The organism is Gilliamella sp. B2717 (assembly GCF_026536675.1).
Lineage (GTDB): Bacteria > Pseudomonadota > Gammaproteobacteria > Enterobacterales > Orbaceae > Gilliamella > Gilliamella apicola_I.
This window is the reverse complement of record NZ_JAFNNQ010000093.1, coordinates 1-57,671: the sequence shown is the minus strand read 5'-3', so window position 1 is coordinate 57,671 and position 57,671 is coordinate 1. Positions and strand designations below refer to the sequence as shown.

General features: G+C 36.0%; 61 protein-coding genes and 1 pseudogene (1 of these 62 running past the window's edge). 35 read left to right on the top strand and 27 right to left on the bottom strand.

The annotated features are described in order from the left end of the window. Window positions 1–478: the 3' portion of an NAD(P)-dependent oxidoreductase gene (locus tag J3U35_RS09645; RefSeq protein WP_267361013.1), read on the top strand. It extends 158 nt beyond the left edge of the window; only the last 478 of its 636 coding nucleotides appear in the window; its start codon lies beyond the left edge, outside the window; the stop codon is at window positions 476–478. Between the two features lie 107 nt (window positions 479–585). On the opposite strand, the gene flhA is transcribed toward J3U35_RS09645, so the two are convergent. From flhA to flgA, 5 genes are all read right to left on the bottom strand, one after another. Next, window positions 586–2,673: a flagellar biosynthesis protein FlhA gene (flhA, locus tag J3U35_RS09640; RefSeq protein ID WP_267361011.1), complete on the bottom strand. Its 2,088-nt coding sequence runs from the start codon at window positions 2,671–2,673 to the stop codon at window positions 586–588. Window positions 2,674–2,681: 8 nt separating this feature from the next. Then, on the bottom strand, window positions 2,682–3,821 hold the full coding sequence (flhB, locus tag J3U35_RS09635) for a flagellar biosynthesis protein FlhB (RefSeq protein ID WP_267361009.1): 1,140 nt from the start codon (window positions 3,819–3,821) through the stop codon (window positions 2,682–2,684). Window positions 3,822–3,963: 142 nt separating this feature from the next. Continuing rightward, window positions 3,964–4,398: a flagella synthesis protein FlgN gene (locus J3U35_RS09630; RefSeq protein ID WP_267361007.1), complete on the bottom strand. Its 435-nt coding sequence runs from the start codon at window positions 4,396–4,398 to the stop codon at window positions 3,964–3,966. 26 nt (window positions 4,399–4,424) lie between these two features. Continuing rightward, window positions 4,425–4,721, bottom strand: coding sequence for a flagellar biosynthesis anti-sigma factor FlgM (flgM, locus tag J3U35_RS09625; protein ID WP_220216098.1), 297 nt, complete (start codon window positions 4,719–4,721; stop codon window positions 4,425–4,427). A 72-nt stretch (window positions 4,722–4,793) separates the two neighbouring features. Further along, window positions 4,794–5,393, bottom strand: coding sequence for a flagellar basal body P-ring formation chaperone FlgA (gene flgA / locus J3U35_RS09620; protein WP_267361005.1), 600 nt, complete (start codon window positions 5,391–5,393; stop codon window positions 4,794–4,796). A 213-nt stretch (window positions 5,394–5,606) separates the two neighbouring features. On the opposite strand from flgA, the gene flgB reads away from it, so the two are divergent. The 9 genes from flgB to flgJ are packed head-to-tail and all read left to right on the top strand — an operon-like array spanning window position 5,607 to window position 12,839. Then, complete coding sequence (gene flgB, locus J3U35_RS09615; protein ID WP_267361003.1) at window positions 5,607–6,017, top strand: flagellar basal body rod protein FlgB; 411 nt, start codon at window positions 5,607–5,609, stop codon at window positions 6,015–6,017. Window positions 6,018–6,022: 5 nt separating this feature from the next. Continuing rightward, complete coding sequence (gene flgC / locus J3U35_RS09610; protein ID WP_220216101.1) at window positions 6,023–6,427, top strand: flagellar basal body rod protein FlgC; 405 nt, start codon at window positions 6,023–6,025, stop codon at window positions 6,425–6,427. 13 nt (window positions 6,428–6,440) lie between these two features. Then, entirely contained in the window at window positions 6,441–7,160 is a 720-nt protein-coding gene (locus J3U35_RS09605; RefSeq protein ID WP_220216102.1) for a flagellar hook assembly protein FlgD, read from the top strand. A gap of 16 nt (window positions 7,161–7,176) precedes the next feature. Further along, entirely contained in the window at window positions 7,177–8,388 is a 1,212-nt protein-coding gene (flgE, locus tag J3U35_RS09600; protein WP_065558039.1) for a flagellar hook protein FlgE, read from the top strand. A 14-nt stretch (window positions 8,389–8,402) separates the two neighbouring features. Continuing rightward, complete coding sequence (locus tag J3U35_RS09595) at window positions 8,403–9,158, top strand: flagellar basal body rod protein FlgF (protein WP_220216103.1); 756 nt, start codon at window positions 8,403–8,405, stop codon at window positions 9,156–9,158. Between the two features lie 15 nt (window positions 9,159–9,173). Continuing rightward, entirely contained in the window at window positions 9,174–9,956 is a 783-nt protein-coding gene (gene flgG / locus J3U35_RS09590; RefSeq protein WP_267361001.1) for a flagellar basal-body rod protein FlgG, read from the top strand. 21 nt (window positions 9,957–9,977) lie between these two features. Next, window positions 9,978–10,658 carry a flagellar basal body L-ring protein FlgH gene (locus J3U35_RS09585; RefSeq protein ID WP_267349928.1) on the top strand — a complete coding sequence of 227 codons (681 nt, stop codon included), beginning with the start codon at window positions 9,978–9,980 and terminating at the stop codon, window positions 10,656–10,658. Between the two features lie 11 nt (window positions 10,659–10,669). Continuing rightward, entirely contained in the window at window positions 10,670–11,779 is a 1,110-nt protein-coding gene (locus J3U35_RS09580; protein ID WP_267360999.1) for a flagellar basal body P-ring protein FlgI, read from the top strand. Window positions 11,780–11,795: 16 nt separating this feature from the next. Further along, window positions 11,796–12,839: a flagellar assembly peptidoglycan hydrolase FlgJ gene (flgJ, locus tag J3U35_RS09575; RefSeq protein ID WP_267360997.1), complete on the top strand. Its 1,044-nt coding sequence runs from the start codon at window positions 11,796–11,798 to the stop codon at window positions 12,837–12,839. A gap of 156 nt (window positions 12,840–12,995) precedes the next feature. Here flgJ and flgL read toward each other — a convergent pair whose 3' ends face one another. From flgL to J3U35_RS09535, 8 genes are all read right to left on the bottom strand, one after another. Continuing rightward, the gene (gene flgL, locus J3U35_RS09570) at window positions 12,996–13,952 is read right to left on the bottom strand and encodes a flagellar hook-associated protein FlgL (RefSeq protein ID WP_267349934.1); all 957 of its coding nucleotides are present in this window, start codon (window positions 13,950–13,952) and stop codon (window positions 12,996–12,998) included. Between the two features lie 14 nt (window positions 13,953–13,966). Further along, the gene (flgK, locus tag J3U35_RS09565) at window positions 13,967–15,610 is read right to left on the bottom strand and encodes a flagellar hook-associated protein FlgK (protein ID WP_267360995.1); all 1,644 of its coding nucleotides are present in this window, start codon (window positions 15,608–15,610) and stop codon (window positions 13,967–13,969) included. A gap of 181 nt (window positions 15,611–15,791) precedes the next feature. Next, on the bottom strand, window positions 15,792–16,688 hold the full coding sequence (motB, locus tag J3U35_RS09560; protein ID WP_267360993.1) for a flagellar motor protein MotB: 897 nt from the start codon (window positions 16,686–16,688) through the stop codon (window positions 15,792–15,794). A gap of 2 nt (window positions 16,689–16,690) precedes the next feature. Beyond that, window positions 16,691–17,575, bottom strand: coding sequence for a flagellar motor stator protein MotA (motA, locus tag J3U35_RS09555; protein WP_065558125.1), 885 nt, complete (start codon window positions 17,573–17,575; stop codon window positions 16,691–16,693). 59 nt (window positions 17,576–17,634) lie between these two features. Next, window positions 17,635–18,237, bottom strand: a complete 603-nt coding sequence (flhC, locus tag J3U35_RS09550; protein WP_065558124.1) for a flagellar transcriptional regulator FlhC — start codon at window positions 18,235–18,237, stop codon at window positions 17,635–17,637. A gap of 13 nt (window positions 18,238–18,250) precedes the next feature. Beyond that, on the bottom strand, window positions 18,251–18,571 hold the full coding sequence (gene flhD, locus J3U35_RS09545; RefSeq protein WP_411590504.1) for a flagellar transcriptional regulator FlhD: 321 nt from the start codon (window positions 18,569–18,571) through the stop codon (window positions 18,251–18,253). Window positions 18,572–18,762: 191 nt separating this feature from the next. After that, window positions 18,763–19,479, bottom strand: a complete 717-nt coding sequence (locus J3U35_RS09540) for an RNA polymerase sigma factor FliA (protein ID WP_267349942.1) — start codon at window positions 19,477–19,479, stop codon at window positions 18,763–18,765. A 181-nt stretch (window positions 19,480–19,660) separates the two neighbouring features. Continuing rightward, window positions 19,661–20,473, bottom strand: coding sequence for a flagellin (locus J3U35_RS09535; protein WP_267349944.1), 813 nt, complete (start codon window positions 20,471–20,473; stop codon window positions 19,661–19,663). A 333-nt stretch (window positions 20,474–20,806) separates the two neighbouring features. On the opposite strand from J3U35_RS09535, the gene fliD reads away from it, so the two are divergent. From fliD to fliT, 3 genes are read left to right on the top strand one after another with little or no spacing between them, the layout of a single operon-like run. Beyond that, the gene (gene fliD, locus J3U35_RS09530) at window positions 20,807–22,240 is read left to right on the top strand and encodes a flagellar filament capping protein FliD (protein ID WP_267360991.1); all 1,434 of its coding nucleotides are present in this window, start codon (window positions 20,807–20,809) and stop codon (window positions 22,238–22,240) included. A 12-nt stretch (window positions 22,241–22,252) separates the two neighbouring features. After that, window positions 22,253–22,633, top strand: a complete 381-nt coding sequence (gene fliS / locus J3U35_RS09525; RefSeq protein ID WP_065558120.1) for a flagellar export chaperone FliS — start codon at window positions 22,253–22,255, stop codon at window positions 22,631–22,633. Between the two features lie 14 nt (window positions 22,634–22,647). Next, complete coding sequence (gene fliT / locus J3U35_RS09520; protein WP_267349948.1) at window positions 22,648–22,995, top strand: flagellar protein FliT; 348 nt, start codon at window positions 22,648–22,650, stop codon at window positions 22,993–22,995. 92 nt (window positions 22,996–23,087) lie between these two features. Here fliT and fliE read toward each other — a convergent pair whose 3' ends face one another. Continuing rightward, a complete protein-coding gene (gene fliE, locus J3U35_RS09515; RefSeq protein ID WP_267360989.1) occupies window positions 23,088–23,399 on the bottom strand; it encodes a flagellar hook-basal body complex protein FliE in 312 nt (103 codons plus the stop codon). A gap of 178 nt (window positions 23,400–23,577) precedes the next feature. Here fliE and fliF point away from each other — a divergent pair, with 178 nt between their 5' ends. From fliF to fliR, 13 genes are all read left to right on the top strand, one after another. Then, entirely contained in the window at window positions 23,578–25,320 is a 1,743-nt protein-coding gene (gene fliF, locus J3U35_RS09510) for a flagellar basal-body MS-ring/collar protein FliF (protein WP_267360987.1), read from the top strand. Next, window positions 25,317–26,315 carry a flagellar motor switch protein FliG gene (gene fliG / locus J3U35_RS09505; protein ID WP_220216119.1) on the top strand — a complete coding sequence of 333 codons (999 nt, stop codon included), beginning with the start codon at window positions 25,317–25,319 and terminating at the stop codon, window positions 26,313–26,315. The genes fliF and fliG overlap by 4 nt, the downstream gene beginning before the upstream one ends. After that, complete coding sequence (locus J3U35_RS09500; RefSeq protein WP_267360985.1) at window positions 26,299–27,066, top strand: flagellar assembly protein FliH; 768 nt, start codon at window positions 26,299–26,301, stop codon at window positions 27,064–27,066. Before fliG ends, J3U35_RS09500 begins: the two co-directional genes overlap by 17 nt. Beyond that, the gene (fliI, locus tag J3U35_RS09495; protein WP_370632185.1) at window positions 27,062–28,444 is read left to right on the top strand and encodes a flagellar protein export ATPase FliI; all 1,383 of its coding nucleotides are present in this window, start codon (window positions 27,062–27,064) and stop codon (window positions 28,442–28,444) included. The genes J3U35_RS09500 and fliI overlap by 5 nt, the downstream gene beginning before the upstream one ends. A 9-nt stretch (window positions 28,445–28,453) precedes the next feature. After that, the gene (fliJ, locus tag J3U35_RS09490; RefSeq protein ID WP_267349957.1) at window positions 28,454–28,918 is read left to right on the top strand and encodes a flagellar export protein FliJ; all 465 of its coding nucleotides are present in this window, start codon (window positions 28,454–28,456) and stop codon (window positions 28,916–28,918) included. Beyond that, window positions 28,908–30,080 carry a flagellar hook-length control protein FliK gene (locus J3U35_RS09485; protein WP_267360983.1) on the top strand — a complete coding sequence of 391 codons (1,173 nt, stop codon included), beginning with the start codon at window positions 28,908–28,910 and terminating at the stop codon, window positions 30,078–30,080. The genes fliJ and J3U35_RS09485 overlap by 11 nt, the downstream gene beginning before the upstream one ends. A gap of 179 nt (window positions 30,081–30,259) precedes the next feature. Next, window positions 30,260–30,727 (top strand): flagellar basal body-associated FliL family protein, encoded by a 468-nt coding sequence (locus J3U35_RS09480; RefSeq protein ID WP_267349961.1) that lies wholly within the window; start codon window positions 30,260–30,262, stop codon window positions 30,725–30,727. Between the two features lie 5 nt (window positions 30,728–30,732). Next, window positions 30,733–31,770 (top strand): flagellar motor switch protein FliM, encoded by a 1,038-nt coding sequence (gene fliM, locus J3U35_RS09475; protein ID WP_267360981.1) that lies wholly within the window; start codon window positions 30,733–30,735, stop codon window positions 31,768–31,770. Next, a complete protein-coding gene (gene fliN / locus J3U35_RS09470; RefSeq protein ID WP_267360979.1) occupies window positions 31,763–32,143 on the top strand; it encodes a flagellar motor switch protein FliN in 381 nt (126 codons plus the stop codon). The genes fliM and fliN overlap by 8 nt, the downstream gene beginning before the upstream one ends. After that, window positions 32,143–32,586, top strand: a complete 444-nt coding sequence (gene fliO / locus J3U35_RS09465) for a flagellar biosynthetic protein FliO (RefSeq protein ID WP_267360977.1) — start codon at window positions 32,143–32,145, stop codon at window positions 32,584–32,586. The genes fliN and fliO overlap by 1 nt, the downstream gene beginning before the upstream one ends. A 6-nt stretch (window positions 32,587–32,592) precedes the next feature. Then, the gene (fliP, locus tag J3U35_RS09460; RefSeq protein WP_324101200.1) at window positions 32,593–33,345 is read left to right on the top strand and encodes a flagellar type III secretion system pore protein FliP; all 753 of its coding nucleotides are present in this window, start codon (window positions 32,593–32,595) and stop codon (window positions 33,343–33,345) included. Window positions 33,346–33,382: 37 nt separating this feature from the next. Then, the gene (gene fliQ / locus J3U35_RS09455) at window positions 33,383–33,652 is read left to right on the top strand and encodes a flagellar biosynthesis protein FliQ (RefSeq protein WP_065558107.1); all 270 of its coding nucleotides are present in this window, start codon (window positions 33,383–33,385) and stop codon (window positions 33,650–33,652) included. A gap of 5 nt (window positions 33,653–33,657) precedes the next feature. Further along, entirely contained in the window at window positions 33,658–34,452 is a 795-nt protein-coding gene (gene fliR / locus J3U35_RS09450; RefSeq protein WP_267360974.1) for a flagellar biosynthetic protein FliR, read from the top strand. Between the two features lie 203 nt (window positions 34,453–34,655). On the opposite strand, the gene def is transcribed toward fliR, so the two are convergent. After that, the gene (gene def, locus J3U35_RS09445) at window positions 34,656–35,168 is read right to left on the bottom strand and encodes a peptide deformylase (protein WP_267349971.1); all 513 of its coding nucleotides are present in this window, start codon (window positions 35,166–35,168) and stop codon (window positions 34,656–34,658) included. Between the two features lie 149 nt (window positions 35,169–35,317). On the opposite strand from def, the gene dprA reads away from it, so the two are divergent. Next, complete coding sequence (gene dprA, locus J3U35_RS09440) at window positions 35,318–36,421, top strand: DNA-processing protein DprA (RefSeq protein WP_267360972.1); 1,104 nt, start codon at window positions 35,318–35,320, stop codon at window positions 36,419–36,421. A gap of 81 nt (window positions 36,422–36,502) precedes the next feature. Here dprA and rraA read toward each other — a convergent pair whose 3' ends face one another. The 5 genes from rraA to J3U35_RS09415 all read right to left on the bottom strand — a co-directional run bounded on the left by rraA (window position 36,503) and on the right by J3U35_RS09415 (window position 41,448). Continuing rightward, window positions 36,503–36,994 (bottom strand): ribonuclease E activity regulator RraA, encoded by a 492-nt coding sequence (gene rraA / locus J3U35_RS09435; protein ID WP_267360970.1) that lies wholly within the window; start codon window positions 36,992–36,994, stop codon window positions 36,503–36,505. Window positions 36,995–37,083: 89 nt separating this feature from the next. Beyond that, window positions 37,084–37,980 (bottom strand): 1,4-dihydroxy-2-naphthoate polyprenyltransferase, encoded by an 897-nt coding sequence (locus J3U35_RS09430; protein ID WP_267349975.1) that lies wholly within the window; start codon window positions 37,978–37,980, stop codon window positions 37,084–37,086. 195 nt (window positions 37,981–38,175) lie between these two features. Next, window positions 38,176–39,339 (bottom strand): ABC transporter permease, encoded by a 1,164-nt coding sequence (locus tag J3U35_RS09425; RefSeq protein ID WP_411605198.1) that lies wholly within the window; start codon window positions 39,337–39,339, stop codon window positions 38,176–38,178. Between the two features lie 16 nt (window positions 39,340–39,355). Then, complete coding sequence (locus J3U35_RS09420; RefSeq protein ID WP_065558102.1) at window positions 39,356–40,495, bottom strand: ABC transporter permease; 1,140 nt, start codon at window positions 40,493–40,495, stop codon at window positions 39,356–39,358. After that, window positions 40,477–41,448, bottom strand: a complete 972-nt coding sequence (locus tag J3U35_RS09415; RefSeq protein ID WP_065558101.1) for an HlyD family secretion protein — start codon at window positions 41,446–41,448, stop codon at window positions 40,477–40,479. Before J3U35_RS09415 ends, J3U35_RS09420 begins: the two co-directional genes overlap by 19 nt. Window positions 41,449–41,783: 335 nt before the next feature. Between J3U35_RS09415 and J3U35_RS09410 the strand changes: the two genes are divergently transcribed. After that, window positions 41,784–43,073, top strand: a complete 1,290-nt coding sequence (locus J3U35_RS09410; RefSeq protein ID WP_267360966.1) for an NAD(P)/FAD-dependent oxidoreductase — start codon at window positions 41,784–41,786, stop codon at window positions 43,071–43,073. A 130-nt stretch (window positions 43,074–43,203) separates the two neighbouring features. Beyond that, window positions 43,204–43,807: pseudogene (locus J3U35_RS11630) on the top strand (YiiX family permuted papain-like enzyme). On the opposite strand, the gene rnhB reads toward J3U35_RS11630, so the two are convergent. The 4 genes from rnhB to fabZ are packed head-to-tail and all read right to left on the bottom strand — an operon-like array spanning window position 43,804 to window position 46,842. Then, a complete protein-coding gene (rnhB, locus tag J3U35_RS09400) occupies window positions 43,804–44,394 on the bottom strand; it encodes a ribonuclease HII (protein ID WP_411590498.1) in 591 nt (196 codons plus the stop codon). The pseudogene J3U35_RS11630 and the gene rnhB sit on opposite strands and share 4 nt — an antisense overlap. Further along, window positions 44,388–45,572: a lipid-A-disaccharide synthase gene (lpxB, locus tag J3U35_RS09395; RefSeq protein WP_267360961.1), complete on the bottom strand. Its 1,185-nt coding sequence runs from the start codon at window positions 45,570–45,572 to the stop codon at window positions 44,388–44,390. Before lpxB ends, rnhB begins: the two co-directional genes overlap by 7 nt. Beyond that, complete coding sequence (gene lpxA, locus J3U35_RS09390; protein WP_267360959.1) at window positions 45,572–46,351, bottom strand: acyl-ACP--UDP-N-acetylglucosamine O-acyltransferase; 780 nt, start codon at window positions 46,349–46,351, stop codon at window positions 45,572–45,574. Before lpxA ends, lpxB begins: the two co-directional genes overlap by 1 nt. A 44-nt stretch (window positions 46,352–46,395) precedes the next feature. After that, window positions 46,396–46,842, bottom strand: coding sequence for a 3-hydroxyacyl-ACP dehydratase FabZ (fabZ, locus tag J3U35_RS09385; RefSeq protein ID WP_065558097.1), 447 nt, complete (start codon window positions 46,840–46,842; stop codon window positions 46,396–46,398). 221 nt (window positions 46,843–47,063) lie between these two features. Between fabZ and fkpA the strand changes: the two genes are divergently transcribed. Genes fkpA through tusC form a run of 3 tightly spaced genes read left to right on the top strand, consistent with a single transcriptional unit; the run spans window position 47,064 to window position 48,642 of the window. Next, window positions 47,064–47,897, top strand: coding sequence for an FKBP-type peptidyl-prolyl cis-trans isomerase (gene fkpA, locus J3U35_RS09380; protein ID WP_267349990.1), 834 nt, complete (start codon window positions 47,064–47,066; stop codon window positions 47,895–47,897). Between the two features lie 8 nt (window positions 47,898–47,905). Beyond that, window positions 47,906–48,271, top strand: coding sequence for a sulfurtransferase complex subunit TusD (tusD, locus tag J3U35_RS09375; protein WP_411597052.1), 366 nt, complete (start codon window positions 47,906–47,908; stop codon window positions 48,269–48,271). A gap of 17 nt (window positions 48,272–48,288) precedes the next feature. Beyond that, window positions 48,289–48,642: a sulfurtransferase complex subunit TusC gene (tusC, locus tag J3U35_RS09370; RefSeq protein ID WP_267360958.1), complete on the top strand. Its 354-nt coding sequence runs from the start codon at window positions 48,289–48,291 to the stop codon at window positions 48,640–48,642. Between the two features lie 268 nt (window positions 48,643–48,910). Here the strand turns inward: tusC and nagE are convergent, their stop codons facing one another. Continuing rightward, on the bottom strand, window positions 48,911–50,410 hold the full coding sequence (gene nagE, locus J3U35_RS09365) for an N-acetylglucosamine-specific PTS transporter subunit IIBC (RefSeq protein WP_267360956.1): 1,500 nt from the start codon (window positions 50,408–50,410) through the stop codon (window positions 48,911–48,913). Window positions 50,411–50,660: 250 nt separating this feature from the next. Here nagE and nagB point away from each other — a divergent pair, with 250 nt between their 5' ends. The 3 genes from nagB to J3U35_RS09350 are packed head-to-tail and all read left to right on the top strand — an operon-like array spanning window position 50,661 to window position 53,885. Then, entirely contained in the window at window positions 50,661–51,467 is an 807-nt protein-coding gene (gene nagB / locus J3U35_RS09360) for a glucosamine-6-phosphate deaminase (protein ID WP_267349995.1), read from the top strand. Between the two features lie 11 nt (window positions 51,468–51,478). After that, window positions 51,479–52,621, top strand: a complete 1,143-nt coding sequence (gene nagA, locus J3U35_RS09355; RefSeq protein ID WP_267360954.1) for an N-acetylglucosamine-6-phosphate deacetylase — start codon at window positions 51,479–51,481, stop codon at window positions 52,619–52,621. Between the two features lie 34 nt (window positions 52,622–52,655). Then, window positions 52,656–53,885 carry an ROK family protein gene (locus J3U35_RS09350; RefSeq protein WP_267360953.1) on the top strand — a complete coding sequence of 410 codons (1,230 nt, stop codon included), beginning with the start codon at window positions 52,656–52,658 and terminating at the stop codon, window positions 53,883–53,885. A 66-nt stretch (window positions 53,886–53,951) separates the two neighbouring features. On the opposite strand, the gene asd is transcribed toward J3U35_RS09350, so the two are convergent. Both asd and J3U35_RS09340 read right to left on the bottom strand, forming a co-directional pair. After that, complete coding sequence (gene asd / locus J3U35_RS09345; protein WP_267360951.1) at window positions 53,952–55,055, bottom strand: aspartate-semialdehyde dehydrogenase; 1,104 nt, start codon at window positions 55,053–55,055, stop codon at window positions 53,952–53,954. A gap of 215 nt (window positions 55,056–55,270) precedes the next feature. Continuing rightward, complete coding sequence (locus J3U35_RS09340; RefSeq protein ID WP_267360949.1) at window positions 55,271–57,244, bottom strand: prolyl oligopeptidase family serine peptidase; 1,974 nt, start codon at window positions 57,242–57,244, stop codon at window positions 55,271–55,273. Between the last annotated feature and the right edge of the window lie 427 nt (window positions 57,245–57,671).

Here is a 57,671-nt window from a genome sequence, read left to right as displayed (position 1 = left end):
TTATGAAGATTTGAAACCTTTTGATGTTATTGTCGATGCATTTGCGACATGGAGCCTTGAATCACTGCCTCAACATCAAACAAGTTTAAAACATTTAACTGATATTTTAAGCGGTAAACCTAACCGTTTATTAGTTGTTGGTGGTGCAGGTAGTTTATATGTCAATCCTGAACATACTATTCGTTTAGTTGATACACCCGAGTTTCCGGAAGAATTCAAACCACTAGCTAATAATATGGCTAAAGCACTTGATGAATTAAAAAAATGTCAGGATGTGAACTGGACTTACTTAAGCCCAGCTATTGAGTTTATTGCCGATGGCGCAAGAACAGGTCACTACAAAGCAGGCGGTGAACAGGTTTTATTCAATACTCAAGGAAAAAGCCAAATTAGCTATGCTGATTATGCCATTGCCATGGTTGATGAAGCAGAAAATGCCAAACACATTAAACAACGTTTTACGGTTGTGACAGAATAAGATAAAAATCTATTTTATATAGTGAACAGCTGATGCCTGTTCACTATTTCATAGCGCTTTTTATTGCTGAACTATCAATTTAAGTTTTATTAATCAAATTTCTGGTACTATTCTGTACCAATTTGACAAGTCATTTTAATTTCTCGATTATCCGTGATTTCTAAGTTTGACAACACCACTAGCTGTGGAAAATGGGGCCTTAAAAATTGTGATAGCATCGGTCTTAATGTGTGGTTAACCAAGAGTACAGGCGGTGCACCAATGGCATCTTGCTGATTTAAAGCTTGCTTAACTTGTTGAATAATATGATCCGCTAATCCTGGTTCAACATTACTGGTATTTTGGAGTGCTTGTAGCAACAACCGCTCCAAATTCACATTTAAACCAATGACATTAATTGCCCCATTCCCCGGAAACCATTGTTGTGTTATCACTCTTCCTAATGCTATTCGCACTAGGCTAAGCAATTGATAAGCATCGTTTTGATTCGGTGCGTGTTCGCTTATGGTTTCGATAATTGTGCGCATATCACGTATTGACACTTTTTCGGCGATTAAATTTTGGAGTATTTTATGAAACGTCGTTAACGTAATGACGCCCGGTATGAAGTCCTCCACCAATTTTGGAATATCTTGTTTAACATGATCCAATAACTCTTGTGTTTCCACTCGTCCTAATAAATCACTGGCGAACTGTTGTAATAAATGATTAAAATGCGTCGCAATCATGGTGCTGGTATCAACAACGGTATAACCTAAAATTTGAGCATTTTCTTTATTACTTGCGTCTATCCATACCGCAGGCAAACCAAACGCAGGCTCGGTAGTGGGTATTCCGTCAATGGTTTCTGCCACATTCCCCGGATTAATCGCTAACCATTTGTTATTAACAATTTCACCTTTTCCTATTTCCCCGCCTTTAATAAATAATTTATATTGATAAGGCGCGAGCGATAAATTATCTCGGATATGAACTTGAGGCGGCAAAAAACCAAACGTTTGAGCAAACTTTTTCCGTAAACTGCGTATCCGACCCAATAATTCACCATTCTGAGTTTGATCTACCATAGGGATTAATCCATACCCCACTTCCATTGCTAAAATATCCTCAATACTGACATCCGACCAAGATGCTTCAATATTACTCGGTGTCGTTGCTTGCGTATCAACTTGCTTAGTGCTGGCAGTCGTATCATTTTTCTTCTGCTTATTAAGCCACCAAGACAACACAACTAATATCGCAGTAAACAGTAAAAACACTAAATTTGGCATACCCGGAATCAAACCCAATAATCCAATGACTACCGCAGTCAAGATTAATACTTGTGGATTTTTAAACAACTGGTTTAGCATCTGTTCACTGATGTTTTCTTGTGATGTCACTCTTGTCACAATCACGCCAGCAGCCGTTGAAATAATTAAAGAAGGGATTTGAGCAACCAGACCATCACCAATAGTTAATAATACATACGTCTGACTCGCATCCGCTAGTGCCATACCATGTTGTACAACCCCTACTAACAGCCCACCGATAATGGTAATTGCCATTATCAATAAGCCAGCAATCGCATCACCCCGAACAAATTTACTTGCTCCGTCCATTGAACCATAAAAATCGGCTTCTTGGGTGACTTCGGCTCGGCGTGCTTTGGCTTCGTCTTCACCAATCAATCCAGCATTTAGATCCGCATCAATTGCCATTTGCTTACCGGGCATACCATCTAATGCAAAACGAGCACCGACTTCGGCTATTCGCCCTGCCCCTTTGGTAATAACCATAAAATTAATAATCACCAAAATGATAAAAACCACAATACCTATCGCAAAATTACCACCTACCAGAAAATGACCAAAAGCTTCAATCACCCGACCTGCGGCATGACTGCCAGTATGACCTTTTAACAGAACAACCCGCGTCGAGGCAACATTTAATGACAAGCGTAATAAAGTCGCAAACAATAACACGGTTGGGAAAGCAGCAAAATCAAGTACACGCTTAGTAAACAATGCCACAATCAAAATAATAATTGATAACGCAATATTGAAGGTAAAAAACAGGTCTAAAATAAACGCAGGTAACGGTAATACCATCATTGAAAGAATCAATAAAATTAGCAGTGGACCTGCTAAAATTTGATAATGCCCTTTTTTAAGCCCATTGGTTGATAAAAACGAAACTATTTTATTTTTAATCATGTGGTTAATTACCGCCTTGGTTGATTTTCTGCTAATGATTCAGGTACTGGCAAATTGTTAGGTGTCATCGGTTTATCACCGCCATATTTATGCCACCGTTTTAATTGATAAACCCAAGCAAGAATTTGCGCAACAGCTGTATATAATTCGGTTGGAATGGTCTCGCCAATTTCGCCATAACGATACAATGCCCTAGCCAGTGGTGGCGCTTCTAATTGTGGAATATGATGTTGATTGCCAATCTCCTTAATTCGTAAAGCAACCAAATTCGTTCCTTTTGCCAATACCTTAGGGGCGATCATGGTTTTTTCATCATAATGTAAAGCAACCGCATAATGCGTCGGGTTGGTCACAATGACATTTGCTTTAGCGACATCTTTCATCATGCGACGCCTTGCCATGGCTTGCTGCATCTGCCGAATACGGCCTTTTATTTGAGGATTTCCCTCTTGCTCTTTAAACTCATCCTTAATTTCCTGTTTTGACATCATCAGTTTTTTTAAATTACTCCAAATCTGATAAAAGATATCAAAGCCAACCATCGGAATAAGTGACAACACCATGAATAATCCACAAATTAAAATAAGATCTATCGCTTTTGTTAATGCGCTATTTAGGTACATTTTGGGAAGAGAAAGCAGATTTGGAAACAAGTCGAATAATAACAATGTAGCAGCTAGGGTAATTAATATGACTTTTAGCATACTTTTAAATAATTCTGCTAAAATTCGGCGACTAAACATCCGACCAAAACCAGAAATCGGATTCAACTTTTTAAAATTGGGTTTAATTGATTGCCAACTAAATAACAAACCACCCACACAAAGCGGTGCCACAATAGCAAAGATAGCCAATGCAAAAAACAGAGGAACAATAGCCCAAAAGCCTGCGGTCATTAACTCAATCAAATTGGTCAGAATACGAGATTCATCATTTACACGAAAAGAGACTTGCATCGCTGTTTTTATCATGATGATTAACTTCTGGACTAATGCAGAACCCATTAACCAAAATAGCATAATGCCCACCAACAAAATAATGACGGAAGTCAATTCTCGTGAACGGGGTATCTGTCCCTTCTCTTTAGCTTTTTTAAGTTTGCTATCGGTGGGGCGTTCGCTTTTATCTACATCACTTTCATTAGCCATGATAGGGGTTAATAGTATCTAACTGTCTAAATAGAAATAAAATAGTCACAGTATGTACTTAACACACTAAAGTTATTGGCTTGATTAAACGACAAATTAAGGTGTATTTAACGCGTTTACACTGAACACACCGCAATTATCATTAAACTTTTGCTCGTTTTGATGAGATTGTTTCGGTTTGTTGATAACCATTATTGGTATAAACAACCGGATTATGAATACTTTTTAAATGATCGATAGTTTGCTGAGTACGATGCATACGATTTTGAATAATCAAACCATTATCACGATTGATATTCGCTAATAACCGCGTAGTGGTTGTAATGGATTGCCATTGCTCTGCCAGTTCTGGATTTCCACTATAAGGGGAAGATAGATTGAGTTGTTTACTGGTATTAATTCGTTTTTCATCTAATAATTTTAATTCAATAAGTAATTGACTCTTTTTATTGATGATTTCATTGAGTTGATTGATAGAACTGTTTTCAATAAGCACTTGTTGCTCGGTCTGCAAAATGTCTGAAAGTGTTTGTAACATGACGGTTATTTTATTTAAGATGTCATTTAATTCTAACATTTTTATTTCCTTTCAAACTTTACTAACTATTCAATATTTTCAATCATCTGTTTGATAAGTTCATCAGCTATTTTTGTGGTGTTTATCACTAATTTACCTTCAGTAATAGCCTGTTTTATGTTATCAACTTTTTCCATGTCAATGTCATTATGCGTAGACTGTAAAAGCGATAAGGTATTTTGACTTAATGTCACATTAGCACTGCTGGTCAGGCTATTTTCTGTCTGTTGAGATGATCGTGGGCTTTTTTGTTGCTCATTGATAACATCACGATTAAGTAATCCTGCTATTGTCGTTACCGATTTAGTCGCTTCTATACTCATAAAATACCTTTGATCAAAAATTTAATGATTTGTTTAGTCTAATTATCGGCAAAAATAAAAAAATCATTAATTTTATTTATCGAAAATTGTCACACCTTCTTGCGTAACAATACCTTCAACAATATTGCCAGAATTAAGCTTTACACTAATATGATCATCTAAGGCGCCGTTATTGAGAGATTTACCTTTTGTTGCAATCACATACCCCTCTCCATTAATCAAGACTTTCACCATTTGACCAGCCTTGATGTGCCAATTTTGTTGCAGCATTGAAGTTCGAATTGGCTCATCAAGCTCAATGTTACGTAATGCAATATGATTAATAATGTGCTGTTTATTTAAAATTACCGAATTGGCTAGAAGATCAAGTCGCCCCAATTTTGACCGTATCAGTGCATCAGTAATGATCGTTCCTGCACTTATAGGTTTATCAGCGACAAAATAATGCCCCTCAGCACTGACTTTTATTTGCAAATACTGGGTTTTATTACCGCATTTAACGCCAATGGTCATCGTACCCCACTGTTTTTTATTATTCAGTAGTGTAATTTTGGGCTCATCACACATTAACTGCGGTTTAGGCGATATATAAGATATCGAAATATTATCGACAGGAACCGTTATATGTTTTGAAACTAAATCATTCACCGCTCTTTCAAATGAATCAGCCATCGCCATATTGCTCACCAATAACAGTGAAATAAGCTGTATTAATCTAATAACCTTAATCATATTTGCTTGTTTTAAAATTATTTGTAAGCCGATTTTACTGTATGAACAATTTTATTGAATGTTGAAATAAGGACAATTTTTGTTGTTATTTATACGATGAGTTTTTTTTGATTCACATAAAATTTTAAATATCAAACAAAGTGAGACGATTTTATGCTGAATAAATTAGACACCTTTATTAATTTTCATCAACAAGCATTAAATGTACGTGAAAAAAGACAAACTATCTTAGCATCAAATATTGCTAATAGTGATACACCGAATTATCAAGCGCGTGATATTGATTTTAATGCCGAATTGAAAAAAGCACTAACTCATCAGAATAGTCGCCATCACCTACAACTTAACGTAACGTCGAATCAACATATACAGATCAATGCACCTGCTATGACAAATGTAAATATGCTTTATCGTATTCCTTATCAAGCATCAACGGACGGTAATACGGTCGAAATGGATCAAGAACGCACAGCATTTATGGATAACAGTATCCACTATCAAAGCAATTTAACTTTTTTAGGTGAACAATTTAAAAATGTAATGTCTGTATTACAGCAAGGATAATCAATATGAGTTTTTCAATTTTTGCAATTTCTGGCTCGGCCTTAATGGCACAAACTCAGCGAATGAATGTCAGCGCCAGTAATTTAGCGAATGCTGACAGCATCACTAGCACATCAGGAAAAGCATACCAAGCAAAACAAGTTATTTTTCAGGTGGATAATAACGGTGAGCAAAATAGTATTGCTGGCGTTAAAGTCGCCCAAGTGATTGAAGACCCATCACCCATGAACTTAGTTTATGAACCACATCATCCATTAGCCGATGAGAAAGGTTACATCCAAAAACCCAATGTCGATGTTGTTGCCGAAATGGTCAACACCATATCAGCATCACGCAGCTATCAAGCCAATGTCGAAGTCATTAATACCGCCAAAAGCCTAATGTTAAAAACATTGACATTAGGTCAATAGCAAGGAGTGATAGATGGGTGTAACAAATGTGTCTGTATCCGAATCGGTAGGCGTAAATGGTGTTCAAACCAAACAAAAAAGTACAACTGATGGCAATTCCAGTAAAGAATTACAAGATAACTTTTTAACGTTACTGATTGCCCAGATGAAGAATCAAGATCCAACCAATCCAATGGATAATAGCCAATTAACCTCGCAACTTGCTCAAATTAACACATTAGCGGGGATTGAAAGATTAAATACCACGCTAGGCATGGTGTCTGGGCAAATTGACGATAGTTTATCGGTCAATGCCAGCAACATGATTGGTAAAGGGGTAATGGTACCTGGCAATAAAATTTTAGTGGCGACCTCTGAGCTTGAAGGTACTGATAACGAAACCGAAACCATTACCACACCATTTGGTTTTGAGCTAATGCGTGATGCTGATTCAGTCATCATTACGATTTTAGATGAAAATGGTAATGTCGTACGTGAAGTCGATTTAGGTTCGATTCCTGCTGGGGTTAGCTCCTTCACTTGGGACGGTCAGCTAAACGATGGCACCACCGCACCAGATGGTAGTTATACCTTTTCGGTCAATGCCAGTTACGATGGACAAAAAGTATCCTCAACGTCACTTGGCTATTCGGTAGTCTATGGTGTGATAAACAGTAAAGTTAATAATAAAGTATTACTCGATTTAGGAATACTTGGTTCAATTAGTATTGACGAAGTACGTCAAATTCTTTAAGGGAGATGAAATTCAAATGGGATTTTCTCAAGCAATTAGCGGCATGAATGCTGCATCAAAACAATTAGACGTCATTGGTAATAATATTGCCAATTCTGCAACCGTTGGCTTTAAAAGTGCGAGTATCTCATTTGCCGACATGTATGCCGGATCAAAAGTTGGCATGGGTGTGAAAGTTGCAGCCGTCATGCAAAATTTTGGTGACGGAACAACAACCGCCACTAACAATAGTTTAGATGTTGCTATTTCTGGCAATGGTTTTTTTCGCTTAGTGGATAGTAGTGGACAAATTTATTATAGCCGTAATGGTCAATTTCAATTAGATGCCGAGCGCAACATCATTTCGGCGGATGGTTTGCAACTCACTGGCTACTTAGCCACCGGCACACCGCCACAAATTGCACAAGGTGCAGCACCGGGGCCTCTTAAAATTTCGCAAGAAATGTTAAATGCTGCCGCAACAACAAAAGCATCATTACAAACTAACTTAAACTCAAATAGTACGGTACCTGAAAAACAGCCTATTAATGCACTTGATGCCGATACGTTCAACTACTCAACAACGCTGACAACTTACGATTCGCTCGGTAATCAACGTAATGTACAACTGTTTTATGTCAAAACAGCCGATAATCAATGGGATGTGCATTATCTTGACAGTAGCGACCCGAATGCAACATTACAAAAAATGGGGCAAATGGAATTTGATTCATCCGGTAAATTAATCAGTGATCCAGAAATGACCGTAAATATTAACGGTATTAATGGCTCGGCTGACAACACCTTTACACTATCACTGGCTAATAGCTCTCAACAAAATATGGGCAAAGAAGTGGGCAGTATCAAAACCCCTGTCGTTGATGGTTATGCACCGGGTGACTTAGTCGGGTACAACATCAATAATGATGGATCGATTTACGGTATCTATTCTAACCAACAAACCATGTTGTTAGGTCAAATTGCGATGGCGGATTTTGCCAATGTTAACGGACTAGAGTCAGCAGGCAATAACAATTGGCGTTCAACACTTCAATCCGGCGCTGAAGTATTAGGTATCGCAAACTCAGGCACGATGGGCGCATTGACCAGCGGTGCAGTGGAATCATCCAATGTGGATATGAGTCAAGAATTAGTCAACATGATTGTTGCCCAGCGCAATTATCAATCTAATTCACAAACCATAAAAACGCAGGATCAGATACTTAACACATTGGTTAACTTGCGTTAATTAAGGAATAAATTATGGATCGCGTTATTTATACAGCCATGTCGGCAGCAAGTCAGACTCTTCATCGGCAAGCAATAACCAGTAATAACCTAGCCAATGTTTCAACATCAGGCTTTCGTGCCCAATTAGCCGCAATGAAAGCGATACCTATTGTTGGCAGCACTATGCCAACCCGAACAATGGTCACGGCAACCACCCCCACATTTGATGCCAGTATGGGGGCATTTAATTATACTGGTCGAGAATTAGATGTTGCTTTAGCCGAAGATAACTGGTTAGCGGTACAACTTGCCGATGGTAGTGAGGCTTATACCCGTAATGGTGCGATCCAAATTGATGAAGAAGGTACATTGCGTGTTCAAGGATACCCTTTAATGGGTGATGGCGGTGTACTAACTGTTCCGCAACAATCAAAAGTCAGTATCAGTTCAGACGGGACTTTATCAGCTTTAGGCGCAGGCGATAAACCGACCACCATAGCCCAAGTGGGTAAAATTAAAAAAGTCCAACTTAAACCCAACGAAATAACTCGCGGTGATAATGGCTTGTTTCAATTGACTGAACAAACACGTAATGCCCGTGGCGCCGTATTACCCGATAATCCCAATGCCAAATTGATGTCGGGCGTATTGGAAGGCAGTAATGTTAATCCCGTTGTCGCAATGGTTGATTTAATCAGCCATTCTCGCCATTTTGAAATGCAAATGAAAGGGATCACAACCGCTGACGAAAATGCTCAAAAAGCGAATCAAATATTATCATTGACTTAATTAGGAGTATCACCAATGATTAAATCACTCTGGATTGCCAAAACCGGTTTAACCGCACAACAAATGAATATGGATATTATTTCCAACAATCTAGCCAATGTCAGTACCAGTGGTTTTAAACGGCAAAGAGCAGTATTTGAAGATCTGCTATATCAAACTGTTCGCCAACCGGGCGCACAATCTTCAGAACAAACTACCTTACCGTCAGGCTTACAAATTGGCACAGGGGTAAGACCGGTTGCCACCGAACGAATTCACAGCCAAGGTAATTTAGAATTAACCGACAACAGTAGTGATATTGCCATTAATGGACAAGGCTTTTTCCAAGTGCTATTACCCGACGGAACCCAAGCTTATACCCGTAGTGGCGCATTTCAAGTTAACCAAAATGGACAACTCGTCACCGCCAACGGTTATGAAATTCAACCAACCATTAATATTCCCGCAAATGCGATTAAAATGACGGTCGCGCGTGATGGTATTGTCAATGTCACCCTTGCCAATCAATCCTCGCAAGTGCAAGTAGGTCAACTGACATTACACACCTTTATTAATGATGCAGGACTTGAAAGCATGGGGGAAAATCTTTACTTAGAAACCGAAAGTTCTGGTGCGCCGACTGAAAACACCCCCGGCCTAAATGGTGCAGGATTGCTATACCAAGGTTATACCGAAACATCGAATGTCAATGTTGCCGAAGAGCTGGTAAATATGATTCAAGTACAACGTGCTTATGAAATTAACAGTAAAGCGATTTCGGCATCCGATCAGATGCTACAACGATTAAATCAGTTATAAATTAATACCATGATAAACGTGATGAAATCCCTGTATATCGTGATCGCTGCGCTGTGCTTAGTGAATTGCGCACAGTTACCGAAAAAACCATTAGTCAAAGGCGAAACAAGCATCGTTCCGCAAATGCCAGAAATTGTTAACACCAGCGGCTCTATCTATCAAGCAGCACAACCAAGTAATTTTGGTTACCAACCCATGTTTGAAGATCGCCGTCCACGCAATATTGGTGATGTGCTAACCATAGTATTACAAGAAAACGTCAGTGCCAGCAAAAGCTCATCAATCAATGCCGGACGTAACAGTTCACTGAATTTAGGGGTAAAAGCTGTGCCCACTTTTTTAGATGGACTGGTTGGACGTGGAAAAGTCGAAACAGACATGTCTGGCGGTAATGATTTTAAAGGATCTGGAGGAGCAAACGCTAAAAATACCTTTAGCGGTACTATTACTGTCACCGTACAAGATGTCATGATAAACGGCAATTTAAAAGTCATTGGTGAAAAACAAATTGCGATAAATCAAGGAACGGAATTTATACGATTTTCAGGTGTAGTTAACCCTCGAACAATTAGCGGCAATAATACCGTTATCTCAACACAAGTAGCCGATGCCCGTATTGAATATGTCGGAAATGGTTACATCGATGAAGCACAAACAATGGGTTGGCTACAGCGTTTATTTCTCAATCTTTCACCGTTTTAACGAGTCTTAGCATGATAAAAAAATTACCTACTCTTATCTGTTTTATCTTAATGATGATTTTAGCGATACCTTATAGTTACGCTGAGCGCATCCGTGATCTAGTCACCATACAAGGGGTACGTGATAATGCGTTAGTAGGTTATGGCATTGTGGTGGGACTTGATGGAACAGGCGACCAAACCTCGCAAACACCGTTTACGATTCAAAGTATCACCAATATGTTATCTCAATTAGGCATTACTGTTCCAACAGGTAGCAATATGCAACTTAAAAATGTTGCCGCCGTTATGGTCACAGCAAAATTACCCGCTTATTCACGAGTAGGACAACAAATAGATGTCGTGGTATCCTCACTGGGTAATGCCAAAAGTTTACGAGGAGGCACATTAATTATGACGCCGTTAAAAGGCGCAGATAACCAAGTATATGCGATTGCTCAAGGTAATCTTTTTCTGGGTGGCATGGGCGCAAGTAGTGGCGGAAGTAGTGTAAGTGTCAATCAATTAGCTGGCGCGACAATCCCGAATGGTGCAACGATAGAACGTGAATTAGACATGCGATTAGATGAACAAGACATTATTCACCTACATCTGAATCAATTCGATTTTACTCGTGCCTTAAAAATCTCCGAAGCGATTAATAAATTACAAAAAAACACCGCAGTGGCACAGGACGGTACGACGGTGACAGTCAAAATGCCTGTTACCAGCCAAGAACGGGTTAAATTATTATCACGAATACAAAATCTTGAAATTGGTGCAACGCCGATCTCAGCCAAAGTCGTCATTAATACTCGTACTGGGGTTGTGGTCATGAATCAAAAAGTCCAGTTGGATAACTGCGCTGTCGCGCATGGTAACTTATCGGTTGTCGTCAATAACAGACTCAAAGTTAACCAACCCAATACACCTTTAGCGGGTGGGGAAACAGCGGTCACACCTGAAACACAAATTGCGGTTGAAGAGCAAGGTGGTGCATTGCAAAAAGTCACTGCAGGGGTGAATTTAAATAGTGTAATTAAATCGCTCAACTTATTGGGTGCTAATCCGACCGAATTAATGTCAATCCTTGAAGCACTTAAAAAAGCCGGTTGCTTACATGCTTCGTTAGAAACCATTTAGATATAAAAAAAAGAATATGAATAATCTGATTAATCAATCTGTTCACCGTTTTGCCTATGACGTAAATGGACTAAATCAATTAAAGCGCAATGTGGCAAAAGGGACTAACCAAAGCATTAAACAAGTTGCTGAACAATTTGAAACGCTATTTATTAATATGATGATGCAATCAATGCGTAAAGCAGTGCCGGACAGTGGATTATTCAATCAACCTGCAACACAACTCTTTACCTCGATGTTTGATCAGCAAATTGCTCAGCAAGCAGCAGGTAAAGGGTTGGGGCTTGCTAATATCATTACCAAGCAACTCACGCATGGCAAACCTTTGTCACCCAATGTATCATCGTCGGGCACTATTCCTATTCAACCCCAAAAATCGTCGCAACAACCTAACCTTAAACTTGCACAATCTTTATTTAGCAACGCATCAGCGACAGTCACGCCTGAAGCATTAGGACAAATGCTTTATCATAGCCATAAAATCGATAATGCTTCAAAAATAAATGCATCAGAAATCACATCGTTAAACCCTGCCGATAAAGCAAATCAAGATTATGTAACCGCATTTATCAAAGAATGGCTTATTCCTGCTCAACAAGCTTCTAAAAGTTCAGGTATACCTTACGAAGTTATCATAGCGCAAGCTGCACTAGAAACAGGTTGGGGACAAAAACTGATTAAAACCGCAGATAACCAATCAAGCCATAATTACTTTGGCATCAAAGCCACGCCAACATGGCAAGGTAATGCGACCCGCTTAACAACACAAGAATTTATCAATAACCAAATGATAAAAATCCAAGATAATTTTAAAGTCTATACCAGTAAACAACATGCATTAACCGACTATATCAATCTATTAACCAAAAGCCCTCGCTACCAAGCGGTGGTCAAAGCACCTGATGCAAGAACCGCTGCCAAGGCATTACAAGCAGCCAAATACGCAACCGATCCCAACTACAGTGACAAACTCATACAAATTATTGCCCGTATAGAACAAATTGCTCAACAAAATCCGATAACGACCGTTTCAGGTTTCAGAAAAATAGCGTTTAATTAATTCTGTTTTTGCCAGTTCAACGCACTAATTCCACTGTCTGATTATTGACTCATTAAAAATAGACATAAAAAAGGAGGCTTAAGCCTCCTAAACGTGTTGGATATATATTCTAGTTATAATGAGTAGAAATGAATACTATTATCTGTTTTCACTCGACTATTTCATTTGAAACAGTGACATGCTTTGCATACTCATAAAAGTATACTGTGCTGCTTGTAAATTAGCTTGAAGCATAACGTATTCTGAAATGGCATCGTACCAATCTACATCTTCAAGTTGGCTAATTTGCGTTTCAAACTCAATATCTAGCGTTTTACCCAGTGTTGTTAATCTTTCGACTTCTTGTAATACTGTTCCGCCTTTTGCTCTAAGGGTCGAAACATTATCAAATGAGTTATCAACACCACAACTTGCTTTAGATAAGCCTTCACGATATTGCTTAATAGTATCTTCATTGTTGTCATCTAAATCGAGCTTTAACGCGTCAAGCGCATAATCGATACTCGCAAATAGATTACTTTCTGCTGGCGAACCGTCTGGCAACTTAACGGTAGAGCCTGTCATAAAGGCTTCAAGACCGGTAAAACTGAGTGGGACTTCGCGTGAATCATCAATAAAAATATTAATTGTGGTGGTACCACCGACATAACTCACTTCGCCAGATTCACTAACCACAAAAGGAGGCGTATCATTTTTATTACCGGCAAACAGATAATTGCCGTTAGTATCTTTTGAATTGGCTAAAGCGACAAGCTGATCTTTCAAACCTTGTAATTTATTTGCCAAATCACGTCGGTTTTCATCATTTAATGTTTCATTACCGGCATAAACCAATGTTTCTTGAATACTTTGTATGACAGTATTGACCTCTTTTAAGATAGTATCTTGACGACTAAGTGACTTATCGGTACTTTCACGCGCGGCTTGAAATTGGTCGTTTCGAGATTGCGCTTGTTTTAATATTAATGATTGTGATGCGCCCATAGGATCATCAGAAGGCGATAAAATTTTTTTACCCGTTGCTAAATGTAATCCCGATTTTTGCCATTTATTGTTGGTATTTAAAATACTATTTAAATTTTTTTGATACATTGAATTGGTACTTACACGCATTTTTTATCCTTTTATCACTTCGCTAAACCTAAAATAGTGTCAAATAGCGTTGTTGCAGCATCAATAACTTTGGCATTTGCTTGATAATACTGCATATAAACTTGCATAGAGATATACTCTTCTTCAATATTTACGCCCGATATTGATTGATTTTGTTCGTCAATCTGCTGCGTTATATTTTGGCTTGATTGTGCCGAAATTTTAGCGGTTTGAGTTTCACTACCAATATAGTTAACTAACGTGGTATAAGCGCTGTTTAAGGTCGTTGTACCGTTAATTAATTTTTCATTTTGTATGTCTAATAATTTGCTCACATTGCGGTTATCACCCGCACCGTTTTCTTCATCATTAATTCCGGTTGCCAATTTATTCACATCTGTCACTAACAACGCTAATGACGATGCGATATCAGCAACAGGTTTAATTAAAAACGAATCCCCTTTCACCGCATTACCCGTTATTTCAATTGATAAACCATCAAACATTAGTTTGCCATCTTCAATTTGAGGGGTAATAGTTTGATGATCAGACAGTCTTGTCACAACCCAATCAGTACCATTAAATTCAATTTTATAATCCGAGGCTTTAACTTCGGTGACTGAATCAAAATTGATTTTAGCGGTAGCATTACCTTGATTTTTAGCATTGGTGATACTACTTGGTTGACGGTAATCAAACATTTTTTCACCGGCATGACCATTGATATCCACGCCAGACATATGCACTTCATTGAAACGCTCAGCTAAATTAAGTGCAATTAAGCCCAATTGGTTGCGAGCTTGAGAAAGTGGTCCATCACGAAAAGTTAATAATCCATTTAATCGGCCTGATGCGATATTTTGACTTGTCAGTTCTTGAGTCGCACCAGAATTATGCGTGTAAACAATTGTATTTATTGCAGGATCTTGTTGTGACGGTTGAACAGATAGTAAGTTCACCGACGATCCCTGCACTAAACTTAAACCGTTAGCTAACGACAGATTATATTGTCCATTTTGCTCCGTCACGGTAATTCCTATAATTTCGCTCAATTCATTGACCAGCTGATCACGCTGATCAAGCAAGGCATTAGGTTCATTACCACCACTCACGGCCTGTAATTTTGAAATTTTTTGATTTAATTCGGCAATTTGCTCTAAATAAGTATTAACCTGAGCGACATTATTCGTTAATTCAGTATTGATATTGGCAATTTGATTTTTAAGATTATTTTCGGTTTTATTAAATTGTCCAACCAACGACGTCAAATTACTGATAACCGATTGTTTTGTCGAGGCATCACCCGCATTTGACGTAAGCTTATTTAAGCTAGAAAAAAGATTATTAATTTGCGATGAAATGCTGTTTTCATTTTCAGCTAAAAGATTATCAACTTTTGATAATTCATTATAATATGATTTAATCGATCCATTTTGTGATTGCGATTGTCGCAATTGCCCAACAACAAATTGGTTAAATGCACGATTTACCGCTGTCACTGAAACCCCATTACCGACAAAACCAAAATGATGATGAGTACCATTTGCCTGCGTTAATATCTGTTGTTGGCGATTATAGCCTGCGGTGTGGGCATTACTGATATTATTGCTAATTACATTAAGCATATTTTGCGCTGCATTTAATCCACTAATTCCAGTATTCATCAATGAATTTGCCATTAAAAAACTCCTTAATATAACTTAGTTAATAACATCATGATTATTTGTAAACTTAATTTTTATATCGGCACAATTCATTAAAGCTTTAATCATTTTTGCTATTTTTTTTGAATTTTTATTTTTTTATTTTCAATTCAGCAGATTTTTTTTGATTCATGCCTTTCATAATATAACGATAGGATTAATTTTGTTTAACTGGCTTAGCCTGTTTTAAAAAATCAATGCCAGTCATATTGTTTTCATCCTCAATATATTGTTGTGCCGATTTATTTAAAATTAAAATACTGATTCGTCGGTTGGCATCTTTACTATAATGTGGATTGTTCAATCCCACGGTATCAGCAAGCGCAACAATACGAATAATTTTGTTTTTATCCAATCCACCTGCGATAAGTTCTCGTCTTGATGAATTGGCTCGGTCAGCTGATAACTCCCAATTACTATAACCTCTATCACCAGTGACATATTGACGCTCATCGGTATGACCCGATAAGGTTATTTTATTAGGTAATGAATTTAAAATAGGTGCTAAGGCATGCAAAATGCTTTGCATATCAGGATGTATAACCGCACTGCCTACATTGAACATCGGTTTATCATCTGATGCCAGAATTTGAATACGTAACCCCATTTCAGTGAGTTCAATAATTAAATTAGGCGCTAATTTTTTTAGACGAGGATCGAGTTCAAACATTTCAAAAATTTTACGTGCTGTTTCAATCAGCTGGATCTTTTCGAGTTGTTTTTTTTCAAATTCGCTTTGTTGTTGTTGATTGGCAATATCGTTTTTTTCTTCACCCAGTTGCTGAGTGACATCATCACCACCGCCAGGTATCGGGCTTTCACTATCACTGATATTTTGACCGCCATTTTGCCCCATAAGTAACGGTGTTCTAAAATATTCAGCAATTCCTTGTAGTTCCTGCGGCGTTGATTTTGCGATTAACCACATAACTAAAAACAGCGCCATCATGGCGGTCATAAAGTCAGCATAAGCGATTTTCCACGAACCACCATGATGCCCTTCTCCATGCCCTGACTTTTTGCGAGTAATAATTCTTATTGAGTTATCTTTCATTGTTAATTATTTTCGGTTGAGTTGGCATTTTTATCTTTCACGTCTTGAATATATTTTTCCAATTCAAAGAAAGATGGTCGTTCATCAGAAAATATCATTTTGCGACCAAATTCAATGCAAATTTGTGGCGCATAATCATGCATACTGGCGATCAATATCACTTTGGTACATTCAAGAGTTTTGACCGTGTCTGAATTTCGTTGCTTTAACAATGCAGCTAAAGGCGAAACAAAACCATAAGCCAATAAAATACCTAAAAACGTTCCTACCATCGCATGTGCTATCAGTTCACCTAGTTCGCTTGCTGGTCTATCGGCTTGAGCTAGAGTGTTAATGACCCCCATAACGGCAGCAACAATACCGAAAGCTGGTAAGCCATCACCAATACTTGAAATCGCACTAACCGGTTTTTCGAGTTCATGTTCATAAGTTTCAATTTCTTCACTCATTAGAGCTTCGATTTCATAAACATCCATATTGCCACTAATCATCAGACGCAAGTAATCAGTGATAAAATCTAAAATTCGAGGATTGGCTAAAATAAGCGGATATTGCTTAAACAATTCACTTTCATGTGGATTATCAATATCTCCTTCTATCGATAGTGCGCCACTTTGACGGATTTTAGTTAAAATGGTGTACATTAAATTAATTAGCGTTAAATATAATGCTTTATTGTATTTGGATGATTTAAATAACTGCCCTAATGCTTTGAGCGTTTTTTTGATCACTTTTTTTTCATTACTGACAATAAAAGCGCCGATAGCCGTACCACCAATAATCAAAAATTCTAACGGCTGAAAAAGTACTGCTAAATAACCACCACTAAGTACATAACCTAATAAAGCAGAGGCAATAACAACAATATATCCTATAATGATTAGCATTGGCTTTCTTCTTTCTCCATAAAATAACAGTAAATAGGACTGATATTCCTAATATTTATTTAACTTGCTAACTGCTTTGCAACCTCTGAATTAAAACCATGAGCGACAGATAGCACTTGCAAACATTTAGCCTGATTTTCTTGATGTGTCTTATGATTTTTTTCTGCCCGTGATGGTGGTTGACATAAGCTACAAACAAAACTGTTGTGTGGTTGGTATGCATGCGTGATAAAACGCCCCTTACACTCTTTACAGCATGATTGTTGCATCACTTTACTTTCAACAAATTTAACTAATATCCAAGCTCGAGTTAATCCTAATACTGGCTCTTCGTTGTAAGCCGGACATTGTTCAAGATAGAGCTGATAAGCTTTTAAAATCGATTGTATTCCGGGTTTGGTGCCATGTTTCACTAAAAAATGATAAGCATTATAAAAAATACTTGAGTGGATATTCGGTTCCCATGTCATAAACCATGTTGTTGAAAACGGTAACAATCCTTTCGGTGGCGGGCAACCTTGAATTTCTTTATACAGTTTTATCAACTTACCACGACTAAGATTTGTTTCACTTTCAAGCATTTGAATTCTGGCGCCGAGTGAAATTAAACGAATAGCGAGTTGGACTTCTTTATATGATTGAACGATACTTGTACATCTCATCTTAATTACCTACCTACTTATTGATTGAATCTAACAGTAAACTAGATAAAAGAATCCCTGTATGCATCTGTTTAATATCGCTAATCCGAGAATCTTCAGTTAGTTTTTTAATCATTTCTGAATTTTCAAATCGTAATTGAAATGTTAATTGATTTGTTTCAGATAACACTAACATTTGTGATGTAGTTAAATTACTTATTGCGTCAGCAGTTTCTTCATCAATACCTAATCTAAACATCGCCATCGCTTTGTCTTTTTCAAGCATTCGTTGGCATAACAATAATGTTGAAAGATTTAAATGATGTATACATTTAAGAATATCGTCTTCTAGTATATTACCCAATTTAATCACCAATCCTATTTATTTTATTTCGCAGTAAAAAAACAAAAAACAATCAAAATTTATTATTAACTGTTTTTTTACACATAAAATTACATTTTTAAACGAGAAAGGTCAATAAAAAAATCATTTCAATTTATTTTCGTTTAATTACGCTTTGTTTTACGCAGTTTATTTTTATTTTTCTATGGCTTCACTTTACTTTGTATTCTTTTTATCGCTTGACTATGTAGTTGACTGACTCGTGACTCACTAATATCCATGACTTTTCCAATCTCTTTTAAATTCAGTTCCTCTTGGTAATACAGGGCTAAAATCATCTTTTCTTTTTCGGGTAACTTATCAATTTGTCGAGCGATTTGGTCACGAATTTCGTCATTGATAATAGTCGAAAAAGGATCACTATCTTCACCATGATCGACAATAGCATCGATGTTATCCCCTAATTTTTTCTGCATTTCGTCATAAGAACAGATTTGACTACAATTTGAATCCAACAACGCTTTACGATATTCAGAAATCGATAATTGCAAATATTCTGCAATTTGGTGATCATTGGGCGTGGTACCGAGTTTCTGTTCCAGTTGATTAATGGCTTGAGTAATATCTTTAATCTTTTTTCGAGTTTGTCTTGGTAGCCAGTCCCGACTACGGAGTTCATCTAACATTGCCCCTTTTATTCTCGGTATAGCAAAAGTGGCAAACGTATAGCCTTGAGATACATCATAACGCTTTATCGTATCTAACAGGCCGATGTAACCAACTTGCAGTAAATCATCGAGTTCAATTGTGGTAGGCAGACGAACGGCTAATTTTAATGCTTCATTACGAACTAAATGGATATACTGTTGCCAGTCGACTTGATTAATTATGCCTTGCGAGTTATATAAGCTATCATCCATTTTTAGGAGCCAAGGTTAAAAATATGCTTAATACTATTATGTCCTTAACAAATGGATTTAATGTGATGAATAAAGATATAAAAAAGAGGTAATTATGATTATTAGTAATAACGATATCAAAAATACCGTTATTACTATGTTGTACAATTCAATTGAGTAGAATATCAGATAGATTTAACTCTTACTGTAATAAAGAAAGTACAGATTGTGGCACCTGATTTGCTTGTGCTAAAACTGAAGTACCTGCTTGTTGTAAGATTTGACCACGAGTCATGTTTGAAACTTCAGTTGCATAATCCGCATCTTCAATTCGGCTACGTGCAGAACTTAAATTGTTTACTGTGTTGTTGATGTTAGTCACAGTTGATTCAAAACGGTTTTGCACCGCACCTAATTGACCTCGTAATGCATCAATGTTAGATAGCGCTGCATCAAGGGTTTTTAATGGATCGGCAGTTGGTTTATCAGAAACATTGAAACCCGCTAAACCAAGCTCAGTACTGTCGATTTTTTTCAAATTGATTTCAATGGTTTCACCATCGTTTGCACCTACTTGAATTTTAAGGGTTTTATCTTCTGATAATACTTTTGAACCATTGAAATCAGTTTGTTTAGAAACACGGTCGATCTCTTGTAAACGTTGATCGATTTCGTTTTGAATTGATACTAAATCGCTTTGAGAGTTAGTACCATTTGCAGCTTGAACAGTTAACTCACGAATACGTTGTACGTTGTTATTGATTTCGTTTAATGCACCTTCAGTAGTTTGTGCAAGTGAAATACCATCATTAGCATTACGAGCAGCTTGAGTTAAACCACGAATATTTGATGAAAAACGGTTAGCAATAGCTTGACCTGCCGCATCATCTTTTGCGCTGTTAATACGCATACCAGATGATAAACGTTCAATTGCTGTACCTAGAACGCTTTGTGAATTATTCAGGTTATTTTTTGCCATTAAAGACATAGTATTAGTATTAATTACTTGTGCCATTTTTTTATCTCCTTAATATGATTAGTCAAATCAACGGCATATTGAAGCAAGATGTCCAATATATTTGCTGATAATTAACTTATCGGTAGCAAAATAGGAAACTTTAATAATTTTTATTTTTTGTTGTGTTATCAAACTAAAAGTAAACCCCATAGTTAAAATATCTTTTGATAATTCAGTTTATTAAATCAATAAGAAAGATATTTTATTTTTTAATTTTTTTAAAACCAGCAATCAATCACAAATTTCTTCTAAACTTTTTATGCCAAAAGCCGATATAACAGCTAGATAAGTTATGGTTGATAAATAGTGATTAAATAAGGGCAAAAAATTATGGCAATGAGCATTTTAGGGATTGGTTCTGGTATCGATCTTAATGAAGTATTAAGTCAATTAGAATCCGTTGAAAAAACACGTTTAACCCCGATCACCGCTCAACAAAAAGCGATTAATGCCAAAATCAGTGGCTTCGGTAAGTTAAAAAATGCGTTGAGCTCGTTTAATTCTGCGACTGAAAAACTACAAAAAAAAGAACTTTTTTATAGTCGAGCATCAGCAGGTAATGACAATTATTTTACCACAACAGTCAATAATAAAGCGGCATTGGGTAATTATGCGGTGACTGTTGATCAGTTGGCGACTTCACACAGTATTGCAACATCAGCCATTAATGATAAGAATACTAATTTAGGTAATGACAATGAAACAAGAACCATTACCATTGAACAAGCTAATGGTCAAAAACTTGAAGTTAACCTGTCTAAGGACGAAACATCATTAGAATCCATTGCCAACGCCATTAATAATGCCAAAGTGGTTAATGAAGATGGGACAACTAGTCATTCAACCATGAGTGCAGCGATTGTTCGCAGTGGTTCAGATAGTTATCAATTAGTTATCACATCGAAAGAAACCGGTGAACAACAAGCCATTACGTCAATTTCGTCGGACGATGAAAAACTCAATAAGATTATTGCATTTAATCATCAGCAACCCGACACAAGTAATATGGTAGAAGTTGCTAAAGCGCAAGATGCTAAATTAACATTTAATGGTGTTGCCATAACAAGTGCTTCAAATACCATTAAAGAAGTGATTGAAGGTGTTGATATCACCTTAAAAGCAACCACCACGACCAGTCAAAATTTAGCTATTACTGCTGATAATGAAAAAGCAGAAACGGCAATAAAAGAATGGGTTGAAGCATTTAATCAATTACAATCAACCATTTCAAGCCTGACTCAATTTACCGCTAAAGAGACCAATTCTGACGAGTTAAGCAACAATAATGGTCCACTAATTGGTGATTCTACGCTACGTAATATCGATCAAAGTATTCGTTCAATCTTTGCTAAGGGTCAATCAGGTGAATTTTCTGTTCTTGCCCAAATTGGCGTTAACATGGATAACAAAGGTTCGCTTACTATCAATGAAAATCAATTAAAAAAAGCGCTAAGTGAAAATAGTGATGCTGTTGCTACGTTATTTACCGGTGACGGTGAGACCACCGGTATTGCTAATGAAGTATTTAATAAAGTCAGTGGATTTATAGATAGTGAAGGCATGATTGATTCAGCCACCACAGGATTAAATTCAACATTGAAATCGTTAGATAAACGATATGAACAAGTGAACAATTCGATTGAACAAACCGTCGAACGCTATCGAGTTCAATTTACTAAATTAGATGTTTTAATTAGTTCATTAGACAGTATGAGTAATTATTTAACAACCCAATTCGAAATGATGGCAAACATGAAAAAATAAGGATTAACAAAAATGTATAAATTAGGATCTCAAGCTTATGAGCAAGTTAATTTAGAAACATGTGTGAGCCAAGCCTCACCACATCAATTGATCGTATTGCTCTATGATGGCGCACTAAATGCGATCAAACTTGCCAAATTATACATTCAAAAAGGAAACATAGCAGGTAAAGGAATGGCGATATCAAAAGCAATCAATATCGTTGATAACGGACTAAAAAGCTGTTTAGATTTAGAAAAAGGAGGCGAAATTGCCGAAAATTTAGAGCGCTTGTATCACTATATCAGCCAACAATTAGTACTGGCTAATTTATATAACGATCAAGATAAGCTACAAAACTGTTTTGACCTACTCAACAATATTGCTGAATCTTGGCGTGAAATTGCAAAATAAAAAAAGAGATGGTTATGAAAGGAACAACATTATTAAAACACTATGAACAACTTGATTATGTGACAGAACAAATGTTAATCAGCGCACATAAGGAAGATTGGAATACGTTACTGAGTTGGCAAAATCAATACTCACAATTATCTGAAAATATTATAGAACTTGACGGTACCTTAACTACCGAACACGTTCCCACGCAATGTAAAGATAGAGTACGAATGTATATTCAAAATATCTTAAGTTATCAACAGCAAATCAGCCAATTAGTTACCACACGGCATGCTGAATTAGGGGAATTAATCGGAGAAAAAGTCCGTCAACAGAGTAAAATTGAAAATTACCAACACGTCGCTAACTTAATTTAACAGATAAATTTATTAAATATTTGCTAAGTGCAAGATTGAAAATAATGACTAGACATTAACGATCTTGCACTTATATCAATGTTTAATGCATATTAAACATTCATATTCATGATTTCTTGATAAGCCGCAACAAGTTTGTTACGAACTTGAATACCAAATTGAAGTGAAACCGTCGATTTTTGCATATTCACCATAACTTCATTTAAGGCAATATTGGGTTCACCCAGTTCAAACGCTTTTGCTTGATTTTGAGCCTGTATTTGCGTTTGGCTAATAGAATCCAACGCCATTTTTAGTTCAGTGGCAAAACCAGATTGATTGGAAATTGATTGTTTCTTTTCAAGCAGATTGGGGGCTTTTATCGATGAGAGAACGCTATTATCAAAATTACTTAAAGTATTCATATGGTTAAAATATTAATCTTATTTAAATTGCTCAACTAATCCTCAATTTACCATACAACAAAAAATTTAAATGCCACAAGTAAGGGGAAAATCCTTTTCTTTTTTAGCTATTGATTTTTCTAAATACACAGATAATAAACTCTAGAATTCATCTAATTAGTTTAGAATTAGGATATTTATGACTAGCCAAACTGTCGGTAAAAAAGGCGAATCAATATTAAATAAGTTACCTTTTATCAATCAATTAAAACAAAATCCAAAAATGCTGCTACTTATTGCCGGCGTGGTAATATTAGCCATCTTAAGTATGACTTACTTATGGATGAAAAATGACGATTATGGGGTTTTGTTTAGTAATGTAAGCGACAAAGATGGCGGTGAAATCATTAGTCAATTGGATAAGATGAATATTCCTTATAAATTCACATCATCTGGTTCAACCATCTTAATTCCTGAAGAAAAAGTTTACGATACGCGTTTACGCATTGCTCAACTTGGATTACCAAAAGGGGGCGCCGTTGGCTTTGAATTGCTTGATAAAGAAAGTTTTGGGATGAGCCAATTTAACGAGCAGATCAATTATCAACGTGCTTTAGAAGGTGAACTATCCCGAACAATTTCAATCATTAGTAGTATTGATGATGCCAGAGTGCATTTAGCTATGCCTAAACCCTCATTATTTGTCAGAGAACGAAAATTTCCTTCAGCTTCTGTCGCATTAACCTTATTACCCGGTCGTAGTCTATCACAACGTCAAATTGATGCCATTATTCACCTTATTTCAAGTAGTGTACCGGAATTACAAGCCGATAAAGTTACCATTATCGATCAGCATGGTAATTTACTTACGGGTGAAAATTATCGTGATAAAACATTTAATGTTGCTCATTTAGAATTTAGTGAACGCATTGAAAATAGCGTTCGTGAGCGTGTGGAAAAAATTATTATTCCAATTTTAGGTAAAAAAAATGTCATGGTACAAGTCAATGCTGATATTGACTTTAGTCGACAAGAAACGACATCGGAAACCTTTGATCCAAATAGTGATATCGCTAACCAAACTATTCGAAGTAAACAGCGAATCGAAAATCGTCAAGTGGGTAATAATGCGGGCATAGGCGGCGTCCCCGGTGCACTATCTAATCAACCTGCGCCAACCGCAAGTGCATCAATTGATGAACAACCTGAATCAAAAGAACAAGATGATAAACAAAAAATCTATAATTTACAGTCAAATAATACTTTAAATTACGAAGTTAACCGGCAAGTTGTTCACAGTAAGATACCCGAGGGCAGAATCAAACGTTTATCGGTTGCCGTGTTAGTCAATTATAAATATGTCGATCCAGATGCTAATCATTCAGATTCCGATGTGAATAATGTGTCTGCAACATCTGAAACAGACGAAAAACCAAATGAAGCCAACAACAATACGCCACAATGGGTCAAACTGGATAATGAAGAGCTAAAAAATATTGAAGCGTTAGCTCGTCAAGCAATGGGATATTCAGATTTACGCGGCGATACCTTAACTGTAGCTAATTTAAAATTTAGTGATCAACTTGATGATGAAAATGACGGATTGGCATTTTGGGAAACTCACCAATTTTATGAAAACACTAAAACAGGCATTAAATATCTGATCTATATTTTCATTGCGTGGATAATTTGGCGCAAAATATTACGTAATGTTTGGATGAAGTTACAACGACAATACTTCAGTACGCCAGATAATACATCAGATACCCAAACAAGTATTGATGAAAAATTAGATTACAAAGCGCACAGTAAACAACAGCAGAAGATATTTGAAGATAATATGCAACAACAGCAGTACATCCGTAAAATTGTTGAGAAGGATCCACGTGTTATGGCGTTAATTATTCGCAGCTGGATCAGTAAAGAGGACAGCAACGAATGAATTTAAATGAATCACAAAAAGCCGCAACAGTTTTAATGGTGTTAGGTGAAGAAATTGCTGCACAAGTGATGCAATATCTCAATCCTAAAGAGGTACAACAAATCAGTAGTGCGATGATGTCTTTGCCACAGCTTTCACAAGAACAATTAAAAGGTATTCTTAATGAATGCCAAAAAACACTGGAAGAGTGTGCGGTACTTAATACAGATACCAATGGCTACTTACGTTCAGTATTAGAAAAATCTATTGGTAGTGAAAAAGCTGGGCGTTTACTCGATGAGCTGTTAGGAAAAGATATTGAAGAAGCCACCGACGGTCTTGAAATGCTTAATTTTGTTGATGCTGCTCGAGCTGTTGATTTGGTTAAAAAAGAACATCCACAAATTATTGCCACTATTTTAGTCCATTTACACCGAGATTTAGCGGCGGAAATTCTTAATCTATTCGATGACGATTTACGTAATGATGTGATGTTACGTATTGCCACTTTTGGTGGTGTTGAACCGTCAGCACTCCGATTATTATCTACGTCATTATCAACATTATTACACGGACAAAATATTAAACTTAATAACTTAGGCGGAATCAGAACCGCAGCCGAAATCATTAACTTAATGAAGAGCCAACAAGAAGAGTTGGTTATCAACGCATTACGCGATTACGACAATGAACTTGCACAGAAAATTATTGATGAAATGTTCTTGTTTGAAAATCTGGTTGAAGTGGATGATAGAAGCATCCAACGTCTACTTAAAGATGTCGATAACGAGACGCTCATTATTGCATTAAAAGGTGCATCAATTGCATTACGTGACAAATTACTTAGCAACATGTCACAACGCGCAGCCTCTATTTTACGTGAAGATCTTGAAAACAGACCGCCGGTGCGCTTATCACAAGTGGAAACGGAGCAGAAGAAAATCTTGGTTATTGCGCGTCGCTTAGCTGAAACCGGTGAAGTTATCTTAAGTAGCGGTGATGACGAATATGTGTAATAGTTCAGATAAATTAAGCTGGGAACCGCTCTGTTTTCAGGATTTATCGTCATCAGACTTTTCACCATTAACACAACAATCTATGGCTACTCAGGTTGACGAAGTAGAAAGTGAGCCTGAGCCAGAACACATAGATGTTGTACCGGCTCCCTCTATCAGCGAAGAAGAGTTAGAACTGTTAAAGCAAGAAGCAAAATCACAAGCCTATCAAGAAGGATTCGAACAAGGTCATAAAGAGGGCTTTGAGAATGGCAAACAATCTGGGTATGACCAAGGATATTTAGTTGGTCAACAGCAAGGTCGTGAACAGATTGAACAACAACTTGATGATAAAAAAAAACAAGCTGTTCAAGCTATCACACACTTAATCAACAATTTTGAGCAATCCATTAAAGAGATTGACGAATTAATTGTGCCTCAATTATTTGATTTAGCATTAGTTGCAGCACAAAAAACGGTTGGTAGCCTATCTAAAGTTAAACAAAAGCAATTAATGCACACGATTAATCAATTAGTTGAACAATGTTCTATGTTATCTGATCCAATCGTATTACACCTTAACCCTGCTGATTTACGCTGGTTAGAACCGATGTTAAATGATGATATTAATCCACACCAATGGCAATTTGTTGCTGATGCAAATGTTGAAGAAGGCGGATGTAAATTATTGACAGATACCAACGAAGTGAATAGCAATATTAATCAACATTGGCAAATGATGTCTGATCACTTACAAGGCGAGAACCATTAACGTGCGATACTCAAGTCAATGGTCAACCAAACTCCTTCAAGCAACAAAGCAGCTTAAAGATTTATCATTGATTCGTCATTATGGTCGATTAGTAAAAGCGTCTGGGCTAGTCCTTGAAGCAGTCGGATTAAAATTACCATTAGGCTCCAACTGTTATATTGAAAGACAGTGCCAAGGTCATATCGATGCCGTTGAATGCGAAGTGGTAGGGTTTAATGCACATACACTTTACCTAATGCCATTCGAATCCACTGACGGTATTTTACTGGGCGCAAGAGTGTACACCGCACAATACGATTTAGCCCATTTTAGTCACAAATTATTACCGGTTGGTATGACGTTATTGGGGCGAGTTGTTGACGCAATGGGAAAACCGTTAGACGGAAAACCCTTACCGGAAAATGTCGAGTATCAAGGCTTATCGAGTAAAACACTCAATCCATTACAACGTACGCCCATTCATCAAGTGCTCGATGTAGGGGTTAGAGCAATCAATGCTCTACTAACCGTTGGGCAAGGACAGCGAATGGGGTTATTTGCCGGTTCGGGCGTCGGTAAAAGTGTGTTACTCGGTATGATGGCACGCTACACCCAAGCAGATGTTATTGTCGTTGGTTTAATCGGCGAACGGGGACGAGAAGTTAAAGACTTTATCGAAAATATTTTAGGCGAAGAAGGACTGTCACGCGCTGTCGTGGTAGCAGCGCCTGCGGATGTATCACCATTATTACGTTTACAAGGGGCGACTTACGCCACCAAAATTGCGGAATCTTTTCGTGAACAAGGGTTAAATGTCCTTTTAATTATGGATTCGCTCACTCGCTATGCAATGGCGCAGCGTGAAATTGCCTTAGCTATCGGTGAGCCACCAGCGACGAAAGGTTATCCCCCTTCGGTATTTGCTAAATTACCCGCTCTGGTTGAAAGAGCCGGTAATGATAATCATGGTAAAGGCGCAATTACCGCATTTTATACCGTTTTAACCGAAGGAGATGATCAACAAGATCCGATTGCTGATTCAGCCCGGGCTATTTTAGACGGGCACATCGTACTTTCACGTTCACTTGCTGAATCGGGTCATTATCCAGCTATTGATATAGAAGCCTCCATTAGCCGTGTTATGACAGATCTCACCGCGCCTGAAGATGAGAAAAAATCACGTCTGTTCAAACAACTGTTTTCGAGCTTTCAACGCAATCGTGATTTAATTAATGTTGGTGCTTATGTTGCCGGTACTGATCCTTTATTAGATAAAGCAATTACGCTATTTCCGGCTATGCAAACCTTTTTACAGCAAGGGATTAATGAACATTGTAGTTATCAAGAAGCCTATCAACAGCTAGTTGCAATTGTTGATCCTAACGCCATGGGATCGTAAGGAAGTATCATGAACAATAAAAATTCGACACAACATGCTTTTTTAACCTTAAAACAGTTAGCACAAAAATCGATTGATGATAGTTTAATTCGATTAAAAAAAGCAAACGAAAGTCATCAACAAGCACAATCACAACTTAAGGTGCTCAATGATTATTACGCTGAATATCAACAGCAATTAAATAGCGCTTTATCGAATGGTATTAAAGGATGCGAATTAACTAATTTTACCGCATTTATAGCCAATATTGAGCAAGGTATCGAACAACAAAAAAAATTGCTACTCACATTAGCGATTAAACAACAACAGATAACCAACGAACTTAATCAATCCAATAAAAGTTTGAATACCTATACCACGTTATTAGAAAAACAGCACAAAAAGCAATTACAACTTCAAAATCGAATACAGCAAAAAATGACGGATGAATTTGCCCAGCAACAGTTATCAAGGAGAGTATTACATGAATATTAATTTAAATAGTGATATGCAATTAATATCAACGAATCTATCTAAACAACTTGATGAGGAAGCTAATGTGAATGATGCGAATCTTTTTCAGCAGTTATTGGCTGACAATGAAAAGCCGTTATCGCATCCAGAACAGCCAAACAACCTAAATCAAATTGACTATGAGGGATGTGAATTTGATGATCAAAACAATAGTCTTGATGGATTAATCTTCCCTGTTTTCCCTTATGATACCAGTATGATTCAATCGGAAATGCGTGACAAATTACAGGCAAGTCATCTTTCATATCATCTTAATAGTGCAATCACTAACCCCTTAAATGATGCAATCAATAGATTAAATTCTTTCGCATCAGACATCACTGATGACGAGCAACGATTACCCGTTAATAGCCTTGATGGGCGTGAAGCAATAATCGATGAACGTTCATTGCAAAACAATATGGCAATAAAGGGAAGTAATCCAAATCATTTTAGTGCGAACTTAAATAACACTGAAATAGCCACTTTGAAAAAGAGTTCAAATCGTCAATTATCAGCCGTCGCAAATAATTGTTTTCCGTTGAATAATGCTAGAGCAGAATTACAAAACCAACAACGTCATGTTTCGATACAGCAGTTCACAAGCGATATGACTATCCATCAAGAGACAGCAATAACCACATCGTCGCATGGACAAGATCCAACAGGGGTAATGTTGACGCCTGCAAAAATCACCACGTCGATAAACTTGCCTCTCGCAGTCACAAATCAACAATGGCCGTCATCACTTACTGAGCAGATCATCATGTTTAACCGGCAAGGAATTCAAACGGCGAATATTAAACTTAATCCTCAAGAGCTAGGTTCATTACATATAAAATTGGATATGTTGGAAGATAAAATGAACTTACATATGATGGCTGCTCATGCCGTAGTCAAAAGCGTATTAGAATCTGCCTTACCCTATTTGAAAAGTTCGCTTGAAGAGCAAGGTATCACACTAGAGCAAGCCGATATTAGTGACTTTTCAATGATGAATGATGCTGATCAGTCGGCGCAATATCAACAATCAAAGAATCGTCAAACACCAATAATCGAACATTCAAATGTCATTGAGGAAATTCATCAACCTAGTCAGGTTAGTCACCATTTGGCAAAATCGGGGTTGAGTATATTTGCGTAAAGCTGAGTAAGGCATTGCATTTATTTTTTTAAATGATGAGAGAATAAAAAGGCTGAATAGGTGATATTTTTATCGCCTATTCTTCAAATCAATTCTGTCAGCTTGATTTATTATTCTTGTATTTTTAACCATTCAATTGGTTATTATTTTTCCAAATTTTAACTGAGATAAGAATAAACATGCCAACTTCCAAGAAAAAAGTGAGTATTTTAAACCTAATACTTATTATCATCACAATGTTAGCATTAGCAACCACTGCCTATTTATGGTTCCAAAATCAGTCTAAAAATACAATTAAAGCTAAAGAAGAGCCACCTGTTTTATCACCGGTATTTTTAACACTAAAACCGTTTACAATTTCATTACCAACTTCAGAAGATAGTACAGAAATTAACAAAGTTCTCTATGTTGGTATGGTATTACGTGTTGCTGACGAAGAACAAAAATCAGTACTTTTAGAGTATTTACCGGAAGTCAGAAGCGATGTATTGCTGTTAACCTCTAAACAATATGTCAATAATTTAAAGCTTGAAACAGGTAAACTTGATTTGCAAGAGCAAATCAAAGTCGCTCTATCCAGACAATACGATCCTAAACATTCAGTGAAGGTTGATGAAGTATTGTTTACCGATTTTATCATACGGTGATTATCATGCCGGATAAGCAAGCGCCTACGCGTAATATGAATGAGTCTTCTGATAGCTTACCACCGTCTGAAGACAAACCAATGACAACAAATAAGAAAGATCCTGACAATCATATATCATCAAAAAAAATTGAAGTTAAACCTTATGATTTATCTGTCAAACATAGTTTTATTCCTGAACGTTTAACTGCGTTAGAAATTGTGAATGAGCGCTTTGCTCGTCAATTTAGAATAGGTTTATTTAACTTATTAAGACGAAATACGGATGTCATTGCCTCACCGATTGAACCTCAAACTTTTAAAGAGTTTTCACAGATTTCAGCGGCTAACCATTTAAATCTTGTGCACCTCAATCCATTGCGAGGTTCAAGCTTATTTGCGTTTTCGCCTGAGATTGTTTATACCGTGGTTGATACTTTATTTGGTGGTGATGGCCATGCTTCGCAACTCGATACAGAAGAACGGGAATTTACCCATACCGAACAGCAAATTATTAAACGCGTACTCGAACTAGCGTTAACGTTTTACCAAAATGCCTGGACAGATATATATTCTATTGAAACTGAATACATTCGTTCAGAAATACAGAGCAAATTCACCAATATCACAAGTTCACCGGATGATGTCGTTTTAACATCAAACTTCAAAGTTGAAATTGGTAATTCTAAAACAACATTCAGTATCTGTATTCCTTATTCAATGGTTGAACCCATTAAAGAGTTACTGATAAAACCACCGATTGAGCAACAAACGCATCAAGATGATAACATTTGGATGAGTTCTTTAACCAGTGGCATCAAACAATCTACCGTTGAGTTAGTTGCTAACTTTACGACAATTCAAACAACAGTAGATAAACTACTTGCGCTCAAAGTAGATAATATTTTAGTAATCGAAAAACCAACTCTTCTTGATGTTACTGTCGGGGGTGTACCTATATTAAAAGGTCACTATGGAAAAACCCATAAACAATATGCTATTCAAGTAGAACAAGTAATTAATCCTGTATTAGAACAATTGAATGAAGGGGAATTCAATGACTGATAACAAACAAAATAATGACGAAAACCAAGCGAATGATACGCTCAATGATGAACTTATTGCCAAAGAAGCCATTTTTGAAACACTTTCACCTAATCATACAGAAGATAAAAAACAAGATATCAATCTTATTTTAGATATTCCTGTTCATTTAAGTGTCGAACTTGGTCGAACTAAAATGACAATCAAAGATTTACTCAATCTTACTCAAGGATCAGTGATTGCGCTCGACGGACTTGCTGGCGAACCTTTAGATATTTTGATCAATGGTTATTTGATTGCTCAAGGCGAAATTGTCGTTGTTGGTGATAATTACGGTGTCCGTATTACCGATATTATAACTCCTTCCGAGCGTGTGCGCAGACTGAGCCGTTAATGGCGATAAACCTAAAAAATATGACTAAGATCTCAACCTCAAGTACCCACACTATCACGAGCAATACTGTATCGTCATCATCTGAATTAAATCTTTACAGTCAAATGGGCACATCAATTGGCACGGCGCTAATTGGTGTCATTTTTATGATTCTATTGTTAGGTTGGATAGTTAAACGTCTGGGTCATAATAAGAAACGTAATGCATTTATTGATGTTAAAGCAACGCATTGCATTAGTCCAAAAGAACGAATCATGTTAGTTGAGGTGGATAAGCAATTATTGGTTGTCGGTATCACTTCGCATCATATGACGTTGCTACATACCATTGATGAACAACGTGCCGAAAAATTATTATCACAATCAACACCCGTTGCTAAATCAGCTGATAACAATGTGTTCAAGCAAATCTTGCAATCAGCGTTAAAAACGAAAAAGGAGTGATGCCTTGTGCGGTTAAAAATTTTTATATTGCTAACGACATTATTAAGCTTATTGTTTTTTAGCCGATTTTGTTTTGCCGATCCTTCATCACTCCCGTTTATGACTGAAACAATACAAAATGGTGAACATAGTTGGTCATTACCTGTTGAAACATTGGTATTTTTAACGTTACTCACGTTTATACCTGCTATTTTACTTTTGATGACCAGTTTTACCCGAATCATCATTGTATTGGGATTATTACGCAATGCGCTTGGCACGCAATCAGCCCCACCCAACCAAGTTATTTTGGGCATTGCACTATTTATGACATTTTTTATTATGTCACCGGTGATCGATAAAATTTATCAAGATGCTTATATTCCTTATTCACAAAATCAAATCACGATGCAAGAAGGCTTAACAACAGCTGCAAAACCATTACGCGAATTTATGCTAAGCCAAACACGGGAAAATGATCTTGCCTTATTTATGAATATGTCTCATGTCAACGAAGTTGAAACACGAGAACAAGTGCCATTGAATGTACTAGTACCTGCCTTTGTCGTCAGTGAATTAAAAACAGCCTTCCAAATTGGTTTTACGATTTTTATTCCCTTTTTAGTCATTGATTTAGTTGTTGCAAGTACGTTAATGGCATTAGGCATGATGATGGTACCACCTGCAACCGTATCTCTACCATTCAAATTAATGTTGTTTGTTTTAGCGGATGGTTGGCATTTGTTACTAGGTTCACTGGCACAGAGCTTTTTTAGTTGAAAAACATAAACTCAAGATTCTTAAATTAAGGAAAATTATGTCACCTGATTCGATTAGTACGCTTGCCATTCAAGCTGTCAAAGTCGCAGCCTCACTTGCTGGCCCTTTACTTTTAGCTGCATTGGTGACCGGCTTGATTATTAGTTTATTACAAGCTGCAACACAAATTAACGAAATGACCTTATCTTTCATTCCTAAAATTTTAGCGGTGATTGTCGTCTTAATTGTTTTAGGGCCGTCAATGCTATCAACAATGACTGACTATATTAAAATTGTTATTACCAACATTCCAAATCTAACCAGCTAAATTTAATGGAATTTGATATTAATTATCTATTTGATATTGATTTTTTTTCTTGGGTTAAAAACTCGTTTTTACCGTTTGTACGTATTTTAGCACTAGTAATGGTTGCTCCCATTACTGGCGAAAAAGAAGTACCTAACCGCGTCAAAATTGGTTTGGCTTTACTCATTGCACTTTTGTTACCATTACCCCCGACCGATGAGCCTGTAACACTCTATTCATTAATGGGTATCTGGATGATTGCGCAGCAAGTTATCATCGGTGTATTAATGGGTCTTGCTATGCAACTTGCCTTTATGACCATGAGAGTAGCTGGTGAATTAATTGGTATGCAAATGGGGCTTGGCATGGCTACTTTTTTTGATCCTATTGGTGGGCCATCTACATCGGTATTATCACGTTTCACCAATATCATCGCTTTGTTAATTTTTCTTAGTTTAGATTGTCATTTATGGTTATTGTATGGACTTGCCAATAGTTTTGACATCATTCCAATAACAACTTTGCCGTTAAAAGCAAATGGCGTTCTTACTTTGATTGATATCAGCCGATTACTATTTATTAATGGGATAATGTTAGCATTACCTTTAATGGCTTTGTTGTTAATTATCAATATGGCGTTAGGGCTGTTAAATAGAATGACTCCTCAACTATCTATTTTTGTTATTGGTTATCCCCTAACCTTATTATTAGGGTTAATCATGCTCACATATTTAATGTCGATGTTACCCGCTTTTGCCGAGTTTGTGTTTGAACAGATATTTGAATATATATCAACAATGCTAATAGCATTAGCCGGTTAAATAATTTAAGCAAAGTATCCTAAAAGGGGCGATAAAACAGTTATTGCATATTGTAATTTATACAGATGAAAGATCGTTCTAAGTAATAAAACTCTCGGAGAGAAACCTTTTGACGGTTGGTTAAAATAAAAAATATTTATGCGGTAGTTTAACAAATTGAATCGGTATCTTCAGTTAAATTACCACATAAATTATCATTATTTTTATCTACTTTTAAGCTCTTCTCGAGCCATTTTTTTCATTTTTTGTTCGATTCGTTGACGTTTTAAAGGAGAAAGATAGTCAACAAATAGCTTACCTTTTAAATGATCCATTTCATGTTGAATGCATATCGCAAGAAGTTCATCGGCATCAATTTGGTAAGGGTTTCCATTGCGATCGAGCGCTTTAATCTTAATTTTTTCAGCTCTTGGTACAAATCCTCGACAATCTGGAATGGATAAACAACCCTCTTCTATGCCTGTCTCCCCCTCCTGGCTAATCACTTCTGGGTTAATGATTACATAAACATTGCTACGATCTTCTGTTACATCAATGACAATAATTTGTTCATGCACATTAACTTGAGTGGCGGCAAGTCCAATACCATTATGCTCATACATGGTCTCAATCATATTATCTATAATGGTTTGTAGTTCGGGTGTAAATGCTGTCACTGGTTTTGCAACTTTGCGTAATCGCTCATCAGGAAAACGTAATACCGGTAAAATAGCCATAATTTCTTCGATCTACTCCTCAATTGTCAGTTTTTTCAGATTTAAATACATTGTAAACATTTATGATGCTGGTGAATAGCATTTGTTAGCTATTGATAAAATATATCTCACCAATTCACGAAACCACACTTTTATAAAATGATAAAACAATGATGAGTAAATATGAGTTCTTATTACGAATTTCAATGCTGGGACAAGAAAAACGTGCCATTTTTAAAAAAATGAGTAAGTTTTTTAAAAATGGATTGCCAAATACAATCAATAATGTTGCATTTTTTCTCGAAAAGCTTGGATTGAATGAAATGCAACAAGAACGCTTTTTGGCTACTTCATACCTTCATTTTGAACCTGTGCTTGATTGGCTCAATAGTGATGGTTTGCCTAAAACGCTTATTACCTATTGTGATCCTGATTATCCACCACTACTCAAACAAATTAGCGCATCGCCTTTATTACTTTTTGTTATGGGGAATAAACAGTTACTACAAACACCTCAAATTGCCATGGTCGGTAGCCGTCAATTTAGTGAATATGGTGCACAATGGGGACGCTATTTTGCGGGGGAATTGGCAATAAATGGTTTAACAGTAACTAGCGGTTTAGCGTTGGGACTAGATGCAATTTGTCATCGAGGCGCATTAGAGGTATCGGGCGATACTATAGCCGTTTTAGGAAGTGGGCTTGCTAAAATAGCACCGCGATCAAACTTAAAACTTGCCCATGATATTTTGGCACAAAATGGCGCTTTAGTTTCTGAATTTTTTCCTTTTGAAGTAGCAAGAACAGAATATTTTCCAAGACGAAACCGGATAATAAGCGGATTAAGTCTGGGTACTTTTGTGGTTGAAGCTTCGGAAAAAAGTGGCTCATTGATTACTGCGCGTTATGCCTTAGAACAAAATCGAGATGTATTTGCTTTACCCGGTGAAATTAATAACGAAAACAGTCGTGGTACGCATGCTTTAATTCAGCAAGGAGCCTATTTAGTCACAAAACCAACTGATATTTTAGAGCATTATTCTCATTATCTATCAACTATCAAGCCATTAACGTCGCAATCTGTAAAATTCGTTGAAACTATTTTATATCCTGAAATTTTTGCTTTAATTCGTCATCAACCTATTCCGGTTGATATTATTGCTCAACAGTTAAATTTATCGATTCCTGATTTGACAATTAAATTGTTAGATATGGAACTTGCCGGTTTAATTAAGACGGTAACAGGTGGGTATATTCGTAACGTTACGGTTTAATTTAGTTATATTTTACAGCCATACTATTTTTAGCATCAAACATCCGCCGATTAAGGTCAGCGGATGAACACAAGTTATAAGCTATTCTTCGTCGATTTCTAAGGCAATTTCCGACAAAATAATTCCGGTGTTATCGGCATAAACAAAATCACCAGAAAAGAAGGTCACCCCCCCAAAATTGACTCTAATGTCTACTTCGCCAATACCTTGATCTTCTGCACCTACGGGTATCGCCGCTAACGCTTGAATACCAATATCTGCTTCTGCCAGATAATCTATTTGTCGAACCGAGCCATAAACAATGATGCCTTCCCACTGATTTTGAACAGCAATATCAATCAGTTCTGCATCAATCAATGCTCGACGAACCGATCCACCGCCATCAATAACTAGAATTTTACCTGCACCATTAGATTGCAAGATTTCGTATAATAATCCGTTATCTTCAAAACATTTAACTGTTACGGCTTGACCTGAAAATGATGCAACCCCACCAAAATTAGTGAAAATTGGTTCTACTACGTTAACATCTTCCGGATAATAATCACAAAGAATTGAAGTATCAAACTCCATTGCCAAGCCTCCTTTAGCCTTTATATTTTAGTTTATCTAGTATAACGCTTACATAGCGTTACAAGATACCGAATTTAAATAAACGTGAGCTAGTTCAAAATAATTCCCAAACAATAAAGTAAATTAGTGAATAATGCAAGTTTGACCATCTGTAATAATAAAGGGATAGCATCCTTAGCTACCTTAAATCGAAAAACAGCATAAATATGGTAAATAAATAGCGGTAGCGTTATCAAAAATAACCATCGCCAAATGGTATGTAACTGATGACTAGCAAAAAGTGCCAATAAAATAAATGCAGTCACAATTAGAAATAGATGATAAAAGCGAGCTTTGGTTTGTCCCATTAAGACCACTAACGTACGCTTATGGCAATTTCGATCGCTATCAATATCACGTAAATTGTTAATATTGAGTACGGCCACTGACAACAATCCACAACCTAAAGCAGGTAGAATAATTAAATTTGATAATGATTTTGTTTGCAGGTAGTAACTTCCTATTACACCAACTAGCCCAAAAAATATTAAAACGGATAAATCGCCAAAGCCACTATAGCCATAAGGCTTGTTGCCAATAGTATAGGTAATAGCAGCAATAATAGATAGCAAGCCTAATAATATAAAACTGAATAATTCATATCGGTTGTTGCAAGCAACGTGTAATAGACATAGCCCGGATAAAATACAACAAATTATATTGATGATTAACGCTATTTTTAACTGTTTTAATGTGATTAACCCCAATTGAATACCACGAGTATGAGCGGTTATATTACATTTATCACTTCCTTTAACTGCATCACCGTAATCGTTAGCTAAATTTGACAGAATTTGTAACAATGAGGCAGTACTAATAGATAATAACATGATCCGATAATCAAATTGTTGTTGCCAATAAGCCAGCGCATTACCGACTAATATCGCACATAAAGAAAGGGGTAACGTTTTTAAGCGTAGGCTAATAATCCATGGATAATATTTCATTCACTACAACACAAGATATCTATCTAAAACATTAGCAAAATATCATAACAGGAAAAACGAATAATTCGACTTTGATAATGAAAATCTTTTTTAGTAATGCATTACGCAACTTAACATTCGTTAATTGTCATCATAACTACTAAGACAATTAACGAATTATTGGAAGCGGTTTGATAAATAAAAAGTTCAATAAGATTAAATCAACTGCCGTTTAGATTGTATTTTCGCTTTTCTCTTTCTGAAAAATTTACGTATTCGACCTTCTCTTAATGCAGCAATAAGAATGCCCATTATGCTGTATATCGCACCTAATAAGAGTATCATCAATATATTGTGCCAATTATCTGCTAGCCCAAGTCCCATTTGATTCACACCTGCAATCATGTTAGTCGCCCATGTTGACGGCAATAAATATGAGACAAATTGAACCCAATGAGGCATAGCATCAATTGGCCAAATGGTACCGGATAGATAAAACACAGGCGTCGTCAAAAATGCCAATGTCAGATATATCATTTCAGTTTTGCGCAAACACTCAGTCAACAATTTACTTAAACCCAAAGCACCGAGTAATAGTGGAAATGTCATGATTAGTATTTCAGTAAGGCTAGCTAACTGACGATAACCAAGTACCCAAGGCCATAATCCAAAAAGCACGATGGATAAAAAAAGCCAGATTGGTAATAAACCAAATAAGCTACCAAAAATTACAATTTTTGGCGGTTTTCCTTGTGGCAAGGAGTTTAACGTAATGTTAGTGCGTGTTGCAGCGATTAAAAATGAGTGCTGCAATAACATCACTAATAAGCCAGGAAAAGTGATGGCTGCAAAGCTTATGCCAGCATTGTATAGCGGTTCTGTTTGACCTTTAATTGGCGATAGTATGATGTCGATCTGTTTATCGGCAAATCCAGCATTTCGCATAATCCGTGTATTATATTGAGTTAATATTTGCTGATAGATTCCTCGAATATCCACCTGTATCAAACCATTAGCTAAACGACTTGAAGCATCACCATAGGCTGGTATTGTGACTTCTTCACCATTTAAGATCTTTTTTTCAAAATTTCTTGGAATAGTAAATACCGCAAACAGTTTACGATTATTGATATCATCATACGCTTGTAATGAATTTTCATAAGTAATGGCTTCAATCTTTGAACTGGTGTTTAAAGAACGTATTAGGCTTCGACTAGTCGCCGTATGATCTTGATCAACAATTGCTACCGGCAAATTTGTAATAGTGCCATTAATATAAACTAAACTCATCAAAGAAACCGATAAAAGTAATAATAACCACATCGGTCGCATTAACATGTAAAAGAATATTTTTATAAACGAAGACCAAAATATTTTAATCATCTTACTTATCCTCTTACTGTGAATGCAAACGTTTCACTAAACGTTTTCTGACTAACACGGTAATAATTATTGGATAGATCATTAAAATACCGCAGGTTTTTAATACTGAAAGATAACTTGAATGCCGTAAAAAAAGGTCAAATAATTTATTTAATGCATAAGTTAGTGGCTCAAGGGATGAAATAAATCTGGCTATCCACGGCATTGAAAGTTCGGGTACAACAATACCAGAGTAAGTTAATGCCAATCCGACTAGCACACCGATATAGGTATATGCATCAATAGCCGTTTTCGTAAAGGTATACAGCAAAATACCAATACTTTGTGCCGCTATGACATAAAAAAACACCACCGTCATCATCGCAAACGGGGATCCTGATACTCTGGCATGTGAAAACAGAACTAACATCGCAATTTCGAAAATGAGTAACATGGTATACCAAATGGTATATGGCGCTAATTTTCCGAGCACAAAGGGATAATTAGGGCGGGTTCGCTTAGGTAATTGCGACAGAATATAGATTGTTGTAGTAACAACAAATAATTGTAATAAATGCACAACCGCCGAAAACTGTTGGAAGTACATGGAATTACCACTAGCATTAAATAGCCCATCATAATTGAAATTCACTTTGGCAAGTGGGGGAACAGGTAGCCCAACACTGGTCGCTAACGTTGTTCGATATTCAGTATTTAACGCCGCAATTAACCCCGAATAATCCATAATGGAGTATAAACCTGCACTGTAATATAACGCATTATAATAAAGCATCGGGGTAGGTTGACGACCAGATAAAACATCCGCTTCAAAATTGGGTGGAATATACAATATGGCATAAATTTTTGCTTCTTGTAAATCCCGTTCAGCCTCGGAAAGTTGGCTATCGTAATTAATCAGGTTGGCATGCGCACCCGCATTAAGATTACGCACAATTTCACGTGATAAAACACTTTTATCCTGATCGATATAACCAACGGGTAAATCGAACAAAACGCCGCGATAAAAGATACTACTGATTAAAACAAAAATAATCAGAGGTAAGATCCACATTAACCAATGAAAAGTGAACCGCTTGAATATTTGCGGCACTTCATCATTAAATGCATCTTTAAAACGTGTCCAAAAGTCCAACATTAATTGTCCAATTTCCATAAAGTACTCATACCCGCACGTAAACCTTCTACATGATGAATTGGATATAATCTGACTTCAAACGTTTTCAAATCAAAATCGCCCGTTGCACGAGTTGCACGCTTGGTTGCATAGTCTCCCATTGGGGCAATGTAACGAACTTCTGCTTCGATTTCTTTATTTCCTAGTGCCGGCACTTCTAACTTAATACGATCCCCTTTGTGAACGTTCGGCATAATATTTTCTCGAAGATTAAACACAAAGTAGGCATCCGGTAATCGAATCACTGTTAATAACGGACTATTCGCATTAAATAATTCCCCTACCTCAGCCGGTATTGAACCAATTTCACCGCCAACAGGGGCTTTAACTTGAAGATCATCATATTGAATTTGTAATTGCTTGAGTTGCTCTTCTGCTTCTTTTAATTTGGCTGCATAAATTTCACGCTGTTCTATACGATCACCATTTTTAGCTTGATCTAAATTAGCCTGTGCAGATTGTACCTGTTGAAAAGCAGCATCACGTGTTTTTAATGCATTATCCAATATTGACTGTGATACAAACCCTTTTGCAGATATTGCTTTATTACGGTCATATTCTTTTGATGCATTATCATAAGCGACTTTTGCTTGTTCAAGTAATGCTTCGTAATAACGTATGCTTTCTTCACGCGTACCATGTTCGGAAAGTGCCACCTGAGCTTTAGCTTGATCTCGTGCGGCTTCAGCCGCTTTCACTTGCGCTAATAATTCAGGACTATCAAGCGTAATTAGAATATCATTAGGCTTTACATCATCACCCCGATTAACGTGAATAAGCTGAACACGCCCTTTGGCTTTTGAAGCCACACTGACATTCGGCGCATCAACCTCACCTTGAAGAATTAACTGGCTATTGTGTGAGCGTATTAGGATCGTCATTGAAATTAAAATAACGATTAACGCAATACTAATAAATATTTTTTTATTCATATAATTTTTTTTAAAGTGTGATGTTAAATGGATAAGATATCAAGATGTTTAGATAAATATTAATAGGATAACATACGTAAAAACTTATTTACTCATTATACGAAAAGTGCTTTATTCGTACAAGTTTACCTTCACTTTATTCCAAATAAAGGCATTAATTGTCTTCTATTTAATAAATATTAAACATTTTATTTTTAATAAAATAAATTATTTTCAATCATTGTAAATCAATATATTAATAGATTTTATTTATAATTGATATTAGTCAAAAGAATATAGATAAAAACCTACTTATTTAGTATGATATTTTAAATTAGGATTGTAAGGTATTAAATATGAAAAAAATAATTATTGTTGGTGGTGGTGCAGGTGGATTAGAGTTGGCAACTAATCTTGGTGATAAGCTAGGTAAAAATAAACAAGCTGAAATAACGCTGATCGATAAAAATAGTTACCACATTTGGAAACCACTACTGCATGAAGTTGCAACAGGTGCTATGTATGAACAAGTTGATAACATCTTCTTTTCTGAACAAGCAAAACAACATCATTTTGAGTTTACTCAAGGTACTTTTACCAATATTGATCGTGAGAATAAACAAGTTCTGATCAATGATACAAATGATAATCATATTTCCCTATCGTATGATATTTTGGTTATAGCAGTAGGTAGTACTTCGAATGATTTTGGTACGCCTGGTGTTAAAGAACATTGTATATTTTTAGATGATCAAAATGCCGCTATTCGCCTACGTGAAATACTGCTTTCAAAATTCACAAATTTCTGTTCAACGCTCGATAAAGACGCTGACACTAAAGGGGAAAAACTTCGCATTGCTATTGTTGGTGGTGGCGCAACAGGTGTCGAGTTAGCCTCTGAACTACCTCATATGGTTGAAACGTTTGGCGTATGTCGAAAAAACAAAATGTGTGCTGATTTCTTAGATGTATCCGTTATTGAAGCAACCAATCGTATCTTACCAGCATTACCCGAAAAAACGGCATTAAGCATTACTAAAACCCTTGAAAAACGCGGTATTCATGTCTTAACAAATACCATGATTACAAAAGCCGAAAGTGATGGATTCTATCCTAAAGAAGGGGAAACCATTAAAGCCGATATTATGATTTGGACTGCTGGCGTTAAAGCGCCTGATTATCTGAAAGACATAGCTGGTTTAGAATCAAGTCGTTCAAATCAATTAGTCGTTAAACCGACATTACAAACTACACGAGACGATAATATCTTTGTTATTGGTGATAGTGCTTATGCGATGCAAGATAGCGGACGAGCCTCTCCACCCACAGCACAAGCAGCTAATCAAATGGCAAAAATTTGCGCTCGAAATATCGTTAGTCTGATTAACAATCAAGCCATGAAGTCATTTGTCTATACCGATAAAGGAACCATTATTTCTTTACATGACACCGCCCAAGGCGTGGTTAAGTTGATTGGCAATAAAGAAATGAGTGTGAAAGGTTGGTTTGCGTTAATGATCCATCGATTATTATATCGTATGCATCAAGCTAGTTTATTGGGTATCTTTAAAACCATCCGTTTTGCTCGTGATTGCAAAGCTAAATATAAAAGTAAATTTGCGTCTATTTTTAGTCAGCAAGATTAATTATTAACCGAAAAATAAACAACAGCTACTTGATAATAAATAATCTTCAGTAGCTGTTTTTTTATATAAGATATTTAGACAGTACTTTTCAACTCAATTCAAAATATAACTATATAAATAATAGAAAAATATGCGATTTATTTTAATTTTTATATTGTTATTTTCCTGTTTTATCTGTGAAGCAAATTATCAGCCAAAAGATGGCGATATTATTTTTCAATCGTCTCAATCCAGTCAAAGTAAAGCCGTTGAACAAGCAACAAATTCGCCCTATAGCCATATGGGAATCATTTTCATAAAAAATGGTAAACCTTATGTATTTGAAGCTGGGAGTAAAGTCGCTTATACACCTTTAACAAGCTATTGAAAGAGGAAAAAATAGATATTATGTAATCAAACGTCTTAAAGATCATAATTTATCTGTTAAGGAAACCAATAAATTAAAGCTAGTTGCAAAAACTTTTGAAAATAAACCTTATGATATTTGGTTTGGTTGGAATGACAATTATATCTATTGTTCTGAATTAGTTTGGAAAATTTATAATAGAGCACTTAAATTAGAAATTGGTCAATTACAGAACATCAAAGATTTCAATCTTTCATCAGCACTCGTAAAGCAAAAATTAAAAGCGCGTTATGGCGATAAAATCCCCTTTCAAGAAACCGTTATTTCGCCTATCGCTATGTTTAATTCACCGTTATTAATAACAGTAGACAAAAATTGGTCGCATTAAATAAATAATAACTTTTTAACTGGAGCAAAACTTTTACGATATAAATGGTTGATACCATACAGCTCAATTGCCATTAAATGATCTTTGGTGGGATATCCTTTATGTTTTGCCAGTCCATATTGGGGATACAATTTGTCTAATTCTACCATTTCACGATCACGCGTCACTTTTGCTAAAATCGACGCAGCACTAATCTCTGCCACCAGCAAATCGCCTTTGACAACGGCTTGTGTTTGAATACCAAATTCCGGACAACGATTACCGTCAACTAAAACAAAATCAGGTTGGATCGCAAGTCCTGTTACCGCTCGTTGCATAGCTAACATGGTAGCATGCAAAATATTTAATTTATCAATTTCCTCAACAGAAGCTCTTGCAATACACCAAGCTAGTGCATTTTCTTTAATAACGTCAAATAATTGATCTCGTTTTTTTTCAGAAAGTTTTTTAGAATCCGTTAATCCTTTGATTGGTTTATTAGGATCTAAAATAACAGCTGCCGTCACAACATCACCACAAAGTGGTCCCCGCCCAACTTCATCAACTCCAGCAATTAAGGTGGCATCAGGATAACTAAATTCTAACAACAAGGTGAATCCTCTAATACATCAAGTACAGCTTGAGCTGCTTGTTCATCAGCGTGACAACGAATTTGCTGATGTAATGATAAAAATGTTTTTTTAAGTTCACGATTATCCCCTTCTAAAAAAGGAATAATATGATTAGCGATATTTTCAGGGGTACAGTCTTGCTGTAATAACTCGGGTACAATTTCTTTACCAGCTAAAATATTGGGTAATGAAACATAAGGGGTTTTAACTAATTTTTTGGCTAACCAAAAAGTGAATGGCTTCATTTTGTAACCCACCACCATAGGACATTTGGCTAGCATGCATTCTAGTGCTACTGTTCCGGATGCCAAAATCGCAGCATCACTGGCAATCATTGCTTCACGGGCATGACCATCTAATAGTTGAACTTTCAACTCTGGTGCTATTTGCGTTTTAATCTGCTCAAATTCTTGTCGTCTTTTTTCATTGACTAAAGGTACGACTATATGCAAATCAGGGTAACGATCACGTAAAAGCTGAGCTGCTTGTAAAAAAGGGGCAGACAATAAGGTGACTTCCGCATGACGACTTCCCGGCAATATTGCTAAACACCGACCATTGAGCGGAATGCCTAATTGTTGACGCATTGCCACTTGGTCAGGCATCAATGGCACATCATCTGCCATTTTGTGACCAATAAAACGACAAGGGACATTAAACTTATCATAAAACGCTTTTTCAAAAGGTAAAAAAGCTAATATGAGATTAGTATTACGTTTAATTTTGAAAACACGTTTTTGCTTCCAAGCCCATACCGAAGGACTCACATAATGAATTGTTTTAATCCCTGCTCGCTTTAACTTACCTTCTAAGGAAAGATTAAAATCAGGCGCATCAATTCCTATAAAAATGTCGGGTTTTAATTCAATTAAACGCTTAGTAATATCACGACGTATTGCTAAAATACGACGTAATTTTCCCAACACTTCTACAATCCCCATAACAGAAAGCTCATCCATTTCATACCAAGCTTGACACCCTTCAGCTTGCATTAAAGGCCCTGCAATACCAACAAATCGAATATTAGGATGATACTTTTTGAGAGAACGAATCAATCCAGCGCCCAGAATGTCGCCAGATGTTTCACCGGCGACTAAAGCAATGGTTAATGATTTATTCGTATCTGTCTGGCTTGTGATTGGTTGACTAGTCATTAACGAATGATGCCACGTGTTGAACGTGCAAAAAAATCATTGAATAATTTGACTTCAGGATATTGATTTGCAATAGCCTCAATTTCTGCTTTCGCTTCGTCTAACGATAGCCCATTTCGATAAAGAATTTTGTAACTATTGCGGATAGCTTGCAAAGCTTCTTTACTGAATCCACGACGTTTTAGACCTTCGTAATTCACGCCATGTGGTGTGGCATGATTTCCTTGTGCTATCACATAAGGTGGGACATCTTGCGCAACGCCTGAACAACCACCAACCATAACATGTGATCCAATGACACAAAATTGATGTACCGCAGTCATACCACCAATGATAACATGATCATCTAACTGAACATGTCCGCCAAGTGTTGCATTATTTGCCAAAATACAATGATTGCCAATTCGACAATCATGCGCAACATGCGCATTGATCATTAATAGATTATCACTGCCAATTTGAGTAATTCCGCCACCTTGAACAGTACCGCGATGAATAGTCGCGCTTTCGCGAATCATATTGCGATCACCAATTTCAGTGCGAGTTGGTTCGCCTCGATATTTTAAATCTTGGTTAACTTCACCAATCGATACAAATTGAAATATCTGGTTATCTTTACCAATTTTAGTGTGGCCATTGATGACTACATGTGATTTTAAAAAAGTCCCTTCACCAATTTCAACATTTTCACCAATAAAGCAAAAAGGACCAATTTTAACATTGTTACCAATTTTGGCGCCTTTTTCTATCACTGAACTTGGATGTATTTCCGTTGCCATAGCATTTCCTTCATACTGTTTTGGGATATTTAGACAAATCAATACTATTTACGAGCACACATCATCTCGGCTTCGCAAACTAACTTTCCATCAACAGTTGCTACACCATGGAATAATGCAATTCCACGACGCTCTTTAATATATTCCACATCCAGTACAATCTGATCACCAGGCACAACAGGTCGTTTAAAACGAGCTTTATCAATAGATGCAAAATAGTACAATTGTCCGGGTGATAATTCTTCAATACTTTTAAAAGCTAAAATACCCGTTGCTTGGGCCATCGCTTCTAAAATTAAAACACCGGGGAAAATGGGTTTATTAGGAAAATGTCCCTGAAAAAAAGGCTCATTGACCGTTACATTTTTGATTGCTTTTAGCGTTTTTCCTTTTTCATAACTAATCACACGATCAACCATTAAAAAAGGATATCGATGTGGTAATAAACTAATAATTTCTTCGATATCAAGGGTATTAAGTTCGGTAGTCAAAATAGCTATCCTTATATATTAATATAAACTTTTTACATTATAACTGAGGATGCCACTTGCACTCAAGAATGATTTAATCATCAAGAAAGGATTAATGACAATGTTAATGATTTGTTAAGGCGAATTTTTTACTAATAATGGTTTGTAAATACTGTATTATCTAATATCAAATAAGTTATAATATTAATAATAATAAAAAAATTTCAATATGGAGAATTAAAATGAAGTTATTTTTAAGAATGACGCTAATCAGTAGCGCAATTGTGTTAGCTTTAACTGGATGTGATACCCAAAGTAATCCGACGGATAAGCAAACAACTACCCATGCTGAACAAACTATCACGTCGGCAGAACAATCAGCCAATCCGAATAAAGTGACATTAACTACTCAAACACAAAAAGATTCTTATGCATTAGGTTCTTCATTTGCGTCTTCTTTAAAAGAAAGCGAAATTGATATCGATCCTGACTATATTATCAGCGGACTCACTGAAACATTTAACAGTAAATCACAATTATCAAATGATGAAACTGACGCTATTTTAAGTGCTATTCGTCAACGTGTGATGGAAAAAGCCAAAGCGCGTTTTGAAAAAGAAAAAGCAGAAAATATTGAAGCAGGTTCGAAATTCCGTTCAGAATTTGCTAAACAAAGTGGTGTAAAACAAACTAAGTCGGGCTTACTTTATCAAATAATTAATCAAGGTTCTTCTCATCATCCAACAAAAGATAGTAACGTTATTGTTCATTATGAAGGTAAACTCGTTGACGGACGTAAATTTGATAGCTCATATGATCGTGGTGAAACCGTTAGCTTTAAACTTGATGAAGTAATTAAAGGTTGGGCTGAAGGAATTCAATTAATTGGAGTAGGTGGTAAAATCAAATTAGTCATTCCACCAGAATTAGCATATGGTAGTCAATATTATCCAGCTCAAGGAGACAAAGCAGCGATTTTACCAGAATCAACTTTAGTTTTTGAAATTTCGCTATTGGGCATTGATGGAGATAACAATGGGAACAATCAACAATCTTCATTTAAGCAAATAAGATAAATAAATTGATTACTTCATTGAAATATACACTCGTTGTTTTGGGTCCTGCTTATGGGACCCAATCTGCTTATTGTGCGTATCAATTTGCACAAGCCTTATTGTTAAATACATCTCACACCATAAAAAATATCTTTTTTTACGCTGATGGTGTTTATAATGGTAATCGATATACCGACCCTGCCAATGATGAATTTGATTTAGTCAGCGCTTGGCAAGAATTAGCAAAAAAATATGATCTACCCTTAACAATTTGTGTTGCAGCTTCGCTAAGACGTGGAATAACCGAAGAAAATATTGCCGATTATTTTCAATTAACCGGTTTAGGCGAGCTAACTGAATCAATCACTTTATCAGATCGTGTTATTCAATTTTAAATATGACGGTTAATGATATGAAGAAAATTGCCATTATTATTCATTCTTCCCCTCATGGTAGTGCCAAAGGTCGAGAAGCACTTGATTTGGCTTTAGCATTATCTGCTTTAAATCATATTACGGTCATTTTTACCGATAAAGGCATTTTTCATTTATTACCTGATCAGCAACCCGATCTCATTTTGATGCGTGACTATATCGCCACATTCAATATGCTTGAACTTTATGATATTGAAGATGTTTATGTGAGTGAGTCAGCATTAAAATCGCATAATCTTTCTGATTTCACCTTTAATATTACCACTAAAGTGATTAACCATTACGATTTAAATCAATTGCTTGATGAGCAAGATGTCATTTTAACATTCTAATTTAATATTAAATTTTTAATCTGCTTAATTATTAAAAATTGTTTCGCCCACATCATCCTTTCAATTAAGACTAATCTAGTCTGATTAACTTTAGACTAAGCCATATTTAGAAACGCAATAACTGATTATCAAATCAAACACAACGGAAAGAAATAAGAATATCGAAGGGTAATAAGTAATCAAGAAAAATAAAAAACCGCCTTATTTTGTCGTTAAGTATGACAAATAAGGCGGATTAATTAATAGTGATAGTTTAAGTTGTTATCATTTAAACTAATTTTTTCATTTGATCTGCAATCTTTTCAGCTTGTTGACCTACAACAATTTGCACACCTGTTTTACCTAGTTTAATCACAGCCATTGCACCTAATGCTTTAGCGGCTGCTTCATCAACTAAATCAGAATCTTTCACACTCAAACGTAATCGAGTGATACAAGAATCAATATTGGTCAGGTTTTCTTTACCGCCAACAATAGCTAAATATTGTTCAGCAAGTGCTGTGGTATCAGCTGTCGTTTGCGCTGGTTTAGCGGTATCAGTTGTCGATGATTGTGCCGCACTGTCTTCATCTTCACGACCTGGGGTTTTAAGGTTAAATTTAACAATGATAAAGCGGAACGCAACATAGTAAACCACAAAGAACACTAAACCTTGAAGAATGAGCATATACCAATGCACTGCAAGAGGATTTCCAGATTGCAGTAACATATCGATTAAACCGGCACTGAAACCAAATCCACATATCCATTGCATCGTTGCAGCAATAAAGAGTGAAATGCCTGTTAAAATTGCATGAATAACATAAAGTACTGGTGCAACAAACATGAACGCAAATTCAAGCGGTTCTGTAATTCCCGTAAAGAATGCTGCAAAAGAAGCCGCTAACATAATTGATGCGGTTTTATCTTTATTGCCTTTTTTCGCTGTGTGATACATGGCTAAAGCAGCACCTGGTAAACCAAACATCATAATTGGGAAGAATCCTGCTTGATAACGTCCAGTAATACCTACAACAGCTTTACCAGAATCTATCGCACTTTGACCAGCCAAGAAATTTGGAATATCGTTAATGTTAGCAACATCAAACCAAAATACTGAGTTAAGAGCATGATGTAAACCAACTGGAATTAATATACGGTTAAAGAAGCCATACACCCCTGCACCTGCTGCACCTAAATTCTTAATCGATTCACCAAATTTTACTAATGCTTCAAAAATAATTGGCCAGATAAAATAAAAGATGACAGAGATAAGTAGCATCACGATAGAAACAATAATCGGAACAAGTCGTTTGCCACTAAAAAAAGCTAACGCTTTATGTAACTCAACCGTACTAAATTTGTTATAGAGTTCAGCAGAGATAATACCCACTAAAATACCAATAAATTGGTTATTGATTTTCGCAAATGCAGGAGATATTTGCGTTTGCCAACCATCAACACTGGTATCGACACCTTCAAAAAGTGCAATTGAATTTGGCGATAATAATGTTGTAATAATCAAAAATCCGACCAACCCAGAAAGTGCAGCTGCACCGTCTTTGTCTTTGGACATACCATATGCAACACCAATAGCAAATAAAATTGGCATGTTATCAATGATAGCACCACCAGATTTTATTAAAAATGTTGCCGCAATACTATTTGCACCCCATTCAACGCTATTGATCCAATATCCAATCCCTAGAAGTATTGCTGCAGCAGGTAGAACTGCAACTGGCACCATTAATGAGCGCCCAATACGTTGCATATAAGCTAAAATTCCCATAAGTTTAACCTCTTATATTTATTTAAACTATATCTAAACATGATGATTTGTTATGCATCTTCAGATATCAGTAAACGATCCATTCTATTTCATATTATATTATTTTACTTCGCAAATTAATTATTCAATATATGTGATTTTTATCACGCTTTTTTTTGATTAATTGCTCTAATATAGTAAAATACAGTCAACATATTTTACTTCAAAAAAAAAGAAGTGGTTCTAATTATATCAGAAAAGGTGGTATCGAATGAGGCTTATTCCTTTAGAAAATGCTCAAGAAGTGGGCGCTTGGGTTGCACAACGTATTGTGAATAAAATTAACCAATTTAAACCGACAGCGGATCGTCCGTTTTTGTTAGGCTTACCAACCGGTAGCTCGCCATTAGTGATGTATCAACAACTGATCAAACACTACCAAGCTGGTGATGTTAGCTTTAAACATGTGGTAACGTTTAATATGGATGAATACGTTGGTATTCCTGAAGATCATCCTCAAAGTTATCATACTTTTATGCATGAAAACTTTTTTAATCATATTGATATCGATAAAAACAATATCCATATATTAAATGGCAATGCAACTGATATTGCTCAAGAGTGTCGCCAATATGAAGAAAAAATCAAATCTTATGGCAAAATCAATATTTTTGTTGGTGGTGTTGGTCAAGATGGACATATTGCTTTTAATGAACCGGGTTCGTCGCTTTGTTCACGCACGCGTATTAAAACGCTAACTGAAGATACACGTATTGCCAATTCACGTTTCTTTGATAATGATGTGAATCAAGTTCCAAAGCACGCACTAACTATTGGTGTCGCCACTTTAATGGATGCACAAGAAGTGATTTTATTAGTCTGTGGTCATAACAAAAGTTTAGCATTACAAGCAGGCGTTGAAGGTTCAATTAATCATTTATGGACAGTATCCGCATTACAAATGCACCCAGCATCTATTATTGTTTGTGATGAACCAAGTACCGATGACCTTAAAGTAAAAACGTTAAAATATTTTAAACAAATGGAAGCTGACAATCTTAACGTGACCATTTTATAAAGGATAACTCAATGTATGCATTAACAAATTGTCGTATTTATACCGGTTATGAGATTCTTGAAAATCATGCTGTTATTATCGACGGTGATAAAATTGACAAAATTTGTAAAAAAGATAATTTACCCGACAATATCAAAATTGAAGATCTACAAGGAGCGATCGTTGCGCCTGGATTTATTGATATTCAAGTCAATGGATGTGGCGGTGTGCAATTTAATGAGACACTCGACGCATTAAGTGTTGAAACATTAGAAGCGATGCAAGCTACCAACCTTATTTATGGTTGTACGAGCTATTTACCGACTTTAATCACATCAACAGATGAATTTATGATAAAAGCGGTCGCGGTCATGCGTGAATATTTAGCTCGACATCCTAATCAAGCATTAGGCTTACATCTTGAAGGTCCTTATATTAGTCCTGAAAAGAAAGGGATTCATGACGAAAACATTATTCGTTTACCTTCACAAAAAATGATTGATTTCTTATGTGAAAATGCTGATGTGATTAAAATCATTACTCTTGCGCCAGAAAGAGTTGAAAGCCATTTTATTAAACAATTAGTTAATGCAGGAATTCATGTTTCTGTCGGTCACTCCAATGGTCATTACGATGACTGTCGTCGTGGCTTTAATGATGGAATTCGATTAGGCACTCATCTATTTAATGCTATGCCTTATATTTCAGGACGTGAGCCAGGCGTAGTTGGTGCAATATATGATGAACCAGAAGTATATGTTGGTATTATTGCCGATGGACATCATGTAAGTTGGGCAAACATTCGCAATAGCCATAAAATTAAGAAAGATCATTTAATTTTAATTACAGATGCAATGTTGTTAGCCGGTTCTGATTTGTCTTCTGCTGTTTTTGCAGGTAAAACCATTTATTATAAAGATGGGCTATGTGTTGACGATAAAGGCACGCTTGGTGGCTCTGCATTAACCATGATTGATGCAGTTAAAAATGCTGTTGAATATGTGGGTATTGCATTAGATGAAGCCTTAAGAATGGCGACACTTTACCCAGCTAAAGCAATCGGTGTGGATAAACAACTTGGTAGCATTAGTGAAGGTAAAATTGCCAACTTAGTTGTTTTTAATCGAGACTTTACGATAACTAAAACGGTTGTTAATGGAGAAATCACCCGTTAGAATGTCAGATAATTAATGATTATTGAGACAACATATGACATTTAATTATCTGAATTTAGTTGGAAATGCTGAACTAATTAAACAATTAAATTATGCTATGATTTATCGTTTAATTGTTCAGCAAGCTCCCATTTCTCGTATCCAGTTAGCCGAAATCAGTCATTTAGCCCCAGCCAGCATTACCAAAATTACCCGACAGCTACTTAAGAATAAACTTATAAAAGAAGTTGATGCCCAGCAATCAACTGGCGGAAGACCAGCTGTTTCCATTCAAGCCAAGTTTGATTATTATCAAGCCATTGCTATTCAATTAAGTCGTTCGCATGTCACCATTGAACTCTATGATCTTGGAGCAAACAGCTTAGTTTCTGAAGTGTATCCTCTTACCGTTTTTATACAGCAACAAGCACAAGAATATTTGATTACATTAATTGAACAATTTATTCAAAAAAATAGTAAAAAGATTAAGCATCTTATTGCTATATCGGTGGTTCTACCTGGATTGATTGATTCTGTAAGAGGAATTGTTCGATATACACCTCATATTCAAGTTAAAGCATGGCCTTTAGCCGATATATTGCAGAAACAATTTAATGTTTCTATTTTTTTAGGTAATGATATCCAAAGTCTAGCATTAGCCGAAAATTATTTTGGTTCTACGCAAGATGTCGATGATTCAATATTGATTCGTGTTCATCGTGGTGTCGGATCAGGTGTTATTGTCAATCAACAATTACTGACTAACCATAATCAAAGTGCTTGCGAAGTGGGACATATTCAAGTCGATGCGTTAGGTGAACGCTGTCATTGTGGTAATTTTGGTTGTTTGGAAAACCGAGTTGTTAATGATGCCATTGAACGACGAGCAAAACAGATGATTGATCAAGGTTATACGACTAAATTAACAAAAGATTGTTGTGATATCGTCAACATTTGCCAATTAGCCAATCAAGGGGATGAGCTTGCCATTAAGTTAGTCAAAGATGCAGGCGAAAATCTAGGTCGAGCAGTAGCTATTATGGTCAATATTTTTAACCCACAACGAATTGTATTAGCAGGTGAACTCACCAAAGCGACAGAAATACTTTTAGATACAGTAACTAGCGCTTTAAACTCACTGAGTTTAGAAGATTTAAGAAAGAATCTTTCAATCAACTGCTCTTCACTCAATGACCGCTCGGCAATTGGTGCATTTGCTTTAGTGCAACAAGCGTTATTTAATGGATCACTTTTGATGATTTTGCTCGAACATGATGTAGCATAAATAACTTTTTAAGTTCAAAAACAGCCCGAAAAAATCGAGCTGTTTTATCATGCCATCGATTAACCATTATGCTAAGATGCGTAACATCCTTCTTAACGGTTCTGCGGCCCCCCACAATAACTGATCCCCAACGGTAAATGCTGATAAATAGTCTTTACCCATATTTAGTTTACGCAAACGACCAACAGGAGTGGTTAATGTACCAGTAACGGCTGCTGGGGTTAACTCTCTCATTGATAATTCTCGATCATTGGGTATCACTTTTACCCAATCATTATGTGCAGCAAGTAATTTTTCAATTTCCGGCACGCTAATGTCTTTTTTCAGCTTGATGGTAAATGCCTGACTATGACAGCGCAAAGCACCAATACGAATACATAGTCCATCTACAGGAATAATTTGATTGGTACCTAATATTTTGTTGGTTTCAGCTTGCCCTTTCCACTCTTCTTTACTTTGTCCATTATCCAATGCTTTATCGATCCAAGGAATTAAACTCCCAGCAAGTGGTACACCAAAATTATCGGTTGGCAAACTTCCATCACGCATTTTTTGGGTTACTTTACGTTCAATCTCTAAAATTGAAGAGTGAGGATCTTGTAGTTCTTTGGCAACTTCGGCATTTAACATCCCCATTTGCGTTAAAAGTTCACGCATATGGCGAGCACCACCACCAGAAGCCGCTTGATAAGTTGATACCGACACCCAATCAATCAAATTTTCAGCAAATAAGCCACCCAGTGACATTAACATTAAACTGACTGTGCAATTCCCGCCGACAAACGTTTTAATACCTTTGTCCAATGCTGTTTGAATATTCGCTTTATTGACAGGATCTAATACGATAATGGCGTCATCTTCCATACGCAATGTAGATGCGGCATCAATCCAATATCCTTGCCACCCCGAAGCACGTAATTTTGCATAAATTTCGGAAGTATAATCTCCACCTTGACAAGTCACGATAATATCTAACGCCTTTAATGCTTCAATATTATCAGCATTTTGCAATGTTCCTGTTTTACCGCCAAAACTAGGTGCAGCTTGCCCTGCTTGTGAAGTCGAAAAGAAAATAGGATTAATATAATCAAAATCGTGTTCTTCAACCATACGTTGCATCAGAACCGACCCCACCATTCCACGCCATCCAACAAAACCAACATTTTTCATATTTTATTTCCAAAAGTAGATGTTATACCAAGAGACTTTTTTACTATTAAAGCAAAATATCATCATAAAACAAGCAAGATAAGAATTATTTTTGTAGGTTATAAAATAATAACATGGCGTTATATTTAACTCGTTTTTAGAACTCAATATTTCGTTTAAAATAATGGTGTTTTTATTGCTAATAAGAAAAAACTAATGACGTTACAAATATAATTTTAGTTATCTGTTTTCCAAAAAAAGAATGTCATCATATATAAAAAGTTATCCATAAAATGTCCACCATACTTATCGGTAATAATAAAAACCCTTTCATCTTGTTGACGCTTTATATCATTAAGTCTTGCTGCAAATTTAGCACTTTGCCATGGTGAAACGCGATCATCTTGTAATCCTACCGACACCATGACATTAGGATATTCAACACCTTCTTTTAAATTAAGATAGGCATCAATATTAATTAAATTTTCTAACTCGTGTTTTTTAAAAGGTGAACCAAATTCCTCAAAATTAGCCCTTCCTATTGGAATTTTATCTAATCGACTCATATTCAACATGCCAACCTTAACTGATGCAGCAGCAAAAAGATCCGGACGCTTTATTAATGCCATACCTATAACAATACCGCCAGCACTATTTCCACTTATCACCAATTTAGAGGGTTGAGTATAATGATAATGAATTAAGTATTCAGCGCATTTTATAAAATCATTAATTGAATTTTGTTTTTTATAACCTGTACCATCATAATGCCATTTCGGACCTAATTCCCCCCCGCCTCTCACATGAGCTATGGCAATTATGCCACCTTTTTCAAGCCATATTAAACGTGAAGCATCATAATTGGGGAATTCACTTTCACCATAGGCACCATACACTGTTAACCAAGTTGGTGCACTACTATCAAATTTCATTCCTTTTTTATAAATGAGTGTTAATGGAATGAGTATTCCATCATTTGATTTAACCCATTTTTGTTCAGATTCATATTCTGAAAATAAAGCATGATCTGAATTTAAAATTTTAGAATCTTCAATTAACTGATTATTCGGATGATAACGAAATATTTTTGGTGGGCTAGTCCAACTTTGTTGCGTAAATAAAATCTCATCTTGATCTGAATTCGTAAATATAGCCGTTACTTCATTATTATTTGAAATAGGAATCGATTTAATATTATGAATATCTGAAAAAGGAATAGACACAAATTTTAATTGCTCAGAATCATGATAGGTGAGATAAATTGCATCTTTATTGGCGACAAAATTCGTTAATTCTCCATTTTGCCATTCAATAATTTTTTCTTCTGATTGATTGATATCATTAAGATTAACCCGAAAAATACTATAGCCTGAATAATGATTATATTTAGCCAAATATAACCAATCATCTTTTACCAAAAAATCCGTAACATTCTCTTTTCTATCGATAATTTTCTTCCAACTAACATTATTTTTATTAAGGTTCTCTCGAGGTAATTTGTATAAATCAAGATTATAGCCTGATAATGAAGATGAAGAGCAAGCAATCGCCCAATTCGAAGAAAGTGATAAAGATGTATTTTGATCTGTTCTGGCGTTATAGTTCGACAGCTGATCTTTACCAAAAATTACGATATCTTTTTTTGTATCAGAATCTAAGTGATGTAAATAAATTTCTTCGATTCCAGCTTTTATATTATTGGCTTTAAATAAATTATTTCTATGGTAGAAAAAAGATAAATTATCCTCCGCCCACAATAAATTTGTGTCAGTAATGCCCGATAAGTTATCTGGAAGATGTGTTCGAGTTTTTAAATTAAACACTTTTATTGTAGAAACATTCGAACCATTTTCAGAAATACTATAAGCAATATATTGCCCATCATAAGAAGGATAGTAATCATAGATACCGTAACCAACAGGAGGATCAATCAATAGTGTTTCTTTACCAAAACGATTTTTCACAAAGAGACGATTATAAGGATGCTGAGCTGTTTGTTTAAAATAAAAAGTGTTATTACCTTGTAATCTAATATAAAAAATTACTGGTTCAGCTCCATATTCAGTTAATTCTTCAAGTCGTTTTTTAATCGAAGCAAACCAATCCAACTTTTCAAGAATATTGACTGAACGATCGGATTCAGATAATAACCAATTATGCATTTTTTCTTGCTCAGTTTCCATCCAAGCATATTTATCGAACGCTTTCATTGGCTTTAATTGTGTATCGCTATCTATTGCAAAGCAATTAAATACTATTATGAATAACAACAAGATAATAGAAATGTTTTTATTTAGTATATTCGATGAATATCTTCTATTTATTGTGTCTAATATTGATATATGAAATTCTAAATTTGATCTATTTTTTCCAATCATTATTATTCATTACCAAACTTATCGTTACCTAGCTTCGTTCATATTTGAACATACTTCTATCAAAAAGATAAGTGATATTAAATATATCGTTGTTTGAAACGATATATAATTTAAGAATATTTACTAAACAATTCAATTTTTCAGTTTTGTCTAACGCTTTTTACTTATCAAATATCTGTTTCAGCGGATTATTCGCATTCTCCGTATCCCGACTTAATTCATTGATATCCTGTTTTTGCTGCTCTTTATTGCGGATGAT

Coding starts and splice junctions, on each gene's coding strand:
- fliJ (WP_267349957.1), top strand. CDS start 28,454: ATGAACAATAAAAATTCGACACAACATGCTTTTTTAACCTTAAAACAG.
- flgA (WP_267361005.1), bottom strand. CDS start 5,393: ATGGCTGATTCATTTGAAAGAGCGGTGAATGATTTAGTTTCAAAACAT.
- fliG (WP_220216119.1), top strand. CDS start 25,317: ATGAATTTAAATGAATCACAAAAAGCCGCAACAGTTTTAATGGTGTTA.
- flhC (WP_065558124.1), bottom strand. CDS start 18,237: ATGAGATGTACAAGTATCGTTCAATCATATAAAGAAGTCCAACTCGCT.
- tusC (WP_267360958.1), top strand. CDS start 48,289: ATGAAGAAAATTGCCATTATTATTCATTCTTCCCCTCATGGTAGTGCC.
- flgC (WP_220216101.1), top strand. CDS start 6,023: ATGAGTTTTTCAATTTTTGCAATTTCTGGCTCGGCCTTAATGGCACAA.
- fliR (WP_267360974.1), top strand. CDS start 33,658: ATGGAATTTGATATTAATTATCTATTTGATATTGATTTTTTTTCTTGG.
- dprA (WP_267360972.1), top strand. CDS start 35,318: ATGATGAGTAAATATGAGTTCTTATTACGAATTTCAATGCTGGGACAA.
- J3U35_RS09350 (WP_267360953.1), top strand. CDS start 52,656: ATGACATTTAATTATCTGAATTTAGTTGGAAATGCTGAACTAATTAAA.
- nagA (WP_267360954.1), top strand. CDS start 51,479: ATGTATGCATTAACAAATTGTCGTATTTATACCGGTTATGAGATTCTT.
- flgE (WP_065558039.1), top strand. CDS start 7,177: ATGGGATTTTCTCAAGCAATTAGCGGCATGAATGCTGCATCAAAACAA.
- J3U35_RS09585 (WP_267349928.1), top strand. CDS start 9,978: ATGAAATCCCTGTATATCGTGATCGCTGCGCTGTGCTTAGTGAATTGC.
- lpxA (WP_267360959.1), bottom strand. CDS start 46,351: ATGGCAACGGAAATACATCCAAGTTCAGTGATAGAAAAAGGCGCCAAA.
- fliF (WP_267360987.1), top strand. CDS start 23,578: ATGACTAGCCAAACTGTCGGTAAAAAAGGCGAATCAATATTAAATAAG.
- nagB (WP_267349995.1), top strand. CDS start 50,661: ATGAGGCTTATTCCTTTAGAAAATGCTCAAGAAGTGGGCGCTTGGGTT.
- fliD (WP_267360991.1), top strand. CDS start 20,807: ATGGCAATGAGCATTTTAGGGATTGGTTCTGGTATCGATCTTAATGAA.
- lpxB (WP_267360961.1), bottom strand. CDS start 45,572: ATGACTAGTCAACCAATCACAAGCCAGACAGATACGAATAAATCATTA.
- motB (WP_267360993.1), bottom strand. CDS start 16,688: ATGAAAGATAACTCAATAAGAATTATTACTCGCAAAAAGTCAGGGCAT.
- flgJ (WP_267360997.1), top strand. CDS start 11,796: ATGAATAATCTGATTAATCAATCTGTTCACCGTTTTGCCTATGACGTA.
- fliS (WP_065558120.1), top strand. CDS start 22,253: ATGTATAAATTAGGATCTCAAGCTTATGAGCAAGTTAATTTAGAAACA.
- fliM (WP_267360981.1), top strand. CDS start 30,733: ATGCCGGATAAGCAAGCGCCTACGCGTAATATGAATGAGTCTTCTGAT.
- J3U35_RS09535 (WP_267349944.1), bottom strand. CDS start 20,473: ATGGCACAAGTAATTAATACTAATACTATGTCTTTAATGGCAAAAAAT.
- J3U35_RS09500 (WP_267360985.1), top strand. CDS start 26,299: ATGACGAATATGTGTAATAGTTCAGATAAATTAAGCTGGGAACCGCTC.
- flgL (WP_267349934.1), bottom strand. CDS start 13,952: ATGCGTGTAAGTACCAATTCAATGTATCAAAAAAATTTAAATAGTATT.
- fkpA (WP_267349990.1), top strand. CDS start 47,064: ATGAAGTTATTTTTAAGAATGACGCTAATCAGTAGCGCAATTGTGTTA.
- J3U35_RS09420 (WP_065558102.1), bottom strand. CDS start 40,495: ATGGAAATTGGACAATTAATGTTGGACTTTTGGACACGTTTTAAAGAT.
- J3U35_RS09580 (WP_267360999.1), top strand. CDS start 10,670: ATGATAAAAAAATTACCTACTCTTATCTGTTTTATCTTAATGATGATT.
- fliN (WP_267360979.1), top strand. CDS start 31,763: ATGACTGATAACAAACAAAATAATGACGAAAACCAAGCGAATGATACG.
- nagE (WP_267360956.1), bottom strand. CDS start 50,410: ATGGGAATTTTAGCTTATATGCAACGTATTGGGCGCTCATTAATGGTG.
- J3U35_RS09485 (WP_267360983.1), top strand. CDS start 28,908: ATGAATATTAATTTAAATAGTGATATGCAATTAATATCAACGAATCTA.
- J3U35_RS09540 (WP_267349942.1), bottom strand. CDS start 19,479: ATGGATGATAGCTTATATAACTCGCAAGGCATAATTAATCAAGTCGAC.
- fliT (WP_267349948.1), top strand. CDS start 22,648: ATGAAAGGAACAACATTATTAAAACACTATGAACAACTTGATTATGTG.
- flgK (WP_267360995.1), bottom strand. CDS start 15,610: ATGGCAAATTCATTGATGAATACTGGAATTAGTGGATTAAATGCAGCG.
- fliQ (WP_065558107.1), top strand. CDS start 33,383: ATGTCACCTGATTCGATTAGTACGCTTGCCATTCAAGCTGTCAAAGTC.
- flgG (WP_267361001.1), top strand. CDS start 9,174: ATGATTAAATCACTCTGGATTGCCAAAACCGGTTTAACCGCACAACAA.
- motA (WP_065558125.1), bottom strand. CDS start 17,575: ATGCTAATCATTATAGGATATATTGTTGTTATTGCCTCTGCTTTATTA.
- fliO (WP_267360977.1), top strand. CDS start 32,143: ATGGCGATAAACCTAAAAAATATGACTAAGATCTCAACCTCAAGTACC.
- asd (WP_267360951.1), bottom strand. CDS start 55,055: ATGAAAAATGTTGGTTTTGTTGGATGGCGTGGAATGGTGGGGTCGGTT.
- flgB (WP_267361003.1), top strand. CDS start 5,607: ATGCTGAATAAATTAGACACCTTTATTAATTTTCATCAACAAGCATTA.
- J3U35_RS09340 (WP_267360949.1), bottom strand. CDS start 57,244: ATGAAAGCGTTCGATAAATATGCTTGGATGGAAACTGAGCAAGAAAAA.
- J3U35_RS09480 (WP_267349961.1), top strand. CDS start 30,260: ATGCCAACTTCCAAGAAAAAAGTGAGTATTTTAAACCTAATACTTATT.
- fliE (WP_267360989.1), bottom strand. CDS start 23,399: ATGAATACTTTAAGTAATTTTGATAATAGCGTTCTCTCATCGATAAAA.
- J3U35_RS09605 (WP_220216102.1), top strand. CDS start 6,441: ATGGGTGTAACAAATGTGTCTGTATCCGAATCGGTAGGCGTAAATGGT.
- rraA (WP_267360970.1), bottom strand. CDS start 36,994: ATGGAGTTTGATACTTCAATTCTTTGTGATTATTATCCGGAAGATGTT.
- J3U35_RS09410 (WP_267360966.1), top strand. CDS start 41,784: ATGAAAAAAATAATTATTGTTGGTGGTGGTGCAGGTGGATTAGAGTTG.
- J3U35_RS09415 (WP_065558101.1), bottom strand. CDS start 41,448: ATGAATAAAAAAATATTTATTAGTATTGCGTTAATCGTTATTTTAATT.
- J3U35_RS09595 (WP_220216103.1), top strand. CDS start 8,403: ATGGATCGCGTTATTTATACAGCCATGTCGGCAGCAAGTCAGACTCTT.
- def (WP_267349971.1), bottom strand. CDS start 35,168: ATGGCTATTTTACCGGTATTACGTTTTCCTGATGAGCGATTACGCAAA.
- flhB (WP_267361009.1), bottom strand. CDS start 3,821: ATGGCTAATGAAAGTGATGTAGATAAAAGCGAACGCCCCACCGATAGC.
- J3U35_RS09430 (WP_267349975.1), bottom strand. CDS start 37,980: ATGAAATATTATCCATGGATTATTAGCCTACGCTTAAAAACGTTACCC.
- flhA (WP_267361011.1), bottom strand. CDS start 2,673: ATGATTAAAAATAAAATAGTTTCGTTTTTATCAACCAATGGGCTTAAA.
- flgM (WP_220216098.1), bottom strand. CDS start 4,721: ATGAGTATAGAAGCGACTAAATCGGTAACGACAATAGCAGGATTACTT.
- J3U35_RS09630 (WP_267361007.1), bottom strand. CDS start 4,398: ATGTTAGAATTAAATGACATCTTAAATAAAATAACCGTCATGTTACAA.